The 56,270-nt window shown below is 68.7% G+C and carries 54 protein-coding genes and 1 tRNA gene (1 of these 55 running past the window's edge); 38 read left to right on the forward strand and 17 right to left on the reverse strand.

Annotated features, from left to right (window positions below; translation table 11 throughout):
• The 10 genes from ABT313_RS08950 to ABT313_RS08995 form a co-directional block, all read left to right on the forward strand.
• Positions 1-1,474, forward strand: partial view of a LamG-like jellyroll fold domain-containing protein gene (locus ABT313_RS08950; protein ID WP_350850310.1) — the 3' end only. 2,054 nt of this gene lie to the left of the window's left edge; the window shows 1,474 of its 3,528 coding nt (coding positions 2,055-3,528); the start codon falls outside the window, past its left edge; its stop codon occupies positions 1,472-1,474.
• An 11-nt stretch (positions 1,475-1,485) separates the two neighbouring features.
• Complete coding sequence (locus ABT313_RS08955) at positions 1,486-7,344, forward strand: RHS repeat-associated core domain-containing protein (protein ID WP_350850312.1); 5,859 nt, start codon at positions 1,486-1,488, stop codon at positions 7,342-7,344.
• Between the two features lie 108 nt (positions 7,345-7,452).
• Entirely contained in the window at positions 7,453-8,481 is a 1,029-nt protein-coding gene (locus ABT313_RS08960) for a rod shape-determining protein (protein ID WP_502883949.1), read from the forward strand.
• 11 nt (positions 8,482-8,492) lie between these two features.
• Positions 8,493-9,434, forward strand: a complete 942-nt coding sequence (mreC, locus tag ABT313_RS08965; protein WP_350850314.1) for a rod shape-determining protein MreC — start codon at positions 8,493-8,495, stop codon at positions 9,432-9,434.
• 16 nt (positions 9,435-9,450) lie between these two features.
• Positions 9,451-9,981 (forward strand): rod shape-determining protein MreD, encoded by a 531-nt coding sequence (mreD, locus tag ABT313_RS08970; RefSeq protein WP_350850316.1) that lies wholly within the window; start codon positions 9,451-9,453, stop codon positions 9,979-9,981.
• Positions 9,982-10,030: 49 nt separating this feature from the next.
• Positions 10,031-12,085 carry a penicillin-binding protein 2 gene (gene mrdA, locus ABT313_RS08975; protein WP_350850318.1) on the forward strand — a complete coding sequence of 685 codons (2,055 nt, stop codon included), beginning with the start codon at positions 10,031-10,033 and terminating at the stop codon, positions 12,083-12,085.
• 10 nt (positions 12,086-12,095) lie between these two features.
• Positions 12,096-13,262: a rod shape-determining protein RodA gene (gene rodA / locus ABT313_RS08980; protein ID WP_350850320.1), complete on the forward strand. Its 1,167-nt coding sequence runs from the start codon at positions 12,096-12,098 to the stop codon at positions 13,260-13,262.
• 60 nt (positions 13,263-13,322) lie between these two features.
• Positions 13,323-14,060 (forward strand): hypothetical protein, encoded by a 738-nt coding sequence (locus ABT313_RS08985; protein ID WP_350850322.1) that lies wholly within the window; start codon positions 13,323-13,325, stop codon positions 14,058-14,060.
• Positions 14,061-14,127: 67 nt separating this feature from the next.
• Positions 14,128-14,559: a carboxymuconolactone decarboxylase family protein gene (locus ABT313_RS08990; RefSeq protein ID WP_350850324.1), complete on the forward strand. Its 432-nt coding sequence runs from the start codon at positions 14,128-14,130 to the stop codon at positions 14,557-14,559.
• Positions 14,508-15,395 (forward strand): sigma-70 family RNA polymerase sigma factor, encoded by an 888-nt coding sequence (locus ABT313_RS08995; RefSeq protein ID WP_350850326.1) that lies wholly within the window; start codon positions 14,508-14,510, stop codon positions 15,393-15,395. The genes ABT313_RS08990 and ABT313_RS08995 overlap by 52 nt, the downstream gene beginning before the upstream one ends.
• On the opposite strand, the gene ABT313_RS09000 is transcribed toward ABT313_RS08995, so the two are convergent.
• Positions 15,380-15,940 carry a YbhB/YbcL family Raf kinase inhibitor-like protein gene (locus tag ABT313_RS09000; protein WP_350850328.1) on the reverse strand — a complete coding sequence of 187 codons (561 nt, stop codon included), beginning with the start codon at positions 15,938-15,940 and terminating at the stop codon, positions 15,380-15,382. The two genes, ABT313_RS08995 and ABT313_RS09000, sit on opposite strands and share 16 nt — an antisense overlap.
• Before the next feature lie 60 nt (positions 15,941-16,000).
• Between ABT313_RS09000 and ABT313_RS09005 the strand changes: the two genes are divergently transcribed.
• Complete coding sequence (locus ABT313_RS09005; protein ID WP_350850330.1) at positions 16,001-16,429, forward strand: MarR family winged helix-turn-helix transcriptional regulator; 429 nt, start codon at positions 16,001-16,003, stop codon at positions 16,427-16,429.
• On the opposite strand, the gene ABT313_RS09010 is transcribed toward ABT313_RS09005, so the two are convergent.
• A complete protein-coding gene (locus ABT313_RS09010) occupies positions 16,389-16,904 on the reverse strand; it encodes an Lrp/AsnC family transcriptional regulator (RefSeq protein WP_350850332.1) in 516 nt (171 codons plus the stop codon). The genes ABT313_RS09005 and ABT313_RS09010 overlap by 41 nt on opposite strands.
• A 79-nt stretch (positions 16,905-16,983) precedes the next feature.
• On the opposite strand from ABT313_RS09010, the gene ABT313_RS09015 reads away from it, so the two are divergent.
• The 4 genes from ABT313_RS09015 (at position 16,984) to ABT313_RS09030 (ending at position 20,956) form a co-directional block, all read left to right on the forward strand.
• Complete coding sequence (locus ABT313_RS09015; protein ID WP_350850334.1) at positions 16,984-17,394, forward strand: DUF2000 domain-containing protein; 411 nt, start codon at positions 16,984-16,986, stop codon at positions 17,392-17,394.
• Between the two features lie 25 nt (positions 17,395-17,419).
• A complete protein-coding gene (gene pcaD, locus ABT313_RS09020) occupies positions 17,420-18,166 on the forward strand; it encodes a 3-oxoadipate enol-lactonase (protein WP_350850336.1) in 747 nt (248 codons plus the stop codon).
• 70 nt (positions 18,167-18,236) lie between these two features.
• Complete coding sequence (locus ABT313_RS09025) at positions 18,237-20,168, forward strand: TIGR03960 family B12-binding radical SAM protein (protein ID WP_350850338.1); 1,932 nt, start codon at positions 18,237-18,239, stop codon at positions 20,166-20,168.
• 167 nt (positions 20,169-20,335) lie between these two features.
• Complete coding sequence (locus ABT313_RS09030; protein ID WP_350850340.1) at positions 20,336-20,956, forward strand: ComEA family DNA-binding protein; 621 nt, start codon at positions 20,336-20,338, stop codon at positions 20,954-20,956.
• Between the two features lie 28 nt (positions 20,957-20,984).
• On the opposite strand, the gene ABT313_RS09035 is transcribed toward ABT313_RS09030, so the two are convergent.
• From ABT313_RS09035 to ABT313_RS09050, 4 genes are read right to left on the reverse strand one after another with little or no spacing between them, the layout of a single operon-like run.
• On the reverse strand, positions 20,985-22,307 hold the full coding sequence (locus ABT313_RS09035; RefSeq protein ID WP_350850342.1) for an HAD-IA family hydrolase: 1,323 nt from the start codon (positions 22,305-22,307) through the stop codon (positions 20,985-20,987).
• Between the two features lie 5 nt (positions 22,308-22,312).
• Positions 22,313-23,641 (reverse strand): M28 family metallopeptidase, encoded by a 1,329-nt coding sequence (locus ABT313_RS09040; RefSeq protein WP_350850344.1) that lies wholly within the window; start codon positions 23,639-23,641, stop codon positions 22,313-22,315.
• Positions 23,638-23,919 (reverse strand): hypothetical protein, encoded by a 282-nt coding sequence (locus tag ABT313_RS09045; protein WP_350850346.1) that lies wholly within the window; start codon positions 23,917-23,919, stop codon positions 23,638-23,640. Before ABT313_RS09045 ends, ABT313_RS09040 begins: the two co-directional genes overlap by 4 nt.
• Before the next feature lie 5 nt (positions 23,920-23,924).
• Complete coding sequence (locus tag ABT313_RS09050) at positions 23,925-26,234, reverse strand: DUF8189 domain-containing protein (RefSeq protein ID WP_350850348.1); 2,310 nt, start codon at positions 26,232-26,234, stop codon at positions 23,925-23,927.
• 242 nt (positions 26,235-26,476) lie between these two features.
• Here ABT313_RS09050 and ABT313_RS09055 point away from each other — a divergent pair, with 242 nt between their 5' ends.
• Genes ABT313_RS09055 through ABT313_RS09065 form a run of 3 tightly spaced genes read left to right on the forward strand, consistent with a single transcriptional unit; the run spans position 26,477 to position 27,944 of the window.
• Positions 26,477-27,019 carry a hypothetical protein gene (locus ABT313_RS09055; protein WP_350850350.1) on the forward strand — a complete coding sequence of 181 codons (543 nt, stop codon included), beginning with the start codon at positions 26,477-26,479 and terminating at the stop codon, positions 27,017-27,019.
• Positions 27,020-27,036: 17 nt separating this feature from the next.
• The gene (locus tag ABT313_RS09060) at positions 27,037-27,642 is read left to right on the forward strand and encodes a DedA family protein (RefSeq protein WP_350850352.1); all 606 of its coding nucleotides are present in this window, start codon (positions 27,037-27,039) and stop codon (positions 27,640-27,642) included.
• Positions 27,639-27,944 carry a hypothetical protein gene (locus tag ABT313_RS09065; RefSeq protein WP_350850354.1) on the forward strand — a complete coding sequence of 102 codons (306 nt, stop codon included), beginning with the start codon at positions 27,639-27,641 and terminating at the stop codon, positions 27,942-27,944. Before ABT313_RS09060 ends, ABT313_RS09065 begins: the two co-directional genes overlap by 4 nt.
• On the opposite strand, the gene ABT313_RS09070 is transcribed toward ABT313_RS09065, so the two are convergent.
• The 3 genes from ABT313_RS09070 to ABT313_RS09080 all read right to left on the reverse strand — a co-directional run bounded on the left by ABT313_RS09070 (position 27,941) and on the right by ABT313_RS09080 (position 30,806).
• A complete protein-coding gene (locus tag ABT313_RS09070) occupies positions 27,941-28,786 on the reverse strand; it encodes a GNAT family N-acetyltransferase (RefSeq protein ID WP_350850355.1) in 846 nt (281 codons plus the stop codon). The two genes, ABT313_RS09065 and ABT313_RS09070, sit on opposite strands and share 4 nt — an antisense overlap.
• A 304-nt stretch (positions 28,787-29,090) precedes the next feature.
• Entirely contained in the window at positions 29,091-29,969 is an 879-nt protein-coding gene (locus tag ABT313_RS09075; RefSeq protein ID WP_350850357.1) for a prephenate dehydratase, read from the reverse strand.
• Positions 29,970-30,008: 39 nt separating this feature from the next.
• Positions 30,009-30,806 carry a lysophospholipid acyltransferase family protein gene (locus tag ABT313_RS09080; RefSeq protein WP_350850359.1) on the reverse strand — a complete coding sequence of 266 codons (798 nt, stop codon included), beginning with the start codon at positions 30,804-30,806 and terminating at the stop codon, positions 30,009-30,011.
• 147 nt (positions 30,807-30,953) lie between these two features.
• Between ABT313_RS09080 and ABT313_RS09085 the strand changes: the two genes are divergently transcribed.
• The 8 genes from ABT313_RS09085 to proB all read left to right on the forward strand — a co-directional run bounded on the left by ABT313_RS09085 (position 30,954) and on the right by proB (position 41,885).
• Complete coding sequence (locus ABT313_RS09085; protein ID WP_350850360.1) at positions 30,954-33,194, forward strand: M64 family metallopeptidase; 2,241 nt, start codon at positions 30,954-30,956, stop codon at positions 33,192-33,194.
• A gap of 101 nt (positions 33,195-33,295) precedes the next feature.
• Positions 33,296-33,796 (forward strand): anthrone oxygenase family protein, encoded by a 501-nt coding sequence (locus tag ABT313_RS09090; RefSeq protein WP_350850362.1) that lies wholly within the window; start codon positions 33,296-33,298, stop codon positions 33,794-33,796.
• A gap of 65 nt (positions 33,797-33,861) precedes the next feature.
• Positions 33,862-34,689, forward strand: coding sequence for a TIGR03936 family radical SAM-associated protein (locus ABT313_RS09095; protein ID WP_350850364.1), 828 nt, complete (start codon positions 33,862-33,864; stop codon positions 34,687-34,689).
• Between the two features lie 155 nt (positions 34,690-34,844).
• A complete protein-coding gene (locus ABT313_RS09100) occupies positions 34,845-38,327 on the forward strand; it encodes an Rne/Rng family ribonuclease (RefSeq protein ID WP_350850366.1) in 3,483 nt (1,160 codons plus the stop codon).
• Positions 38,328-38,497: 170 nt separating this feature from the next.
• On the forward strand, positions 38,498-38,815 hold the full coding sequence (gene rplU / locus ABT313_RS09105) for a 50S ribosomal protein L21 (protein WP_350852094.1): 318 nt from the start codon (positions 38,498-38,500) through the stop codon (positions 38,813-38,815).
• A gap of 12 nt (positions 38,816-38,827) precedes the next feature.
• Positions 38,828-39,088 (forward strand): 50S ribosomal protein L27, encoded by a 261-nt coding sequence (rpmA, locus tag ABT313_RS09110; protein ID WP_130381076.1) that lies wholly within the window; start codon positions 38,828-38,830, stop codon positions 39,086-39,088.
• A gap of 113 nt (positions 39,089-39,201) precedes the next feature.
• Entirely contained in the window at positions 39,202-40,773 is a 1,572-nt protein-coding gene (gene obgE / locus ABT313_RS09115) for a GTPase ObgE (protein WP_350850368.1), read from the forward strand.
• Positions 40,773-41,885 (forward strand): glutamate 5-kinase, encoded by a 1,113-nt coding sequence (gene proB / locus ABT313_RS09120; protein WP_350850370.1) that lies wholly within the window; start codon positions 40,773-40,775, stop codon positions 41,883-41,885. Before obgE ends, proB begins: the two co-directional genes overlap by 1 nt.
• Here proB and ABT313_RS09125 read toward each other — a convergent pair.
• Positions 41,882-42,340, reverse strand: a complete 459-nt coding sequence (locus tag ABT313_RS09125) for a hypothetical protein (RefSeq protein ID WP_350850372.1) — start codon at positions 42,338-42,340, stop codon at positions 41,882-41,884. The two genes, proB and ABT313_RS09125, sit on opposite strands and share 4 nt — an antisense overlap.
• A gap of 141 nt (positions 42,341-42,481) precedes the next feature.
• Here ABT313_RS09125 and ABT313_RS09130 point away from each other — a divergent pair, with 141 nt between their 5' ends.
• Both ABT313_RS09130 and ABT313_RS09135 read left to right on the forward strand, forming a co-directional pair.
• The gene (locus tag ABT313_RS09130; RefSeq protein ID WP_350850373.1) at positions 42,482-43,003 is read left to right on the forward strand and encodes a spore germination protein GerW family protein; all 522 of its coding nucleotides are present in this window, start codon (positions 42,482-42,484) and stop codon (positions 43,001-43,003) included.
• Between the two features lie 164 nt (positions 43,004-43,167).
• Complete coding sequence (locus ABT313_RS09135) at positions 43,168-44,412, forward strand: glutamate-5-semialdehyde dehydrogenase (RefSeq protein WP_350850375.1); 1,245 nt, start codon at positions 43,168-43,170, stop codon at positions 44,410-44,412.
• A 33-nt stretch (positions 44,413-44,445) separates the two neighbouring features.
• Here the strand turns inward: ABT313_RS09135 and ABT313_RS09140 are convergent, their stop codons facing one another.
• Together ABT313_RS09140 and ABT313_RS09145 are read right to left on the reverse strand one after the other, a co-directional pair.
• Entirely contained in the window at positions 44,446-45,018 is a 573-nt protein-coding gene (locus ABT313_RS09140; RefSeq protein ID WP_350850377.1) for a 4'-phosphopantetheinyl transferase family protein, read from the reverse strand.
• Between the two features lie 98 nt (positions 45,019-45,116).
• Positions 45,117-45,695, reverse strand: coding sequence for a PadR family transcriptional regulator (locus tag ABT313_RS09145; protein ID WP_350850379.1), 579 nt, complete (start codon positions 45,693-45,695; stop codon positions 45,117-45,119).
• A 65-nt stretch (positions 45,696-45,760) separates the two neighbouring features.
• On the opposite strand from ABT313_RS09145, the gene ABT313_RS09150 reads away from it, so the two are divergent.
• Positions 45,761-46,645: an alpha/beta hydrolase gene (locus tag ABT313_RS09150; RefSeq protein WP_350850381.1), complete on the forward strand. Its 885-nt coding sequence runs from the start codon at positions 45,761-45,763 to the stop codon at positions 46,643-46,645.
• Here ABT313_RS09150 and ABT313_RS09155 read toward each other — a convergent pair.
• Positions 46,632-47,495, reverse strand: coding sequence for a winged helix-turn-helix transcriptional regulator (locus ABT313_RS09155; protein WP_350850383.1), 864 nt, complete (start codon positions 47,493-47,495; stop codon positions 46,632-46,634). The two genes, ABT313_RS09150 and ABT313_RS09155, sit on opposite strands and share 14 nt — an antisense overlap.
• 82 nt (positions 47,496-47,577) lie before the next feature.
• Between ABT313_RS09155 and ABT313_RS09160 the strand changes: the two genes are divergently transcribed.
• Positions 47,578-48,789 (forward strand): MFS transporter, encoded by a 1,212-nt coding sequence (locus tag ABT313_RS09160; RefSeq protein WP_350850385.1) that lies wholly within the window; start codon positions 47,578-47,580, stop codon positions 48,787-48,789.
• On the opposite strand, the gene ABT313_RS09165 is transcribed toward ABT313_RS09160, so the two are convergent.
• Positions 48,713-49,171, reverse strand: coding sequence for an Lrp/AsnC family transcriptional regulator (locus tag ABT313_RS09165; protein WP_350850387.1), 459 nt, complete (start codon positions 49,169-49,171; stop codon positions 48,713-48,715). The genes ABT313_RS09160 and ABT313_RS09165 overlap by 77 nt on opposite strands.
• A gap of 144 nt (positions 49,172-49,315) precedes the next feature.
• On the opposite strand from ABT313_RS09165, the gene ABT313_RS09170 reads away from it, so the two are divergent.
• The 5 genes from ABT313_RS09170 to ABT313_RS09190 all read left to right on the forward strand — a co-directional run bounded on the left by ABT313_RS09170 (position 49,316) and on the right by ABT313_RS09190 (position 51,343).
• Positions 49,316-49,444 (forward strand): hypothetical protein, encoded by a 129-nt coding sequence (locus ABT313_RS09170; RefSeq protein WP_267901740.1) that lies wholly within the window; start codon positions 49,316-49,318, stop codon positions 49,442-49,444.
• 76 nt (positions 49,445-49,520) lie between these two features.
• Positions 49,521-49,676 carry a hypothetical protein gene (locus ABT313_RS09175; RefSeq protein ID WP_350850389.1) on the forward strand — a complete coding sequence of 52 codons (156 nt, stop codon included), beginning with the start codon at positions 49,521-49,523 and terminating at the stop codon, positions 49,674-49,676.
• 14 nt (positions 49,677-49,690) lie between these two features.
• Entirely contained in the window at positions 49,691-50,302 is a 612-nt protein-coding gene (nadD, locus tag ABT313_RS09180) for a nicotinate-nucleotide adenylyltransferase (protein ID WP_350850391.1), read from the forward strand.
• Positions 50,303-50,309: 7 nt separating this feature from the next.
• The gene (gene rsfS, locus ABT313_RS09185) at positions 50,310-50,702 is read left to right on the forward strand and encodes a ribosome silencing factor (RefSeq protein WP_350850393.1); all 393 of its coding nucleotides are present in this window, start codon (positions 50,310-50,312) and stop codon (positions 50,700-50,702) included.
• Positions 50,699-51,343, forward strand: coding sequence for a histidine phosphatase family protein (locus tag ABT313_RS09190; RefSeq protein WP_350850395.1), 645 nt, complete (start codon positions 50,699-50,701; stop codon positions 51,341-51,343). Before rsfS ends, ABT313_RS09190 begins: the two co-directional genes overlap by 4 nt.
• 549 nt (positions 51,344-51,892) lie before the next feature.
• Here the strand turns inward: ABT313_RS09190 and ABT313_RS09195 are convergent.
• Positions 51,893-52,915, reverse strand: a complete 1,023-nt coding sequence (locus ABT313_RS09195; protein WP_350850397.1) for an SAM-dependent methyltransferase — start codon at positions 52,913-52,915, stop codon at positions 51,893-51,895.
• 170 nt (positions 52,916-53,085) lie between these two features.
• On the opposite strand from ABT313_RS09195, the gene ABT313_RS09200 reads away from it, so the two are divergent.
• A tRNA-Ala gene (locus tag ABT313_RS09200) sits at positions 53,086-53,158 on the forward strand.
• A 230-nt stretch (positions 53,159-53,388) separates the two neighbouring features.
• On the opposite strand, the gene ABT313_RS09205 is transcribed toward ABT313_RS09200, so the two are convergent.
• Positions 53,389-53,877 (reverse strand): GNAT family N-acetyltransferase, encoded by a 489-nt coding sequence (locus ABT313_RS09205; protein ID WP_350850399.1) that lies wholly within the window; start codon positions 53,875-53,877, stop codon positions 53,389-53,391.
• A 149-nt stretch (positions 53,878-54,026) separates the two neighbouring features.
• Here ABT313_RS09205 and ABT313_RS09210 point away from each other — a divergent pair, with 149 nt between their 5' ends.
• Entirely contained in the window at positions 54,027-54,167 is a 141-nt protein-coding gene (locus ABT313_RS09210; RefSeq protein ID WP_350850401.1) for a hypothetical protein, read from the forward strand.
• 65 nt (positions 54,168-54,232) lie between these two features.
• Here the strand turns inward: ABT313_RS09210 and ABT313_RS09215 are convergent, their stop codons facing one another.
• On the reverse strand, positions 54,233-54,721 hold the full coding sequence (locus ABT313_RS09215; RefSeq protein ID WP_350850403.1) for a hypothetical protein: 489 nt from the start codon (positions 54,719-54,721) through the stop codon (positions 54,233-54,235).
• 522 nt (positions 54,722-55,243) lie between these two features.
• On the opposite strand from ABT313_RS09215, the gene ABT313_RS09220 reads away from it, so the two are divergent.
• On the forward strand, positions 55,244-55,969 hold the full coding sequence (locus ABT313_RS09220; RefSeq protein WP_350850405.1) for a Type 1 glutamine amidotransferase-like domain-containing protein: 726 nt from the start codon (positions 55,244-55,246) through the stop codon (positions 55,967-55,969).
• The last annotated feature ends 301 nt before the right edge of the window (positions 55,970-56,270 follow it).

The following is a 56,270-nucleotide window of genomic DNA, read 5'->3' on the forward strand; positions in this document are numbered from 1 at the left end:
GGCCCAGGTGGCCAAGCAGCCGGTGAACAGCTGGCTCGGATCGATTGACGAAGTCCGCCTGTACCAGCGGGTGCTGACGAAGCCGGAGATCGACGACCTGGCCGGACGGCCCACGACGGAGGAGCTGTTCTGGCCACTGGACGAGACCTCTGGGAGCCAGCTGTCGGATGTCTCAGGTAACTACCGCTCAGGTGCGATCCGTGAGGACGCGACCCGTACTGCGGGTGCTGTCGGTACGGGCGCGGTGCAGCTCAACGGCACCGGTCAAGGCGTCAGCACTGGCAGCGCCGTCGTCCGCACCGATTCCAGCTTCACGGTGAGCGCACGAGTGAAACTCGACGCGGCAGATGGCGTCAGCAGGGTGGTGATGAGTCAGGACGGTGCTCAACGAAGTGGGTTCGCCCTGCAGTACAACGGCAACAACCACAGGTGGTCCTTCGCCGTCGATCAGGCGACTGTCGAGTCGGACACGGTCGCTACGACGGAGTGGACGCAGCTGACCGGTGTGTACGACCAGGCTGCCGGCCAGATCCGCCTGTATGTCGAGGGCGATCAGCCAGGGAACGTGGCGGCTGCGTCAGTCAGTGGCAACAGCACAGGTACCTTCCGCGTCGGCTCCGGCCAGCTTGGTACGACGCCGTTCGCGGGCGCGGTTGACGACGTACACGTCTGGACCGGGGCGCTGACGGGCGGTCAGGTACAGCAGGAGAGCAACAACCCGGTCACCCGCCGGTCGGCCGCCTACAACGGGCAGCTGTCGCGCTTCATCACCAGCGACGGCATCAGCATCGTCACCACCGGCGCCGTACCGCCCGGCTCACACTTCCTCGCATCACTCGGAGTGCCCGCGCCGGCTGGTGCCACCGGTACGCGGACCATCTACTCCTGCCTGAACAACACCCGGGACTTCTTCCTGAGCGCGACGTGCGAAGGCAAGCTCAACCTCGGTCCTGTCGGTCAACTGTGGACCGCAAAGCCCTCTGGCATTGAAAGTCTCGCGATCTATCGCTGTGTCGTCCCGTCGACGATGCACTACGCCGTCGTCGGCACGGACTGCGGTACAGGTGCGACCAACGAAGGCCTGCTCGGCTACACCCAGGCGTACTCCGCACTGGTTCGGCTGAACGCCAACAACTACCCGTACGACCACGTGTCGAGCACGACCCGAGGTGCGGTGAACATGCGAACGGAGTACAACCTCGGCTACCTGTCGACGGTGCAGCTGCCGGGCACGACGGCGTGGATGCAGTGCAAGACCGGTGAGGACACCTTCAGCTCTACCGATCCGGACTGCGAGGGCAAGACCGTCGTAGGCAGCTCCGGCTTCGCCTGGACCGACCCGCCGGCTGATGTCGTCAGCAAGGCGCTGTACCGCTGCCGGGCGTCATGGAACGAGCTCTTCGACTCGACCGACCCGAACTGCGAGAACCAGACCCTCGAGACCCGCCTCGGCTACGTGCTGGCGCGACCGTGAGGAGGACAGCCATGAGACTCTCCCGATTGCGGAGCCGTACGGCGGCGCCGCTGATCGCAGGCCTGATCGGTGCGGCGCTCTTCGTGCCCAGCCAGGTCAGTTCGGCCGCACCGCCGGTCGAGGTGCTGCCTCAGAAGGTGGCGTCCGTACCGGGCAAGGACTTCGTGCCGGCCACCGCGGTACGACCCAAGACAGTCACCCCGCCCGCGCACCCGACTCCTGCACGCCAGGGGGTTCGCGCACAGCTGGAGTCCGTGAAGGACGGCAAACTGCACTTCCGGCTCCCGTCGGCTCGGGCGAAGTCAGCCGGCACCGTCCGGGTGTCACTCGACTACAGCGCCTACCTGAAGACGTACGGCGCCGACTGGGCCTCGCGGCTACAGGTCCAGCCGGCCGCGCAGCAGGTGGACAACGACACGACAGCCGGCGTGCTGTCGGCCGACGTACCGGCAGGTGCCCAGACCTTCACCGTGGCCGCGGCAGCGTCCGGCGGAACCGGCGACTACAAGGCAACCTCGCTCGCTCCATCCGGTACCTGGGAGGTGAACGCGAACAACGGTGCGTTCACCTGGGGCTACGCCCTGCGGACCCCGCCGGTGCCGGGAGGCCTCGAGCCGGACCTGTCCGCCGGGTACTCGTCACAGGCCACGGACGGCCGAACTGTTGCCACCAACAACCAGTCGTCCTGGCTCGGTGAGGGCTGGGACCTCGGTGCAGGGTCGATCGAGCGCAGCTACAAGTCCTGTGCCGACGACCTCGGAGGCAACAACGCGCAGACCAAGACGGGCGACCTGTGCTGGGAGACCGACAACGCCACGGTCTCGTTGGGGGAGCAGTCCGGTCAGCTGGTTCGCGAGAACGGCGTCTGGCACCTCAAGGACGACAACGGGACCAAGGTCGAGCGGCTGACGGGTGCGGTCAACGGCGACAACGACGGCGAGTACTGGAAGCTGACGACGACCGACGGTACGCAGTACCTCTTCGGTCTGAACCGGCTGCCCGGCTGGACCACCGGCAAAGCCACGACCCAGTCCGCGTGGACGGCACCGGTCTACGGCAACGACAGCGGTGAGCCGTGCAACCAGGCGACGTACGCCGCGTCCGCGTGCCAGCAGGCCTACCGATGGAACCTCGACGAGGTCATCGATCCGCACGGCAACACCATGAACTACTACTACGACGTCGAGACCAACCAGTACGCGCAGAACCTCGGCGCCACCACCGGCGCGTACACCCGTGGCGGCGTACTGCGGCGGATCGACTACGGCACCCGCTCCGACAACGCCTATGCCGACGCGCCCGCACGAGTGGTGTTCGACAGCGCCGATCGCTGCGTGCCTGGTCAGAACTGTGCGACGCACACTGCTACCTCCTGGCCCGACGTGCCGTGGGACCTCGAGTGCAAGACCGCTCCGTGCACAACAGTCGCGTCACCGACGTTCTGGTCGACGAAGCGACTGAGCCGGATCACCACCCAGGTGTCGCTCGGCGGTGGCGCCTATCGCGACGTGGACCGCTGGGACTTCGCCCACAGCTACCCGGCACCAGGCGACGGCACGGCAGCCGGACTGTGGCTCAGTAGCATCACGCACACCGGTGTCGTGGGCACACCGGTCGCAACGCCGCCGGTGACCTTCACCCCGACGTTGCTGCCGAACCGCGTCGACACCCCGACCGACAGCCGCCCGGCCCTGTGGAAGCCACGGATCACCACCATCACCAACGAGACAGGTGGTCAGGTCACCATCAAGTACGCCGACCCGGACTGCACACCGACCTCGCTGCCGACTGCCGCGGACACCAACGGCAAGCGCTGCTACCCGGTCAAGTGGATGGAGCCGCCGGAGGAGACGCCGCGCGACAACTGGTTCCACAAGTACGTCGTCCAGTCGACGCTCAAGCACGACCTGGTGACCGACAACCGCGACGAGCTCACCGCCTACGTCTACGAGGGCGACGCGGCCTGGGCGTACGACGACAACCCGCTGGTCGACCCGAAGGACCGCACCTGGTCGCAATGGCGCGGCTACGAGAAGGTCGTGGTCGTCAAGGGCGACGAGGCCCACGACGTCGGCGTGACACGCACTGCGATCCGCTACCAGTACTTCCGCGGCATGAACGGCGACAAGCTCGCCAACGGCGGTACCAAGAGCACCCAGATCGTCGACACCACCGGCACGTCCACTCCGGACCTCGAGCAGTACGCCGGCTTCATGCACGAGTCGATCACCTACCTCGGCGTCGGAGGCGGAGAGGTCAGCGCCGAGATCCACGACCCCTGGTCCCGCCTCACCGCCACGGAAGGAACCGAGAAGGCCTACCAGGTCGAAGACGCCCGCACCCGCGGCCGCACGACGCTATCCGCCGGCGGAGTACGCCGTACCGACGTGTCCACCACCTACGACAACTACGGAAACCCCACCCAAACCGACGACCTCGGCGACACCGCCATAGCAACCGACGATCGCTGCACCACCACCAAGTACGTCCAGAACCCCACAGCGATGCTGATGAGGTTGCAGAGTGAGCAGCAGACCATCGGCGTCGCCTGCGGGACGGCACCGTCGCTGCCCGCTGACGCGATCTCGGATACGCGGACGTCGTACGACGGGGCTGCGTTCGGCACAGCGCCGGTGCGTGGCGATGTGACGCGGTCCGAGCAGGCCAAGGCGTACTCCGGCGGAGTCGCGCAGTACCTGACCACCTCCACATCGACGTACGACGCCTTCGGCCGGCCGCTCGTGCAGGAGGACCCGCTTCGCCGGAAGACGACCACGGCCTATACCGACACCAACGGCCTCAACACCGGTACGTCGACCACCAACGCGCTCGGCCACGTCACGACGACGACGCTCGATCCGGCCTGGGCACAACCCGTGAAGGAGGTGGACGCCAACCAGCGGGTCACCTCGTCGACGTACGACGCTCTCGGCCGGCTGAGCAAGGTGTGGCAACCGGGCCGGACAGAGGCGGTCCAGCAGGCACCGCATCTGGCCTTCGTGTACGGGGTACGGCAGTCCGGCGGACCGAGCTGGATCGAGACGCTGACATTGCGCGCCAATGGCAACCAGTTGGCGTCGTACAGCCTTCTCGACGGGTTCGGGCGGGAGCGGCAGGCACAGAAGCCGAGTCCGGCCGGTGGACGGATCCTGTCCGACACCGAGTACGACAGCCGTGGCCTGGCCGTGGTGCGGAGGTCCGGGTACTACAACAGCGACGCCGGTCCGGGTACGACGCTCTTCGAACCCGATCCGGGCCGGGTGCCCAGCGCCACGGTCACCACCTACGACGGTGCGGAGCGGAAGACCAGCGAGACGTTCTCGGCGTACAACGTCGGCCGGTGGACGACGTACACAACGTACGGCGGTGATCGGGTGACGGTTCTGCCGCCGCAGGGTGGAACGCTCACGACTACGGTGACGGACGCGCGTGGCCGGACCACGGCTCAGCTGCAGTACCAGGGCCGGAGCACCAGCACGCCGGCCGATACGACAAGTTACGGGTACACCAAGCGCGGGGACCTGGAGCGGATCACAGATGCCGCCGGCAATGTCTGGCGGTACGAGTACGACGCGCTGGGTCACCAGGTCCGGGTGGACGATCCCGACAAGGGCGTGTCCGAACTGACGTACGACGACGCCGGTCAGCTGATCGCAGGGAAGGACGCCCGCGGCCGGACGACCCAGACTGAGTACGACGACCTGGGCCGCAAGGTCCGGACGAAGGCCGGCGACACGGTGACCGCGGAGTGGACCTACGACACGCTGGACAAAGGCTCTCTGACAGCGTCGACGCGCTACGTCGGCACAGACGCCTACGTGCGTGCGGTGACCGGCTACGACGCGGCCGGCCGAGCGACAGGTGAGCGGGTGACGATCCCAGCGACGCAGGGTGCACTTGCCGGGGTCTACGAGACGACGCAGCGCTTTGCAGACGACGGCAGCCTCAAGTCGACCAGGCTGCCGAAACTCGGCGACTTGCCGGCCGAGACGGTCAACTACGAGTACGACACGCTCGGACTGCAGGACAAGGTCACCGGTGCGATCCCGTACGTGCAGGACACGCGGTACACCGGTCTGGCCGAGGTGACCCAGCTGCTGCTCGGTTCCGACGCCCGACCGCTGTGGCGCACGACGTCGTACGACGACACCACGCGGCGGATGGTCGAGGTCCGGACCGATCGGGACCAGTCCGGCGGGTTGCTGCTCGACAAGCTCACCTACGGCTACGACCAGATGGGCAACGTCACGAAGGCGGCCGACCAGGTTCCGTCGAGCGGTACCGACACCCAGTGCTTCAGCTACGACTACCTGCGCCGGGTGAAGACGGCCTGGACCGCTACGGACGGCTGCGCGGCGGCTCCGTCCACCACTGTGGTCGGTGGGCCGGCGCCGTACTGGCAGGAGTTCTCGTACGACGTCGTCGGCAACCGGACCGGAGTGGTCGCCAAGGGTCTTGCCGGGGCGGCCGACGTGGTCAGCACCTACAGTTACGACCGCCCGCACGCCGTGGCGTCGGTGCGGACCGGTGCGACCACGAAGTCGTACAGCTACGACGCGGCCGGCAACACTGTCGCCCAGCCAGGGCAGTCCCTCACCTGGGATGACGAGGGACGGCTCGCGGCCGCCGGCACGTCGTCGTACATCTACGACGCGGACGGCAACCAGCTGATCCGCAGGGACAAGGACTCGGCCACTCTGTTCGTGGCCAACGGCGAGCTGACCGCACCCACCGGAGGCACCGCGAAGGGCACCCGGTACTACGACGGCATCGGTACCCGCACCGCCTCCGGCTTCACCTGGACCGTCCCGAACCGGGACAAAACGGCGCAGACCGCCATCAGCGAGGCCAATCTGCAGGTCACCAACCGCCGCCTGGACCTGTTCGGCGCAGCACGCGGCGCCACCGCGCCGTGGACCGGCGGCACCCGTGGGTTCGTGGGTGGTACTCCGAACGCCGACACCGGGCTGACCCGGCTCGGGGCGCGCGAGTACGACCCGGCAGCCGGCCGCTTCCTGTCCGTGGATCCGGTCATCGACCCGCAGGACCCGCAACAGCTCAATCCCTACGCCTACGCGAACAACAGTCCGGCCACCTTCAGCGACCCGGACGGTCTGCGGTATTTCGAGGGCGACTCCGGCAAATGGGTGGACGCGGGCGTCTACCGCAACGGCGGCAAGAAGCGCAGCAACTACCGGCTCGGCGACTACTGCGCGATGGGGCGGGGCTTCGTCGGGTTCTACACCTGGCTGGGCGCAAGCTGTGGCTACGGCGGATGGTGGCCGAGCGCGGCCGACAACAAGAAGCACAAGCCGATGGCGCCGCCCAAGCCGAAGGCCCCGCCCAAGGCGAAACCGAAACCGAAGCCGATCCTGATCCCGCTGCCCGACGTCTATGTGGAGGAGCTGCAGGGCGAGGGATCGACGTCGACCTGCATCGTCGGGGACATCGGAGCCATCGAGGGCCGGGGCGTCGAAGGCTGTTTCGCGGCGGACGGGTACGGATTCAGCTTCAACGGCGCCTACCGGGAGTACACGATGGGCGGTGCCTCGGCCGGCGTGTCGGTCACCCGCAGGCACAACACCGGGCACGCCGACGAGGTGAACAGCAGCGACGGCAGCTACATCACGACCGGGATCGAGGCCGAGGGACTCAGCGCCGGCGCCACGATGGAGGACCTGGATCCCAAGAAGGGGTACACCGAGGAGGGCTACGGCCTCACCGGGGGCTTCTCGGTCGGCCAGGCGGGTGAGAGCCACGGTGCGAACTCGGGCTACTTCAAGTGGTGGTGGACGCCGGACTACCTCGTCGACATCCCGTACCAGTGCACCTTGAAGTGTCCGGCGTCGTCAGGGCCCGGCATGTCCTGAGGGTAAGTGGACCGATACGATCTGTCCTGGGCGGACGGGTCGTGTCGGTCCACGGGCTTTGCGCGGGCGGCGCTTAGCCTGAGTTGGGGTCGAGTGGGAGGTGCCGCGGTGGCGAACAGCATGCTCGGCCGCGACATGGCGGTCGATCTCGGGACGGCGAACACCTTGGTGTACGTGCGCGGGCGGGGCGTCGTACTGAACGAGCCGTCCGTGGTCGCGACCCGGACGGACGATCCGCAGGAAGCGGTCGCGTTCGGTCACGAGGCGAAGAAGATGATCGGGCGTACGCCGGGCAACATCACCGCGATCCGGCCGCTCAAGGACGGCGTGATCGCCGATTTCGATGCCGCCGAGCAGATGCTGCGGTACTTCATCCAGCGCGTGCACCGGCGGCGGTACTTCGCCAAGCCGCGGATCGTGGTCTGCGTCCCGTCCGGGATCACCGCCGTCGAGCAGCGCGCGGTCCGCGACGCCGGGTACATGGCCGGCGCGCGCAAGGTCTACATCATCGAGGAGCCGATGGCCGCCGCGCTCGGCTCGAACCTCGAGGTCCGCGACGCCACCGGCAACATGGTCGTCGACATCGGCGGCGGTACGACCGAGGTCGCGGTCATCTCGTTCGGCGGCATCGTCACCAGCCAGTCGATCCGGGTGGCCGGCGACGCCATCGACAAGTCGATCGTGAACTACTGCAAGAAGGAGTTCTCGCTGCTGCTCGGCGAGGCGACCTCGGAGCAGATCAAGATGACGATCGGATCGGCGTTCCCGACCACCGACGGCCCGGACAGCGAGATCCGCGGCCGCGACATGGTCTCCGGCCTGCCGCGGACGGTGAAGGTGTCCTCCGCCGACATGCGCCAGGCGATCGAGGAGCCGATCACCGCGATCGTCGACGCGGTCAAGGCGACGCTGGACAAGACCCCGCCGGAGCTGGCCGGCGACATCGTCGACCGCGGCATCGTGCTGACCGGCGGCGGCGCGCTGCTCAAGGGGATGGACGAGCGGCTGCGGCACGAGACCGGCATCCCGATCCATGTCGCGGAGAACCCGCTCGACGCCGTCGTTCTCGGCGCCGGCAAGTGCGTGGACAACATCGAGACCCTCAACCGCATCCTGGTCACCGACAACCGGCGCTGAGGTCCCACCCGATGCTCAAAGACCTCGGTACCCCCGCCCGCAGCGCGATCCGGTCGGCCGGCGCCCCGCTCCGCGCGACCGGGATGCCGCGCCAGATCCGTCGCCGCCGGACCGTGCTCGTGCTGGTGATCCTGGCTTGTTTCACGCTGATCGTGCTCGACGCCCGTCGCTCGGCCGGTTCACCGGTCGAGCCGCTGCGGGAGGCGGCCGCCGGCGTGTTCGGCCCGCTCGAGTCGACCGCCAGCTCGGCCCGGCAGCCTGTGGACAACCTCCGCGACCGGTTCGCGGAAATGGATAGTTTGAAAGCAGAGAACGAAAAACTCAAGAAGGACAACGAGAATCTGACCCAGGAGCTGAACACCTCCGACTACGCCCGCAACCGGGCGCAAGAGCTGGACAAGCTGCTCAAGGTCGCGCCGGCGTACACGATGACGCCGGCCCGGGTGATCGGGATCGGTGGCGCACAGACGTTCAGCCACACGGTCACGATCGACGCCGGGACGGCGGACGGCGTGCACAACGACATGACCGTGATGAACGGCACCGGTCTGGTCGGCCGGGTGGTGCGCACCACCACGGGGACCGCGACCGTGCTGCTGATCGGCGACCGCAACTCGACCGTCGGCGGCCGCCTGAACTCGTCGATGGCGCTCGGCTTCGTCTCCGGACGCGGCGACGTGGCCGGCACCCTCGACTACAAGCTCGTCGACCCGAAGGCCCGGCCCAAGGTCGGGGACCGGATCGTCACCTGGGGCTCGAGCGGCAACGCGCCGTACGTGCCGGGCGTCCCGATCGGCGTCGTCACCTCCGTGACGCCGAACGAAGGCTCCCTCGGATCCACCGCAACCATCAAGCCGTTCGTCGACCCGACCCGGATCGACACCGTCGGCGTGGTCACCGGACCACCCGCCCGTCCACCGCGAGCCCCACTACCAGGCAGTGCTACCAGATGAAGGGAGAACTGACACCGTGATCGCGCTACGCATCGGCCTGGCTGCCCTCTTCCTGATGGTGGCCGTGACCGTGCAGACATCCGTGCTGACCAACATCGCCGTCGCCGGCGTGACGTGCGACCTCACGCTGATCGTGGTGATCGCGCTCGCGCTGTCCCGCGGGCCGGAGTGGGGTGCGATCGCCGGCTTCGTCGGCGGCCTGCTGCTCGACGTCGTGCCGCCGGCCGACCACACCGCCGGCCGTTGGGCGCTGTCACTCGCGATCGCGGGGTATGTCGCCGGACTGATCCGCCGCGAGACCTCGAGCGGGCCGGTCGGTCCGCTCGGCGTGGCGCTGACGGTCGCGCTCGGGACGGCGGTGTCGTTCTTCATCTACAGCGCGACCGGCTCGCTGCTGCACGACCCGTCCGTCGACTGGGGCGAGTTCGGCGTCCGCCTCGGCATCGCCGCCGGGTACGACGTGGTCGGCGCGATCGTGGTGATCCCGCTGGTCATGTGGATCATGGGCCGCGTCCAACCCGCCCGCGAGCGCCGAGTCGCGCCATGAGCCCCCGTCACACCCCGGCCGAAGGCCGGCACGTAGTTAGGCCGCCGGCATGAGCTGGGACGGCTTCGAGGCGCCGCTGAAGGCCCGGTTGCGGTTGTCCGTGATCGGGGTGCTCGTCTTCTCCTTGCTGTGCACGCTTTTCGGCCGTCTCTGGTACATGCAGGTGATGTCGAGCGCCGACTACAGCCAGGCGGCGACGCAGCAACACATCCGCCAGGTCCTGGTTCCGGCCCCGCGCGGCACGATCGTCGACTCCCAGGGCCGGACGCTGGTCGGCAACCGGGTCTCACTGATGATCACCGTCGACAGGTCGGTGCTCGCCAAGCTCCCCGACAGCCAGCAGAACGTCGTCCTCACCCGCCTGGCGAAGGTGCTCGGCCAGAAGCCTGCGGACCTGAAGGCCCGCACGATGCTGTGCGGCGAGCCCGGCGCGTCCAAACCACCCGCCTGCTGGAACGGCACGCCGTACCAGCCGATCCCGGTGGCGAAGGACGTCAGCGAGCAGGTCGCGATCGACGTGATGGAGCGCCGCGAGGACTTCCCCGGGATCGCCGCCGACTCACAGACCCTCCGCGCGTACCCCGAGCCGTTCAAGGTGAACGCGGCACACATCCTCGGGTACCTGTCGCCGATCACGACCAATGAGCTCGAGGACATGGACAAGGCCGGGCAGGACTCGGTCCCGCACCGGTCCGACCTGGTCGGTCGCGCCGGCATCGAGCGCTCGTACGACAAGCTGTTGCGCGGCACGCCCGGCGAGAAGGACGTGATCGTCGACGCCGTCGGGTACACCACCGGCATCCAGAAGCAGACCGCGCCGGTCCCGGGTGCGACGCTGGTCGCCACGATCGACTCGCGGATCCAGGCCTCCGTCGAGACCCAGCTGAAGAACGCGATCATGACCGCGCGCAAACAGACCGACCCGGTCACCCACAAGAAGTACGTCGCCGACTCCGGCGCCGCGGTGGTGATGGACACCAAGACCGGCCGGGTCGTGGCGATGGCCAGCTACCCGACGTACGACCCGGGTGTCTGGGTCGGCGGCATCAGCCAGCGCGAGCTCGACGCGCTGTACTCGACCAAGTCCGGCACGCCGCTGGTCTCCCGCGCGCTCCAGGCCCAGCTGGCGCCGGGGTCGACGTTCAAGCCGATCACCACCTCGGCCGCCATGGGCGCCGGGTACAGCCCGAAGACGCGGCTCGACTGCTCGTCGTACTTCGAGGTCGGCAACCGCCGCTTCAAGAACTACGAGTCCGCGTCGTACGGGATGATCGGCTTCGACCAGGCGCTGGCGCTGTCCTGCGACACCTTCTTCTACCGGATCGCGTACGCGCTCTGGCTGAAGGAGGGCGGCAACTCCAGCGACATCAGCACCTACGACCCGCTGGTCGAGATGGCGAAGAAGTTCGGCCTCGGCAAGCCGACCGGGATCGACCTGCCCGGCGAGGCGAGCGGCCGGATCGCGGACCGCCAGTGGAAGAAGACGTACTACGACTCGATGAAGGACTACTACTGCAAGCTGTCGGCCAACCCGCCGTCCGGCACGTCGGCCTTCCTCAAGCAGTTCGCCCGTGAGTTCTGCGTCGACGGGTACAAGTACCGTGCCGGTGACGCGGTGAACTTCGCTATCGGTCAGGGCGACACCACCGTCACCCCGCTGCAGCTGGCAACGGTGTACTCCGCCCTCTCGAACGGCGGCACCCTCTTCGAGCCGCGCGTCGTCCAGTCGTGGGTCGGCGCGAACGGCAAACCGCACGAGATCAAGCCGGTGGTGAAGGCGAAGCTCCCGGTTGCGAGGAACACGCTGAAGTACATCGACACCGCGCTGAAGCAGACCACAGTCAGCGGTACGGCGGCGTGGAAGTTCCAGGGCTTCCCGCTCGACAAGATCCCGGTCCGTGCCAAGACCGGTACGGCCGAGGTCTACGGCAAGCAGACGACGTCCTGGCTGGCGTCGTACACCGATCAATATGCCGTGGTGATGATGATCAGCCAGGCCGGTACCGGTTCGGGCGCCGGCGGCGACGCGGTCCGCAAGATCTACGAGACGCTGTACAACATCAAGCCGGCGCCGCCGCCCGGGCAAGAGAAGCCGAAGCAGTGAGGGCGCGCAGATGGCAACCCTGACTCCGATCCGGATGCGATCGCGGATGGACCGGCGGTCGACCGTGTGGCAGGTGGACTGGGTCCTCGTGCTGGGCGTCGTCGCGCTGTCGTTCCTCGGCGCGATGCTGATCTGGTCCGCGACCCACAACCGGACCTCGCTGACCGACGGCAACCAGTACGCGTTCCTGGTCCGGCACGCGCTGAACTTCGCGATCGGCCTGGTCCTCGCGATCGGCGCCGCCGTCACCGACCATCGCCGGGTCCGCATCCTCGCCCCGGTCCTGTACGCCGCCTCGATCGTCGGACTGATCCTGGTCCTGGTGCCCGGCGTCGGCTCGACGATCAACGGGTCGCGGTCGTGGATCCAGCTACCGTTCATGTCGATCCAGCCGAGCGAGTTCGCCAAACTCGCGGTGATCGTCGGGATGGCGCTGCTGATCGCGGAGAAGAGCGAGACCGACCGCAACGAGAACGCCCGGACCGTCGACGTTGCGCAGGCCGTCGCGGTCGCCGCGCTGCCGGTGATCCTGGTGATGCTGCAGCCCGACCTCGGCACGGTGATGGTGCTCGGGTCGATCGTGTTCGGGATCATCGCGGTGTCCGGCGTACCGAAACGGTGGATGCTCGGGCTGCTGACCGCGGGCGTGCTGGTCGCGACGATCGCGATCAAGCTGCACATCCTGAAGCAGTACCAGATCTCCCGCTTCATCGCGTTCGCGCACCCGTCGTCGGATCCGCAAGGCATCGGGTACAACGTGAACCAGGCCCGGATCGCGATCGGGAACGGCGGCGTCTTCGGGCAAGGTCTGTTCCACGGCGGCCAGACGCAGAACGCGTTCGTCCCCGAGCAACACACCGACTTCGTCTTCACGGTCGCGGGGGAGGAGCTCGGGCTGATCGGCGCCGGCGCGATCATCGTGCTGTTCGCGGTGATCCTGTTCCGCGGGCTGCGGATCGCGATCAACGCGCGGGACGCGTTCGGCCGGCTGGTCGCGACCGGCATCGTCTGCTGGTTCGCGTTCCAGGCGTTCGAGAACATCGGCATGACGCTGGGCATCATGCCGGTCACCGGCCTCCCGCTGCCGTTCGTGTCGTACGGCGGTTCCTCGATGTTCGCCTGCCTGCTCGCCGTCGGCCTGCTGCAGAACATCCACCTCCGCTCGCACAGGTACTGACGGGCAGAGCTGACACGTCAGATACGCTGCTGGCCGCCGCCTAGAGTTCGGATTGTCGCCATGACCAGGTACGTGTCGTTCCCGCTCGCGCTCGCCACCGCCCTCACGCTGTCCCTCACCGCCTGTGGCGGGGACGACGACAAGAAGGACGCCGGTACGCCGCTCACGTCCGTCCCGAGCTCGACGCCCAGCGCGCCGTCGCCGACCGCGGTGTCGACCGTGCCGGTGACGCGGACGGCCGACGAGCTGACCAAGGCGCTGCTCGAGCTCAACGACCTGCCGAGCGGGTTCTCCCAGGAGAAGGACGAGGCCGACGACGGCTCGAAGCCGTTCTCGTCGTCGAGCAGCCGCTGCAAGACTCTGGTCAAATACCTGAACGCCACCAAGGCTCCCGGGTCGAAGGCGAGCGTGACCCGCACCTTCACCGGTGGCCAGGAGGGCCCGTACATCGACTACGGCCTCGACTCGATGGGTACCGCCGCCGAGGTCGACGACCTGCGCGACTCGTACGCGAAGGCCGTCGACTCCTGCACCAAGGTGACGCTCAAGACCGAGGGTTCCGGCAACACCTCGATGAAGGTCGAGAAGATCACCGCCCCGGCGTACGGCACGAAGCCGTTCGCGTTCCGCCTGACCGGCACCAGCGGGCCGAAGCGCGGCCTCGAGTACACCGCGGCCGTCACCGGCGTTGACGACGTGATCCTGTCCGTCGGCGTGCTCGCCGGCCAGGGCGGCGAGCTGGAGCCGGCGACCGAGGCAGCCGTCACGAAAGCGCGACAGGTCCTCAAGCCTGCGTGACCTGAGTCACGCCGGCAACTGTCACGCCAGAGCCGCGTGCCGCCGTCGTGTTGGCATGGAAGAACGGATGAACTTCAGCAAGGTCTCGCCGGCCGGCTTCCGGGCCGTGTACGGCGTCGAGAACTATGTGCAGGGCGTTCTGGACCACACGTTGCTGCACCTGATCAAGGTCAGGGCGTCGATGCTCAACGGCTGCGCGTTCTGCCTCGACATGCACACGAAGGACGCGTCGAAGGACGGCGAGAGCAGCCAGCGCCTGTTCGGGCTGGCGGCCTGGCGCGACTCCTCGTTCTACGACGAACGTGAGCGTGCCGCGCTGGCCCTGACCGATGCGGTCACGCGGCTCGAGCCCCACGGCGTACCGGATGAGGTGTGGGATGCGGTGGTCCAGCACTTCGGCGAGGAGGGGGCTGCGAACGTGCTCCTCGCGATTGGCACCATCAACCTGTGGACCCGTCTGAACGTCGCGACCCGGAGGCAGCCGGAACTGGCCGGTTGATCCTGCAGGAGTTCGAGTCTGCGCGCGGCATGCTCGCCGGCCTCGCGTACCGGCTGCTGGGTAGCTGGCACGACGCCGAGGACGTGCTGCAGGACGCGTACGTCCGCTGGTCCGCCGCCGACCGCACCGATGTGGCCGAGCCGCGTCGCTACCTGACCCGGGTGGTGACGCGGTTGTCCATCGACGTCCTCCGCACCAGACAGGCGCGCCGCGAGAGCTACACCGGCGAGTGGCTCCCGGAGCCGGTCTCCGCGGACGCACTGGAACTCGACGATCTGTCGATGGCGCTCCTGCATCTGATGGAGCGGCTGACTCCACCGCAGCGCGCCGTCTATGTACTGCGCACCGCCTTCACCCTCCCGTACGACGAGATCGCGCAGATCCTCGACCGTACGCCGGACGACTGCCGCCAGCTCCACCATCGGGCCGCCCAGGCACTCGACCAGGACCGCGCCCGGTTCGAGCCGTCCACCGAGGAGCAGCGCCAGCTCCTGCTCGACTTCGTCGCGGCTGCTCGCGACGGCGACCTCGGCCGCCTCGAAGCGATGCTGAAGGACTCCGTCACCTCATGGACCGATGGCGGCGGCGTCCGCCGGGCAGCCCGCAAGCCGGTGGTCGGACGCACCAAGGTGGCCCAGTTCTTCACCCACATCTACGGCCGCCCCATCCTGACCGTCGAACCCCTCGCCCTGGCCACCGGTCCAGCGCTGGAAGTCCACCTCAACGGCACACGCCACGTCCTGACCCTGGACGTCGCCGCCGGCCAGATCGCAGGCATCCGCGTGGTCGCCAGCCCGGCCAAGTTGTCCGTGCTGGGCGATCAGCGGCGTTCGTAGAAGCCGTCCAGGCGAGCCCTGGCGAGGACCGGCCCGGCCGCAGCGACCACGGCTCGCGGTTTCGCCGACGCCAGATCCGAGCCGGACATGGGCGTCGCGAGCGCGAAGAGCTCGAAGACATAGCGGTGGGGCCCGTGCCCCTTGATCGGCCCCGGACCTCGGTACCCCCGGCCGATCGTCGACCGAAGCAGCTGGACCCCTTCGGCCGGAGTCGTCGCGTCCAAGGCGCCTTGCCGAAGCCCGGTCAGGCCCGCGTCGAGCAGCGCCGCGCAGTGGACAGCGGGCTTGGACATCGGGACGTCCGGGTCCTCAACCATCAGCAGGTACTGCGCCGTCCCGGCCGGCACGCCACCCCAGGCCAACGCCGGTGACAGGTCCTCGCCGCCGTACCACTTCCCGACGTGAACCCTCGGCATCGTCGCCTCGTGCGCAAAGTCCGGGCTACCCAGCTCCAGGGTCTGCGGCCCGGCCAGATTCGCTGCGTTCCACGCCAGCGCGCCCTCACTCGCCCGCCGGTTCCTCAACAACTTCCCGAGCACGGCCATCTGAATCCTTCCGGTAGATCCGCAGGCAAACTGCGCAGCTTGACTGTATATTATCTTGTCATGGGAGCACCTGACGCCGCGAGGATCGCCGACGAGTTGCAGGACGTCGTCGGCGCGTTGGTGCGCCGCCGGCGGGCGCTGTCCACGTCGGACGACGTGACTCTGTCGCAGATCTCGATCCTGAAGCGACTCGATCGGGAAGGTCCGCACACGGTCGCCGACCTGGCCCGGCTGGACAAGATCACTCACCAGTCGGTCACCGTCTCGGCGGCCCGGCTGGTCGACCGAGGGCTGGTACGCCGCGAGCCGGACGCCGCCGACGGACGCCGCAAACTTCTCGTCATCACCGCCGCCGGTCAGAGCCTCCTGGCCGTACGTCGCGATGCCGGCCACGAACTCCTGACCGAGGCGATCACCGCACGGTTCAGCCCGGCCGAGCGGAGGAGGATCAGCGCGACCCTGACCCTCCTCCGCCGCCTGATCGACTGACCCCGTCTCCGCCCCCGGATCCGTTGGTCAGCGGCATGATCGTCGTACGGCGGTGGTGTTCGAAGACGACCGAGCTGCGGATGTCGGCGATTTCCTGGCGTTTGGCCAGGGCGAGGACCAGGTCGCGGAGGGCCTGGGTGTCCTTGACGGCGACGTGGGCGAGGAAGTCGGAGGCGCCGGAGACCATGAACATGTCCAGGGTCTGCGGGAGTTGCATCACGTAGTCCTGGAACGCGGTAGCAACGGCCATGGCCTGCGGGCGGAGCTTGATCGAGATGATCGCCTGGGTGGACCGGTCGATCGCCTGCAGATCAACCTCGGCGCGGTAGCCGCGGATCACCCCGCGGTCGCGCAGCCCGCGGATCCGCTCCAGGCAGGTCGACGGCGCGATGCTGAGTTCGGCGGCCATGTCCCGGTTGGTTCGCCGGGCGTCGTTCTGCAGCATCCGCAGCAGCGCCGTATCAAGTTCGTCCATGACAGGAAGTTTCGCAGATCCGCCGAACGATGTTCGGACCAACGGGTGCGGTCCCGCGCACAAGGCTACGTTTTCCCTCGTGCTGACGAACAAGATGGTCCTGGTCATCGCCGCCGATACACCGATCGGCGTGGCCCTTAACACCGCTGCGTTGCTCGGCGTAGGCCTCGGCCACCACCACGACGACGTGGTCGGCCCTGACACCGTCGACGCCTCAGGCGAAGTCCACACCGGCATGTGCGCCTACCCGATCCCGGTACTGCGAGGCTCGGCCGAGCAGCTGCACGACCTCCGCAGCCAGGCCGCGGCCCGGGCGGACGTCACCGTCCACGACATGCACGAGGCCGCCCAGCGAGCTCGCACGTACGACCAGATGTCCGAGACCCTCGCCGGCACCAAACCCGAAGACATCACCTACCTGGGTCTGGCCCTCTACGGCCCGCGCGCAGCCGTCGACTCGCTCACCGGAGCTCTGGGGCTCTACCGCTAACGCGCCGACTTCGTAGGGTGGCTCCATGCGACTCAACTACGTGGAGACCGGTCCGGCTGACGCGCCCGTGGTGCTGCTCGGCTCGTCGCTGGGCGCCAACCAGGCGATGTGGGCGCCGCAGGTGGACCTGCTCGCCAAGCGGTTCCGGGTGATCGCGTTCGATCATCGCGGTCACGGCGAGTCCGAGGTCCCCGAAGGCCCCTACACGATCGACGACCTCGGCGGCGACGTCGTGGAGTTGCTCGACTCGCTCGAGGTCGACCAGGCGTCGTACGTCGGGATCTCGCTCGGCGGCTCCGTCGGTCTGTGGCTGGCCGAGCACGCGCCCGAGCGGATCCACCGCCTGGTCGCGATCTGCCCGCCGTCCAACACCGCGGCCAACCCCCAGATGTGGACCGATCGGGCCGCCCAGGTCCGCGCCGAGGGCACCCAGTCGATCGCCGACGCCACCCTCGGCCGCTGGTTCCTCCCCGACTTCAAGGAGGACCTCGACTCCGTCCGCCAGATGCTCCTTGACTGCCCCGACGAGGGTTACGCCGCCTGCTGCGAGGCGGTCAGCGCCCTGAACCTGCTCCCCGGCCTCGACGACATCACCGCCCCGGTCCTCCTCATCACCACCGACTCGGACCAGTCCGTCCCCCCGGAAACCGTCGTACCCCTCGCCTCAGCGATCCCCGGCGCCCACCTCGAAATCATCGAACAGGCCGCCCACCTCGTCACCTACTCCCACCCAGACGTCATCAACCCCCTACTCCTCGCACACCTCGCCTGAGCGCGATTCCGGCGTACGGAGGCCTCGGCGTTAGGCTGGTAGGCGCTCTGATGCCTGACTGGAAGTGGCTATGACTGTCGAATCGCTGTTCCCGCGCCTGGAGGCGTTGCTGCCGAGTGTGCAGAAGCCGATCCAGTACGTCGGAGGTGAGCTGAACTCGGTCAGCAAGGAGTGGGACGCGGTCAGCGTGCGGTGGGCGCTGATGTACCCGGACGCGTACGAGGTTGGCCTGCCCAACCAGGGCGTGCAGATCCTGTACGAAGTGCTGAACGAGCGTGACCACATCCTGGCCGAGCGGACGTACTCCGTCTGGCCGGACATGGAGCAGATCATGCGGGACAACGCGATCCCGCAGTTCACGCTGGACTCGCACCGTCCGGTCCGGGCCTTCGACGTCTTCGGGCTGTCGTTCTCCACCGAGCTCGGGTACACGAACATGCTGACCGCGCTCGACCTCGCGGGCATCCCGTTGCACGCGGTCGACCGGACCGACGAGGACCCGATCGTGCTCGCCGGCGGGCACGCCGCGTTCAACCCGGAGCCGATCGCGGACTTCATCGACGCCGCGGTGCTGGGCGACGGCGAGGAGATCGTGCTCGCGATCTCCGAGGTGATCCGGGAGTGGAAGGACGAGGGCCGCCCGGGCGGCCGGGACGAGGTGCTGCTGCGGCTGGCGAAGTCCGGCGGCGTCTACATCCCGAAGTTCTTCACCGTCGAGTACCTCGCCGACGGCCGGATCCAGCGGGTCACCCCGAACCGCCAGGGCGTCCCGTTCCGGACGGCGAAGCACACGGTGATGGACCTCGACGCCTGGCCGTACCCGAAGAAGCCGCTGGTCCCGCTGGCCGAGACCGTGCACGAACGCTTCTCCGTGGAGATCTTCCGCGGCTGTACGCGCGGCTGCCGGTTCTGCCAGGCGGGCATGATCACCCGCCCGGTGCGTGAGCGAAGCATCACCACGATCGGCGACATGGTCGACAACGGGCTGAAGCAGACCGGGTTCGAAGAGGTCGGCCTGCTGAGCCTGTCGAGTGCCGACCACAGCGAGATCGCGGACGTCGCGAAGGGTCTCGGCGACCGGTACGAGGGCAGCAACGTGTCGCTGTCGTTGCCTTCGACAAGGGTCGACGCGTTCAACATCACCCTGGCCAACGAGTTCTCCCGCAACGGCCGGCGCAGCGGTCTGACGTTCGCGCCCGAGGGCGGGTCGGACCGGATGCGCAAGGTGATCAACAAGATGGTCACCGAGGAGGACCTGATCCGCACGGTCGCGGCGGCGTACAGCCACGGCTGGCGGCAGGTGAAGCTGTACTTCATGGTCGGCCTGCCGACCGAGACCGACGAGGACGTGCTGGCGATCGCCGCCCTGGCGAAGCGGGTGATCGAGACCGGCCGCGAGGTGTCCGGCCGGCGCGACATCCGGTGCACGGTGTCGATCGGCGGGTTCGTGCCGAAGCCGCACACGCCGTTCCAGTGGGCGTCCCAGCTCGGCGCCGAGGAGACCGATGCGCGGCTGTCGAAGCTGGCCGCGGCGATCCGGTCCGAGAAGGGCTACGCCAAGGCGATCGGCTTCCGGTACCACGACGGCAAGCCCGGCATCATCGAAGGCCTGCTGTCCCGCGGCGACCGCCGCGTCGGCCGCGTGATCGAGGCGGTCTGGCGCGACGGCGGCCGGTTCGACGGCTGGAGCGAGCACTTCTCGTACGACCGCTGGGTCGCCGCGACCGAGCAGGCGCTGGCCGGCGAACCGGTCGACCTCGCCTGGTACACGACGCGGGAGCGCGAGTACGCCGAAGTCCTGCCCTGGGACCACCTGGACTCGGGCCTGGACCGGGACTGGCTGTGGGAGGACTGGCAGGACTCGCTCGAGGAAGACGGCGCCATCGAGGTCGAAGACTGCCGCTGGACCCCCTGCTTCGACTGCGGCGTCTGCCCCCAGATGGGCACCGAGATCCAGATCGGCCCAACCGGCAAAAAGCTGCTCCCACTCTCCGTGGTATGACCGCTCACCCGGCACGCTGGCGGACCGTCGCAACTCTGGGGGCGCGGGACGTATCTGAATAAGTGTCGGAGGGGGAGATCATGAACGACACGACCGGCCGTGAGCCACCGCGTGATTTCGGGGCGGGATCGCGGTCGAGGGATTCCGAGCGGCGGCCCGCTCGACGGATGGACACGCGGACGCAGGTGGTCAGCTGGCTCTGGGCGATCTCGCCGTTGGTCACTCTGGGTCTTGCTACCCCAGTGACGTTCCTGTGGGCTGCACAGCGGGTCCGGTCCCGGCACTACGTGGTGGCCACGATCGTGTACACGGCGCTGGTCGTGGTGGGCTTCATCGTGCCGGACGAGGATGTGACGACCATTCTGTGGTGCACCGCCTGGCTGGCGGGTACGGCGCACGCACTCGCGTTTCGCTCCGCGGTCTTCGCGCCGGCAACGCAGGAAACTGCCATGGAGGAGGCTGCGGACGCCGCCCGCGATCGTCGTGCGTTGCGGGCCCAGGCTCGCCGGCTCGCGGCCGACGATCCGGGACTGGCACGGGAGCTCGGCATCGGGCGTCCTGACGTGCAGCGCAACTTCGACGACGGTGGGTTGATCGACGTCAACAGCGTTCCGGCCGAGGTACTCCAGCGGCTGCCCGGCATGACCGCGGAGCTGGCCCAACGCGTCGTCCAGGTGCGCGAGTCCCGCGGCCCGTACACGTCGGTCGACGAGCTGAGCGTGTTCGCCGAGCTCCCACCGGATCTCGCCGACCGACTCGGCCCGTACTTCCTGTTCCTCGGCGCGTGACCTGCCCACCGAGTCGGCCGTCACCAGATCACGCGATGCCTGTCGAGGCTTTCAAGGTTGCTGACAGGAGCAGGTCGGTGAGCGAGAGGTGGGCGGCGCTGCCTAGGACGAGGTCGGCTGTTGCGACTGCGTCGGTTGTTACGAACGGGTTGGGTACGGCGACGGCGTACATGCCGGCCGCCTGGGCCGCCTCGACCCCGTGGGCGGTGTCCTCGACGGCGATCGCGGCCGAGCCGGGGAGGGCTAGACGCTGGAGCGCCAGCTGGTAGATCGCCGGATCGGGCTTGTGGGTCGGGACCTCGTCGCCGGTGACTACCTCGTCGAACAGGTCGGCCGCGCCGACCCGGTCGAGGTGACCCTGCACCCAGCTCCCCGGTGAGCTGCTCGCGATCGCGACCTGGAGCCCGAGTTCGCGGGCCGACGAGATCCAGTCCCGGATCCCGGGCCGGAAGTCCAGTGAAGCGTGCAGCCGCTCCCGATGAGCGAGCCTTCGCGCATGACTCTCGGCCCGGTCGTACCCGGCCCCGACGGCCGCCGCGAGTACGGCGTACCGGTCCTCGCTGACGTCTCCGCCGTGTCCGGGCCAGAAGCCGTCGAGGTCGAGCTCGAGACCGTGGTACGCCCACTCGGTCTGCCAGCTCTCGACCATCGTCGTCTCGGTGTCCATCAGCAGACCGTCGAAGTCGAACACGATCGCCTGCACGTCCGTCGGCACCAGCCGCGTCGCGAGCCGGTGGATCTGGGTCTCGCTCAGCCCGAGCCAGACGAGGTACCCGCGGACACCGCCGAAGCGCTCGTCGAGGTACGAGAGCGATCCGAGGATCGTCTCCGGACGGGTCCGGGAGAACTCCGGGCCGTCCTGCTTGCCCAGATTGACCTCGCTGACCGCGTAGTCCGCCGCGATCTCGGACCGGGGTACGCCGACGAGGTCGAGGAGCACCGCAACCGTGAGCCCGGTCCGGTCCTTACCGGCCTTGCAATGTACGACGACCGGCCGGTCCGCCGGCGCCTCGGCGATCGCGGCGAAGATCCGCGCGATGTGGGCCGCGTTACGGGTCAGGCTGTTGCGGTAGACATCGGCCAGCCGCGGCTCGGCGGCCGGATCACGAGTCGCCTCGGCCGCCGGGTCGATCCACGGGATCCGCTGGTATACCAAATCTCCGGCCAGCGGATGTGGTTGCCTCAACTCCCCATCGGACCGCAGATCCAGCACCAGCCCGGCGCCCACCTGCTCGAACGCAGGCAGGCCGGCGGGTTCGATGCACTCACTGCGGAGCAGAGCCCGCACCCGCGTCGGTACGCCGTACCGAGTCGGAAGTCCGCCAACGTCACGCGCATTCGGGCTCCACATGCATGTCAGCCTAGAACAACACCTCCTAGCGACTCGAAGTCCTGCCAGGCGCCGTCGAAGGCCTTGTGGTGTAAGGCGGAATCCGTGCCGACCGCGAACGCGTCGATGCGGCCCGGTCCCCAGGAGACCACTGAGCCTGCTGGTTGCGGACGGCGGTGGACGGCGGCCGGTTCGAGCCAGCCGGCCAGGGCGGCGATGTTCATCCGGAGGATCTCCGTGGCCAGCGACCAGTCGATGAAGTTCAACGTGTCGTTGGCGGAGTGGATGTGCCCGTTCGCACTGTCCGCGCCTTCGATCGTCAGCACCGCTGGTATACCAGCGTTGATGAACGGGACATGGTCGCTGGCGAACGGGTTCAGCGAGGTCTCGACCTTCAACCCCGTGTACGTCGCCGCCGCGGTCGACAGGTCGGCCATCTGCCCCGACGACACCGGCGCCCCCTCCAGCAGCACGCCGGGTGTCGCGGTGTTCTTGGTCCCGATCATGTCCATGTTGAGTACGGCGCGGACGCGGGCCCGCTCGGCCGGCGGCAGCGCCGCGACGTACTGCTTGCTGCCGAACAGCCCCTCTTCCTCACCGCCGAAGAGGATCAGCCGGACGTCGTGCTGCCAACTGCGCGTCGACAGGAGCCGACCGAGCTCGAGTACGCCGGCCGAGCCGCTGCCGTTGTCGTCGGCACCCGGAGCCGCCGCGGCCGGCCCGCCCGCGATGTTGATCGAGTCGAGGTGCGCGGTGACGATCACCAGCTGACGGCTGCTGCCGACACCGGCGCGATCACCGATCAGATCGGCCGAGTGTCCGGCGCCGACGGTGATCGGCATCCGCGCCACTTGGTAGCCGAGGGCAACCATCCGGTCGGACGCGAAGTCCATCGCCTGCGTGAACGTCGTACTCAGCGAGTGCCTGGTCGGCAGGTTCGCCAGCCAGGTCAGGTCGTTCTGGTACGACGTCGTGGACACGTCGCCGACCAGGTCCGCGACGACCGGGTCGACCCGCGCCGCGGCGGCCGCCGGAGTATCGACGACCGTCGTGTTCGGGCGGAGCGTCTCGATCCGCCAGTGGTGGTTGGATCGCCGACGGGGTCTGTCGGCCGACGAGATGACCAGATGCCGGCCATGATCGAGCAGCGGTGTGACATCGGGGTAGTCGTCCTGGAAACTCCGGCCCACCTGCGTGACGAGCAGCAGACCGGGAGCGGTCCGGGAGGCCCGGCCGAGGCGTTGGTCGGCCGGGACCCAGAGGAGGGTCTTGTCCCCGAACCGCGCCGACCGCGCGGCGGCGCCACCAGCGGCGTCCGCGGTCGCGACGACGAGGTATCGCAACGGTTCATTCATTGGTCCTGCCAAGCGATCTCGAGCCGATCGGGCGCCGCGGACACGATCCGCCCGGTCCCGTCCGGCAGTTGCAGGCGGCCGGTGGTGTCCCAGCGGCCTGGCGGACCGGGGGTGGGGGCGTCGCCGCGGCCGATCTGCAGCGGCACGAACGTCCCGTCCGGGCGGAACTCCACCCCCCGCCGGCCACGGGCCGGCGGGAAGGCGAAGTCGTCGTGGCGGTAGACGCTGATCCCGTCGTGGTCCTCCTCGAAGGAATGCGTCCAGCGTCCGGTCGGCATGGTGGTCAGATCTGCACCGCCTGTCCGATCGAGGCGGGGGAGTCGGGGACGGTCAGCCTGAAGTCGCTGATCACGCCGCCGAGCCCTTCGTAGCCGGTGACCGACGGTCCCCAGCTCGAGCCGTCCCACCACTTGTGGTAGAGCTGCTTGTCGGTGCCGGTGACGAACACGTCCAGCCGGTTGGTGTCCCACGAGACCACGCGCGGCTCGTCGGTGCAAATCCCGCCCATGTACTCGTAGCCCGTGACGCTCGGTCCCCAGGAGGATCCGTCCCACCACTTGTGGTACAGAGCGGAGTCGGTTCCGAGCAGGAAGACGTCGAGGCGGTCGGAGCCCCACGAGACCACGGTCGGCGCCGTCGTACACACGCCGCCCATGTACTCGTACCCGCTCCACGACGACCCGTCCCACCACTTGTGGTACAGCGCGGAGTCGGTGCCGATGACGAACAGGTCCAGCCGGTTCTCACCCCAGGCCACCACACGCGGCGGTGAGGCGCAGACGCCGCCGAGGTACTCGTACCCGTTCCAGGACGAGCCGTCCCACCACTTGTGGTAGACCGCGTTGTCGGTCCCGAGCACGAACACGTCCAGCCGATCGGGGCCCCAGGCAACTACTTCTGGCGGGCTCATACAGACCCCGCCGAGGTACTCGTACCCGTTCCAGGACGAGCCGTCCCACCACTTGTGGTAGAGCGCCCGGTCGGTGCCGAGGACGAAGGCGTCCAGCCGGTCGGGACCCCAGGTCGCGAGCCGCGGCGGACTCATGCAGACGCCGCCGAGGTACTCGTACCCGGTGACGGACGGTCCCCAGTTCGAGCCGTCCCACCACTTGTGGTACAGCGCGTGGTCGGTGCCGAGGACGAACGCGTCCAGCCGGTTCGGGCCCCAGGACGCGACTTCAGGAGCGCTCATACAGATACCACCCATGTACTCGTAACCGCCGACGGACGGTCCCCAGGCCGATCCGTTCCACCACTTGTGATACATCGCCAGGTCGGTGCCGAGCACGAACGCGTCCAGCCGGTTCGCGCCCCACGACACGATCGAGCCGGCCGGTTCCGGCGTACCGGCGGTGCCGAAGACCGGCAGGTCCTTGCGGACCGTGTCCAGCGTCGCCTGCATCCGCGCCACCTGGTCGGTGGTGAACATGACCATGCCGCGGTCGTCGGTGTAGTCCATGTAGTCGTAGAACAGGTCGCCGTTCGGCCCGTTGCTGCAGGTGACATGTGGGAACGTCGGTACGCCGAAGTTCGGGCCGGCCGCGTTCGGGGTGTCGGCGCACTCGTCGGTACCGCTGCAACCGCTGCCGTCGTCGCCCCAGATGTGGAACAGGTTCAGGTAGTGCCCGACCTCGTGCGTCGTCGTCCGGCCGAGGTCGAACGGCGCCGCCGCCGTACCGTTGGTGCCGAACCCGCTGTGCAGGATGACCACACCGTCGGTGTTCGCCGGACCGCCCGGGAACTGCGCGTACCCGAGCAGGCCGCCGCCGAGCTGGCAGACCCAGATGTTCAGGTAGTTCGCGGGGTCCCACGGGTCGATGCCGCCGGTCGCCGACGACTTCACCTTGTCGTCGGTGCCGAAGCTCGCCGTACTGGTCTGGGTCCGGGTGACACCGGTCGTCGGGTTCCCGTTCGGGTCCTCGGTCGCCAGGAGGAACTCGATCCGGGTGTCCGCGATCAGGCCGCTGAACACACTCGGGACGATGCTGGTGTCCGGGTTGGTGGCGCGGTAGTCGCGGTTCAGGACGTCGATCTGGCTGTCGATCTGCGCCTGCGAGATGTTCTGCGCGTTGGTGTTCCAGACGACGTGGACGACACAGGGGATGCGGGCGATCCCGGTGAAACGTTCCTGGCGGGAGACGTAGTCCATCGTCGCGGTCTCCAGCGCCGACCGCGCCGCGGCGTACGCCGGGCTGGTCGACAGGAGCCTGCGGTGGACGTCCATCACACCGCACTGTCTGCGGTTCGGGAGCTCAGTCCGCCCGTCCGCGCCGCTCATACCGGCACCACTGGCCTGCCCGCCGCCCGTCATCCCCGCGCCGGCAGGTGATCCGCCGGCATTCATCTCCGCCGCGGGAGTTCCGCCGGGACCCATGTCGGCAGCCGGTGATCCGCCGCCGCCCATGTCTGCCGCCGGCGATCCGCCGCCGCTCATCGTCGTACTGCTCGTGGCCGGTGCCCCAGACATCGGCATGCCGTCCGCCGCGGGCTGTCCGTTCGCGGCATGCCCGTTCGGCTCGGTCGCCGGGGCCTCACCCGGCATCCGGTGGTCGTCCCGGTGCTTGTCCGCTCGCCCGTTGGCCTTTCTCGGCATCTCTCCCCCTTCCGGCGGGGGCGCACGGGCAGGTCGACGTACAGGCGTCGAACCGAGAAGATTCACCCCCAGCGCACCCCTCGACCGAAGACGGTCCCTACCGCCTTCCCCCACCGAACAGTCGGCCCCCAAGTCACTGTTCTGCGATTCACCTTGCTCCGTTCACCGCGTGCACACAACCCTTCGTGGCAAGACTTTCGGATCTGTCCGGCCTCGATTTGTCTACAGTGCAGGATTGACCCATGCAGCGTGAGAAATCGGTCCCGTTCGAGGTGCGTGCGCATCGTGGGTTGATCTCGGTCCGCGTGGTGCCGAACGACGATCCGTGGGCCTCGGGGCACCAACTCGTCGTGCCCGGTCTGAACGCCGAGGCGTTCCGCGGCTTCCCGATCTGCACGGCGTCGATCCGGTACCACGGGCACGGGATCAACGCGATCATGGGCTGGATCCAGATCGTCTCGCGCGACTCCGAGGTGTCGGTCGATCTCGCGCCGAACCTCGACGCGACCGATCCGTTCTACGCGTACGGCTACCTGCCGACGTTCTTCGACGCGCCCGCGAACCCCGATCATCCCGACGGGACCTGGCGCGCCGACACGTTCCTGGTCGTCGTACCCGACGTGATCCGCTCGCGGCACGTCGTACCGATCGCTGCCTTCACCTGGGGCTACGAATTACGCTCCGGCCGGCCGACGCTGCTCGACGTCGCCGCCCTACCGCCGACGAACTGGGCCGGCCACCGCGAGATACTCACCACGAACCATCCAACCTGGACCTTCGACTAGAGGACGCGGTTGCCGGCATGAAAGGGCTGACGGACTGGCTGCTCGGCCTGCACGGCGTGGTCGTGTACGGGATGGTCGGGTTGCTCGTGTTCGCCGAGGACGCGTTGTTCGTCGGGTTCGTGCTGCCTGGGGAAACGGCGGGGATTCTCGGCGGTGTGACCGCTGCGCTCGGGCATACCTCGTTGGCGCTGATGCTGGTGGTGGTGATCGGGGCCGCGATTCTCGGGGACACGGTGGGGTACGAGGTCGGGCGGTACTTCGGTCCACGGCTGCTGGCGAGTCGTTTTCTGACCCGGAGCACGGACCGGCTCGAGTCGGCGCGGCGGATGCTGGCCGAGCGTGGCGGTACGGCGGTGTTCCTCGGGCGGTTCGTCGCGTTCTTCCGGGCCACGATGCCGGCGCTGGCCGGCATGTCGGGGATGCGGTACCTGAAGTTCCTCGCGTTCAACGCGGCCGGTGGGATCGTGTGGGGGACCGCGGTGGTGCTGGTCGGGTACTTGGCCGGCAACTCGTACGCCCGCGTCGAGAAGACGTTCGGCCGCGTCGCCGCGCTGGCCGTGGCGGGTGTCGTCGTGATCGCGATCGTCGTGTGGCGGGTCCGTCGCCACCGGGTGTCGCGATGAGCCGGCAGGTCGTCGCCTGGCTGACGCTGACGCTTGCCGCCGTCGCCGTCCTGCTCGCCTGGGTGCTGCCCGACATGATCGTGCACCGCGGCCAGATCTATGCCATCGGCACCGAGGTCGTGGTCTGCACCGGGGGACACCCGAACACCGGTCGCGCCCAGGTCCTCCACCACCTCGCCGACTGCGCAGGCGACAACACCGAAGTACGCCGCGAACTCCGCGACGAACTGTCCGCGATAGTCCTCGCCGCCCTGGCAATCGGCGGAATCTGGCACCTGACCCACCGCCCGGAGCAGCGTTAGAGCTTGCGCTCCCAGATTGTGCGTTGCGCGACCGGGCGGAAGCCGAGTTTGGCGTTGACCGCGATCATCGGGGCGTTCTCCGGCGCGTTCCAGGTGTGCAGTACGGCGGGACCGGACTGGACCGCTCGCAGGTTCGGGGCCTTCACGGCGATACCGAGCCCGTGGCCGCGGTGCGTACGGCGTACGTAGGTGTCGTACTGGTTGAGGCGCTCCGGGGTCTCCGGCGTACCGCCCATCTGCGTGTACGCCGCGAGCTCGCCGGACGCGGTGTGCACGGCCGCCGTGGTGAACGTGAATCGTCCCTGAGCCACCCGCCGGGCCTCGGCGTCGCGCACGAGCTCCGCCGTCCACCGCACCGGCTCGTCCGTCCGGTCGCCGGTCGGCACGTCCGCACTCATCCCGCTCAGCAACTCGACGAACTGCTCGAGCCACTCGTCGGGCACATACTCACGCCACTGCACCAGCTCGTACCCGGCGACCGGCCGCTCCAACGCCGCCACGTCGATCGGCAGCTCCGCCACCTGATGCAACTCCGCATGCTTCTTCTCGAACCCTCGTGCCCGGGCGAACGCCGTCCCCGCACTCTCACCCGTCACCGGATCCCCGGCCACGTTGGTCCCCGAGACAATCCGCCGCCCCTCGGCCCGCACCCGCTCGACAGCGGCATCCAGCAACCTGGTCGCAACCCCACGCCGCCGGTACTCCGGCGCCACCGCCAGCTCCACGTCCACCGTGTCGGTGTTCCCCACCAGCCACCAGTCCAGCCAAGCCACCCCCAGCCAGGCATCCCCGTCGACCACCCCGAGCCCCTCGGCCCGTACGTCGGCATGCGTCCCCGCCATCAGAACCCGAGCCTCCTCCACCCCCCAACCCGACGGGAAACTCCAGCTCCTCCCGGCGAACCGCGAACTTCACGTCATAGAACCGCCGAAAAGTCTCGACATCCCGCCCATCAACCCCCACGATCTCCATCCGCGCACCCTAACCGCCCCCGGTGCCCACGAGATGGGTTCACCCATCCCGTGGTGGGTTCCCGGCCCGGAGTCACGGTGGGGAACCCACCACAGGGTGGGTGAACCCATCTCGTGCGGACGAGGGCGAGGCCGGGCGCCGGGGCCGGGGCATCCCCGCGGGAGGGGGTGACGGCTAGTGGTGTGGGCGGAGGGCGCGGTTGGCTGCCGGTTCGGCGATCTGGGTGCGGAAGGGGTGGGACGGGTAGACGCCGAGAATGCGTACCTCGACCGAGAAGAAGGCCAGTTCCTCCAGCGCCAGCGCGACGTTGGGCTCCTCGGGGTGGCCTTCGATGTCGGCGTAGAACTGGGTGGCGAAGAACATGCCGCCGAGTTGGTACGACTCCAGCTTGGTCATGTTGACGCTGTTCGTGGCGAAGCCGCCCAGGGCCTTGTAGAGCGCGGCCGACACGTTGCGGACGCGGTACACGAAGCTGGTGATGACCGGACCCGAGCCGACCGGCGGCACCTCGGGCTCGCGGGAGAGGACCAGGAAGCGGGTCGTGTTGTGGTGCTCGTCCTCGACGTCCGACGCCAGCGTCTCCAGGTCGTACAGCTCGGCGGCCGCTCTTGGCGACAGCGAGGCAACGCTCGGATCACCCAGCTCCGCGACCTCACGCGCCGCGCCCGCGGTGTCGTCGGCGACAACGGTCGACCAACCGTGCTCGCGGATGATCTTGCGGCACTGCCCGAGCGCGTGCACGTGACTGCGAACGGTCCGGATCTGGTCCAGCGTCGTACCGGGCGTGCCGAGCAGCTGGAAGTGGATCGGCAGGAAGTACTCGCCGACGATGTGCAGCCCGGACTCCGGCAGCAGGTGGTGGATGTCCGCGACCCGGCCGGCGATCGAGTTGTCCACCGGGATCATCGCCAGCCCGGCGCGCCCGCTGCTGACGGCCTCGAGCGCGTCCTCGAACGTCGTACACGGCAGCTGCTCGCGGTCCGGAAACATCTCGGTGCACGCCATCGCCGAATTCGCGCCTGGCTCACCCTGATAAGCGATCGGTCCGTCCACGATCTACCAGCCTAGACCCACCGCATCTCACCCACCGGATCAGGTGTCCGTCTTGCGGACCTTCTCCGGCGCTCCGGTGACCGCGCGGCCCTCCAGGGCCTTGGCCTTGGTGGCGTACATGTCGATGTACTCCTGGCCCGACAGCTCCATGATCTTGTACATGATCTCGTCGGTCACGGCGCGCAGGATGAGCCGGTCGCTCTCCATCCCTTCGTACCGCGAGAAGTCCAGCGGCTCGCCGAACTTCACCGTCGGCGACGCGAACGACGCGACGACCTTCCCCGGCGGAGCCACCACGTCGGTCCCGATCACGCCGCACGGGATCACCGGCACCTTGGCCTCCAGCGCGAGCCGGGCCACGCCGGTCCGCCCCTTGTACAGCCGGCCGTCGTGCGAGCGCGTGCCCTCGGGGTAGATCCCGAACAGCTCGCCGCGCTCGAGGACCTTCATCCCGGCCCGCATCGCGCCCTCGGACGCCGACCCGCCGGAGCGGTCGATCGGCACCTGGCCGGTGCCCTTGAAGAACCCGCGCTGGAACCGGCCCTTGATGCCGGCCCCGGTGAAGTAGTCGGACTTCGCGACGAACGTGACCCGGCGCCGCAGTGACAGCGGCATGAAGATCCAGTCGGAGTACGAGAGGTGGTTGCTGGCGATGATCGCCGCGCCCTGCTCCGGGATGTTCTCGGCGCCGACCACGTTCGGCCGGAAGATGCGCTTCACCGGCGGACCGACCAGGACGTTCTTCAGCACCCAGTAGATGCCCTTGCCGTCGCCGTCGCCGGCCTCCACGACCGCAGGGTCCGGCTCCCGCCGCGGCGACTGTGCCGGTTCCGTCATCGAAATCCTTTCCTCACGTTCCCCGACCACTCATGATGCCGCACCGCGACCCGAATGGCCCGTACGTCGCCACGCGGGAACTCCTCACATCCGGCGCCGGACGTTCGTAAGCTGCTGACGACACCGTCGCCCAGGTGGGGGAGAACCATGCGTACGAAGCTCCTGACCGCGGTACTCGCGCTGCTCGCCGGCGTACTGGTCTCCCTCCCGGCCGTAGCGGCCGCCCCGGTGGCGACCGTCGTACCGATACAGGTGACCGGCCCGGCGGCGTCGCGGTTCAACCTGGTGGTGATGGGCGACGGCTACACCGCGGCCGAGCTGCCCAAGTTCCGCGAGCAGCTCGACAAGCACCTGAACATCCTGTGGAGCATCGAGCCGTTCAAGTCGTACCGGAACTACGTCAACGTGTACGCCGTCGAGATCGCCTCCCCGGAATCCGGCGTCGACTGCGACCCCGGCCTGACCTCGCCGCAGCGCGACACCCCGCTGCAGATGGGGTTCTGGGGCGGCTGCAACCCGGGCAGCGTCCAGCGTCTGCTGACCGTCAGCTCGGCCGCGGCAACGCAGTACGCCGATCTGGTCCCGGGCACCACCGCTTCCAACCGGCAGATCCTTGCTATCGGCAACAGTGACACGTACGGCGGTGCGGGCGGGACGTACGCGACCGCGTCCGGCGGCAACGCGCTCTCGGCCCTGATCACGCCGCACGAGCTCGGCCATTCGCTCGGCGGGCTGCAGGACGAGTACGACTACTACGCCCGCGGCGAGCGCGGTGCGCCGTTCGTCGGTCCCGAGCCGTCCTCGATCCACCACACGTTGCTGACCGAGCAGCAGATGCTCGACCAGCACGCGAAGTGGTACCGCTGGCTGGGGGAGCCGTCGGAATCCGGCGGCACGATCGGCCGCTACGAGGGCGGGATGTACGCCGGGTCAGGCGTCTGGCGGCCGAGTGCGCACTCGATGATGAAGGCGCTCGGGTACTACTTCGACCAGGTGTCGCGCGAGCGGATGACCCAACGGCTCTCGGCCAAGGCGAACCTGTTCCAAGACAGCACGCCGGCCGGTCCGGTCGCCGCAGACCGGGTCGTCTGGCTGCAAACGCTGCATCCGGTCGATCACGAGCTGACGGTCTCCTGGACTGTCGACGGTACGACGCTGCCGACCGCGAACGCCCGCTCTGTCGACCTCTCCACGCTGCAGCTGACCGCCGGCAAGCACACCCTGACCGCGACGATCGTCGACCCGACCACCTTCATCCGCGACCCCGCCGTACGTCCGACCGCTACTCGCTCGTGGACCGTCGACACGACCCTGACCGCACCTCCCTCGACCGGTTCGCCGACCTTCACCGGCTCCACCTCCACCGAGCACCCGGTCAGCGCCGACGAGGTTGTGTACGCCGAGGTCTCGCAGCCCGACGCCCCGATCACATGGAAGGTCGACGGGCAGGCGGTCGCGAACCCGGGCAACGACCGCGACTTCGCGCTCGCACCCCTCAAGCTCACCGGTCGGCACACGCTGACCGCTCAGGTCGGCGCCGACCAACGAACCTGGACCGTCGACGGCGTCGAAGCCGTCGTGACCCCGACCCTGTCGAAACCGCTGCTCACCGTGCAGAAGCCGACCGGTCCTGAATACGTATACAACGACGCATTCACGATGGGGCTCAAGGCAACGGACGACAGCCCGGGGTACGTCGTACCGGAGTTCCGCGTCGACGGTGACGGTTGGTACAACTACTACGGCTGGCCGACGGATGCGTCGCTGCCGTTCAAGTTCACGGCCGAGGGCACCGAGATCGACCAGCTCGTGTACGGCAAGCTCGGCGTATCGCGGGTCGTGCCGTGGGACGACGTACCGCCGGGATACGGGCGCCACCAGGTCGAGTACCGCGCGATCGATGCCACCGGCAACATCGCTCGCCCGCGGCGGTTCGCGGTCACGCTGCTGCATCCTGCGCCGGCCTGCACCACGACGATCACGGGCACGTACAGCGGACCGCTGTACCTCCGCTCCGGCGTCACCTGTCTGACCAACGCAACCGTCAACGGCCCGGTCCTGGTCACGGCCGGTGCCTCGCTGGTCTCGACGGATTCACGCATCAACGGTCCCGTTCGCGCCGACCAGGCCGCGGACCTGCAGTTGCTGCGATCCACCGTCGCGGGCCCGGTCACCGCCGATCGCGTCACCGCGAGCGTGGTAATCGTCGGAAGCACGGTCCAAGGACCGGTCTCCGTCACCAACGGGTCGACCGCACAACCTCCGGCCCTGGCCGGAAACACCGTCAACGGCCCGCTGGTCTGCTCCGGCAACATGCCGGCACCGACCGATCTCGAGGCGCCGAACAAGGTGTCGGGCCCGCGATCCGGGCAGTGCGCGAAGCTCTGAGTTACCCAGACATGGAGGTGAGTTTCGCCGACATGTCCCCGGCGGCGCGGTTCTCATAACTTTCTGAGTGCGGGGAGTTCCCGCCGTACAGAAGGAGTGAGATGAACGGACTGCGGGTGGCGTCCCTGATGGCGGCCACGATGACAACTGGTCTGGTGGCCGGAATCTATGCGATCTACGCGAACGCGTTCATGCCCGGTCTGGCCAAGACCGACGACAAGACCTTCGTCGGGGCGTTCACCGCAGTGGATCGGGCGATCGTGAACCCGCTCTTCCTCGGGCTGGGTTTCCTGGGCGCGGCTCTGTTCACGGTGCTCGCCGGACTGCTCAGCCTGAAGGAGAAGGCGCTGCCGTGGATCGCGGTCGCGTTCGTGCTGTACCTGGTCACGATCATCGTCACGATGGCGGTGAACGTCCCCCTGAACGACGCCCTGAAGGCCGCCGGGGACCCGGCAACCATCGACGTCGCAGCCGCCCGCGCCGCCTTCAACGAGTCGAAGTGGGTCGCCTTCAACCTGCTCCGCACGATCCTCGCCCTACTCTCCTTCGGCCTCCTCGGCTGGGCCCTCTACCTCACCGGCAAGTCCGCCACCCAGCCCTGAGCCGGTGGGTGCAGGTCGCACGGGGCGTGGACGCCGCGGGGTGATGGAACTGAGAGACTGTCCGCGTGCCACCAGTTCAAGCTCCGCCCTCGCAGCAGCTCCCCGCGGTCCAGAAGCTCCGGGTGAGGTTCGCCAAGCGGGGACGGCTGCGATTCACCTCACACCGCGACTTCCAGCGGGCCTTCGAGCGCGCCGTCCGGCGGGCCGGCCTGCCGGTAGCCTTCTCGCACGGCTTCAGCCCGCACCCGAAGATCTCGTACGCCGGTGCCGCGCCGACCGGCGCTGCGTCCGAAGCGGAGTACCTGGAGATATCGCTCACACACGAACGGGACGCCGACGAGGTCCGGGCCGCGCTCGACGAGGCGCTGCCGCCGGGTCTCGACGTACTCGAGGTGGTGGTCGCGGGGCCGGGTTCGCTGGCCGAGCGACTCGAGGCCAGTGAGTGGCGGATCGCGTTACCGGGGGTGGATGCCGAGGCGGCCGGAGCCGCGGTGGAGGCCTTCCTGGCGCGGGAGGAAATTCTGGTCGAGCGCATGACCAAACGGGGGGTTCGCTCGTTCGACTGTCGGGCTGCCGTTCTCCGACTCACCGTCGCGAGTGAACCGGGGTCGGTTGAGACGTGTGCGATACTGCAAGTGGTGTTACGGCACGGAACCCCGGCCGTGAGACCCGACGACGTTCTCGCCGGCGCGCTCGAGGTAGCGACGCTCCCGGTGACGGGCCCGGCTCTTTTGACCAGGCTCGCCCAGGGCCCGCTCACCACGGACACCGGCACGGTGGACGATCCGCTCGCTCGTGACCGCGACGCCAACCAGGCGACCGCGACCGGCCAGGCAGATCCCCACCAGACGCACACAGCGGAGGGCGACGCCGCCGCTCCCTCTGTGCCCTGAGCGCGGGCGGAGCGGATCCAGCAGGCTTCCGCCACGCGGCGGCCCCGGGAGGATTTCCGGGCCGTGCGCGGCGAACCGTGACCGCCTTGTGGCCGCGCCGGACCCGTGACAGGGGTCGCAGGATGCGCCGGAGGGCTTGAGGAGACCCGCACTACATGCTCGACAACGAGCCGACCACCGAGGCAGCCGACACGGCTGCCACCGCCCAGCCAGCCGCCGCCCGCCGAGGCGCGAAGAAGGCGCCGGCTGCGAAGAAGACCACCACGACGCGCAAGCGCACGGTGAAGACCGCCGAGACCGCGGTCCCGACCCAGTCCGACGGCCAGGCCGCCGATCCGGCGCCGGCGCCGGCCAAGAAGGCGGCAGCCAAGAAGGCCGCCGCGAAGAAGACCACGGCCAAGAAGGCCGCGGCGAAGGCTCCGGCCAAGAAGACCGCCCGCGCCGCCAAGAAGACCGCCGAGCAGGACATCTTCCCGCAGTTCGTCCCCGACGACGCGCCGGAGACCGCAGCTGCGGCCCCCGCGAAGAAGACCACCCGCAAGCGCACCGCGAAGAAGGCCGCCGCCCCGGACCTGCAGTCCGCAGCCTCCCCGGTCACCGACGGCCCAGTAGCCGACGCCGAGCTCGGTACGCCGGCCGCAGCCGCCCCGACCGGCTCAACCGGAGCCGCCTCGACCGGCGCCACCGCCGACGCGACGACCACCGACGCGCCGGCCCGCAAGCGCACGTCCCGCCGCCGCACAAACAAGACCGCCGAGTCCGCCGAGACCACCTCCGCGACCACGGACGGCGCCACCGACGGCCACGCCGACACCGGCGCGACGACTGTGAGCGCGACCGACGCCGCCTCCGAGGCTCCGGTTGAGGAGTCGGGTGCCCGGCGTACGCGTCGGCGTGCGGCTGCCCCCGCGGCCGTGCTGTTCCAGGCGCCGACCGGTGGCCCGCAGCAGGCCGCACCCCAGCAGCCCGAGCCGACCGCGGTCGAGGCGACCGACGACGCGACCCCGGAGCCCGGGACCGACGAGCAGCCGACCGGCACCCGCCGTCGCCGCAGCCGCCGTAACCGCGACGCCGAGTCCCGCGAGACCGAGTCCCGCGACGCCGAGGCCACCGACGAGAGCTCGGACGCCCAGCCGCAGGCGAGCGCCATCACCGACACCCCCGCCGAGGACACCGGCAGGTCTACCGGACGGTCCCGCACCCGGACCAGGAAGACCGCCGACACCGCCGGCGCAACCGCCTCAGGCGCGACGGGCGCAACAGCCACCGACACGACCGAGGACGACGAGGACGAGGAGTCCGCGGACGTCACCGACGCGCAGTCCGAGGACGGCGAGGAAGGCGGCGAGGGGACCCGCCGTCGCCGTCGCCGCCGCGGCGGGCGCCGTCGTCGCAAGTCCGGTGAGGGCGCGGACGACAACGCCGACGACCAGTCCGACGACGAGGACGAGCACGACACCCAGGACGCCGACCAGGACGCGGACGCGTCCGACGACGACCACGACGGTGCGGCCGACTCCGACGAGGACGGCGAGGCGGGCAGTTCGTCCCGGCGTCGCCGGCGTCGCCGTCGCCGCAAGGGCGAGGACAGCGCCGCGTCTCCGGACGACCCCGACGAGACCGTCGTACGGGTCCGGGAGCCGCGCAGCAAGAACACCGCGAACGAGATCACCGCGGTCGAGGGCTCGACCCGCCTGGAGGCGAAGAAGCAGCGTCGCCGCGAAGGCCGCGCCGCCGGCCGCCGCCGCGCGCCGATCGTCACCGAGGCCGAGTTCCTGGCCCGGCGCGAGTCGGTCGAGCGGACCATGGTCATCCGGTCCCGCGACGACCTGACCCAGATCGCGGTCTCCGAGGACAACGTCCTGGTCGAGCACTACGTGACGACCGCCGAGCAGACGTCGCTGATCGGCAACGTGTACCTCGGCCGCGTGCAGAACGTGCTGCCGAGCATGGAGGCCGCGTTCATCGATATCGGCAAGGGCCGCAACGCGGTGCTGTACGCCGGTGAGGTGGACTGGGCGACCCTTGGCGGCGCCAACGGTCCGCGCAAGATCGAGCAGGTGCTGAAGTCCGGCCAGTCGGTCCTGGTCCAGGTGACCAAGGACCCGATCGGCCACAAGGGCGCCCGGCTCACCAACCAGATCAGCCTGCCCGGCCGGTACGTCGTGTACGTCCCGCGCGGCGGCAACGGCGGTATCAGCCGCAAGCTGCCCGACACCGAGCGGAACCGGCTGAAGGCGATCCTCAAGGACATCGTCCCCGACGAGGCCGGCGTGATCGTCCGGACCGCCGCGGAAGGTGCGTCGGAGGAGGAGCTGACCGCCGACGTCAGCCGCCTGCAGTCCGCCTGGGAGGACATCGACAAGAAGTCCAAGAACGGCCAGGCCCCGCAGTTGCTGTACGGCGAGCCCGACCTGCTGATCCGGGTCGTCCGGGACCTGTTCACCGAGGACTTCGCGAAGCTGGTCATCTCCGGTGACCGCGCGTACGAGCAGGTCCGCGAGTACGTCGCCGGCGTTGCGCCGCACCTGGCCGACCGGGTCGAGAAGTGGAGCGGGGACGGCGACGTCTTCGCGAACTACCGGATCGACGAGCAGATCAAGAAGGCGCTGGACCGCAAGGTCTGGCTGCCGTCGGGCGGCTCGCTGATCATCGACCGGACCGAGGCGATGACCGTCGTCGACGTCAACACCGGCAAGTTCACCGGCTCCGGGGGCAACCTCGAGGAGACCGTCACCAAGAACAACCTGGAGGCGGCCGAGGAGATCGTCCGGCAGCTGCGGCTGCGCGACATCGGCGGCATCATCGTCATCGACTTCATCGACATGGTGCTCGAGTCGAACCGCGATCTCGTCCTGCGCCGGCTGGTCGAGTGCCTGGGCCGCGACCGGACCAAGCACCAGGTCGCCGAGGTCACCTCGCTCGGCCTGGTCCAGATGACCCGCAAGCGGATCGGCACCGGCCTGCTCGAGGCGTTCAGCGAGAACTGCGACCACTGCGGTGGCCGCGGCCTGATCCTGCACGACGAGCCGAAGGAGTCCCGCCGCCGCGACAGCCGCAACGGCCAGGGCAACGGCGGCAACGGTGGCAACGGTGGCAACGGCGGCAACGGTGGCAACGCCGGCAACGGTCAGGCCAACGGCAACGGTCAGGACCACGGCAAGTCCGCGCAGGCGGACGACGGCGGCCGGAAGAGCTCGCGCCGCCGCCGGGGCAAGGGCCGTGGCGACGACGAGGCCACTGAGACCGGTGAGTCCAGGGCCGCCGAGGCCGCGCAGCACAACGCCGACGCTGCCCAGAAGCTCGCGCAGATCGCCGCCGCCTCCGTGAAGAAGGACGACGAGCACGGTACGCCGGAACCGACCGGCTACCCGATCTCCGCCGACGCCGACGAGCACGTCAGCCCGGAGGCGACCGGCTTCCCGGCCGACACGGCTCAGGCGACGACCGTGATCACCGAGACCCCGGAAACCGTCTCGGAGCCGGACTCTGCGGGCGAGGCGGCCGACCCGGCCGACGCCGCGCAGAACGGCGCCACCAAGAGCACCCGGCGGCGGCGCAGCAGCCGCAGCCGGAGCAAGACCACTACCGAGGGTGAGAGCGTGGACCCGTCCGAACTCGTCACCACCGGTAGCTGACGCGATGTGACGTGGGTCCCTCAGCAGGCGGGGAAGCCAGTTTGACCCGTCTGTGAGGGGACCCGTAAACTTGAGCGTCGGCGCGCGTTCCGCGTGCCATGTTTGTGTGGGCCGCCAGGTCTGTGCAGGCCCCCGTAAGTTTTCCGAACCAGCAGAGAGTGAGATCCACGGTGTACGCGATCGTGCGCAGTGGCGGCACCCAGCAGAAGGTCGCCGTCGGCGATGTCATCGAGATCGACAGCCTGACGGACAAGGTGGGCGACACCGTGTCCCTGCCGGCGGTCCTCGTCGTCGATGGCGACACCGTGACGACCGACTCTGCGGCGCTGGCCAAGGTGGCCGTTTCGGCTGAGGTTCTCGGCCGCTCCAAGGGCCCGAAGATCACCATCCTGAAGTACAAGAACAAGACCGGTTACCGCAAGCGCCAGGGGCACCGTCAGCACTACACCCAGGTCAAGGTCACCGCGATCGACGCGAAGAAGAAGTGAGCTGATCAAGAGATGGCACACAAAAAGGGAGCAGCGTCGACCCGTAACGGTCGCGACTCCAACGCGCAGCGGCTCGGCGTGAAGCGGTACGGCGGTCAGCTGGTCAACGCCGGCGAGATCATCGTCCGTCAGCGCGGCACGCACTTCCACCCGGGCAACCTGGTCGGCCGTGGCGGCGACGACACGCTGTTCGCGCTGGCCGAGGGCCACGTGGAGTTCGGCACGCGGCGCGGTCGCCGCGTCGTCAACATCGTCCCGGCCCCGGCGGAGTAACACCGCCACCCGGACGTTTCAGTAAGCTCTGCAAAGGGCGGGTCGCGGAATACCGCGGACCCGCCCTTTTGCTGTGTATGTGGTTGGACCCGACAGGAAAGTAGAGAACACCGATGGCAATCCCCAGTTTCGTCGACCGGGTGACGGTGAATGTCGCCGCGGGCCGCGGCGGAAACGGCTGCGCCTCGGTGCACCGGGAGAAGTTCAAGCCCCTCGGCGGTCCCGACGGCGGCAACGGCGGTGACGGTGGCAGCGTGATCCTGCGCGTCGATCCCGACGTGACCACGCTCGTCGACTACCACCGCTCCAGCCACCGCACCGCCACGAACGGTGCCCAGGGCAAGGGTGACCACCAGGCCGGGAGCAACGGCGGCGACGTCGTACTGCCGGTCCCCGACGGCACGGTCATCAGCACGGCGGACGGCGTCGTACTCGCGGACCTCGTCGGGCCGGGCGCGGAATTCGTTGCTGCTCAAGGCGGCAAGGGCGGTCTGGGCAATGCGGCCCTGGCCAGCAGCTCGCGCAAGGCGCCCGGATTCGCCTTGCTGGGCGAGGACGGCGAGGAGCGCACGCTCGTTCTCGAGCTGAAGGTTGTCGCCGACGTCGGCCTGGTCGGCTTCCCGAGTGCGGGCAAGTCGTCGCTGGTAGCCGCGATCAGCCGGGCCCGGCCGAAGATCGCCGATTACCCGTTCACCACCCTGATCCCGAACCTCGGCGTCGTCATCGCCGGTGACGTCACGTTCACGGTTGCCGACGTACCGGGCCTGATCGAGGGTGCGAGCGAGGGCCGGGGGCTCGGGCACGACTTCCTGCGGCACGTGGAGCGGTGCGCGGCGCTCGTGCACGTCATCGACTGCGCGACGTACGAGCCGGGCCGTGACCCGCTCAGCGACCTCGACACGATCGAGGCCGAGCTGCAGGCGCACGGCGGGCTGGAGGACCGGCCGCGACTCGTTGCCCTGAACAAGATCGACGTACCCGACGCCCGCGAGATCGCCGACATGGTGCAGGCCGAGCTCGAGCAGCGCGGGCTGCGGGTGTTCCCGATCTCGACCGCCTCGCACGAAGGTCTCGAGGCGTTGAAGTTCGCGATGGCCGACATCGTCGTACGGCGTCGTGCGGAAGCGGAGAAGCCCGACACCACGCGGATCGTGATCCGGCCGCAGGTGCAGGGCGGGCCCGAGTTCAAGGTGAAGAAGCTGCCGGACGACGGCGGCTGGCTGGTGCAGGGCGACAAGCCCGAGCGCTGGGTCCGGCAGACCGACTTCGCGAACGCGGAGGCGACCGGGTACCTGGCCGACCGGCTGAACCGGCTCGGCGTCGAGGACGAGCTGCTGAAGCTCGGCGCGCTCGCCGGCGACGCGGTGATGATCGGCGACGGACCGAACGCGATCGTGTTCGACTTCGCGCCGGACGTCCTGGCCGGCGCGGAGATCCTGGCCCGGCGCGGTGAGGACCACCGCCTCGAGGAGGATCGTCCGGCGGCGCAGCGGCGGCGGGCGAAGGACACCGAGTACCACGCCAACAAGGGTGTCCGGACCGATTACACGCAGGAATGGGCCGAGGACGAGGTCGACCTGTCCCCGGCCGAGGCGAAACGAGCAGCGGTGAAGGCGGAGAAGCTGGCGCGCAAGGAAGCGCGGGAGCTCGAAGCGGCGGAAGAAAGCACAGATCAGGACTTCTGATGGACGCTCGCGCGGAGGTCCTTGCGGCCACGCGAATCGTCGTGAAGGTCGGCTCCTCATCGCTGACCCAGCGCGGCAGGATCGACCTCGAACGGCTCCGGCTGCTCGTCGACGCCATCTCGGCGCGACGGGTGGAGGGGGCCGAGGTCGTGCTCGTCTCCTCCGGCGCGATCGCCGCCGGCTTGGCCCCGATGGGCCTACGATCGCGACCGCGTGACCTGGCCACGCAGCAGGCCGCGGCATCGGTGGGGCAGGGCCTGTTGATGGCCCGCTACAGCGACGCGTTCGCGGCGCACGGGTTGCGGGTCGGGCAGGTGCTGCTGACCGTCGACGACGTGACGCGGCGCAGCCACTACCGCAACGCGTACCGTACGTTCGCGCGGCTGCTCGAGCTGGGCGTCGTACCGATCGTGAACGAGAACGACACCGTCGCCACCACCGAGATCCGCTTCGGCGACAACGACCGGCTCGCCGCCTTGACCAGTCACCTCGTGCACGCGGATCTGTTGCTGTTGCTCTCCGACGTGGATGGTCTGTACGACGGGGATCCGCGCAAACCCGGTACGTCGATGGTCACCGAGATCCGCGGGGCGACCGACCTCGAGCCGCTCGCGATCGGTAAGACCGGGTCGTCCGGTGTCGGCACCGGCGGCATGCAGACGAAGGTCGAGGCGGCCGCAATCGCCACAGAGGCAGGGATTCCGGTCATCCTGACATCGGCCGCGCGTGTCGGCGACGCCTTACGCGGCGACCGGGTCGGCACCCTCTTCCACCCCACCGGCCGTCGCCGTAAGACCCGCCTGCTGTGGCTGGCCCACGCAACCTCGGGCCAGGGCGTGCTGCGTTTGGACGAAGGAGCCGTCCGCGCTGTCACCCAACGCCGCGCGTCCCTCCTCCCGGCCGGGATCTCCGCAGTAGAAGGCACTTTCTCCGCCGGCGACCCCGTCGACCTGATCTCGCCGTCGGGCGTGGTCATCGCCCGCGGCCTGGTCAACTACGACGCCACCGAACTACCCAACCTCCTCGGTCGCTCCACCCGCGACCTCGCCCGCGAACTGGGCGCGGCGTACGAACGCGAAGTCGTCCACCGCGACGACCTGGTGTTGCTCTAAGGAGTGCCGGCCGCGTGACGTACCCGGGCGCCGTCTGCCACCAGGACGACGACCTGGACGATCATGGCCGCGATCGATCCGAAGAACCCGACCGCCAGCGCGATCCGCACCAGCACCGCCCAGTCGAACGACGCGGTCCCGAAGTCGAACGGGAACACCTGCCAGACCCGGATGATCGCCACGAGTCCGATGCCGGTGATGACCAGGTCGCCGAGCGACTTCAACCACGGCGGATCGGACCATAGATAGACCAGGTTCCCGGCGAGTCCCGCGATCAGGGTGGCGGTGACCCAGCCGAGCACCTGCGTGGTACTGGCCGTGAGAAATGGGACCTGCTGCCAGCCCGGCCACGAGTGGATGGCGTAGAGCATCGCCGCGTTGACCACGATCGCGGCCGCGTATCCGGTGCGCCTCGTGGCCGATGAGGGACGGCGCCGTGTTGTCTGCTTCAGCATGATCGCACCTCCTCGTCACGAGCCTCGCCCACGTCGGCGCGGTTGTCGTGGCCCGAAGGTCCTGTTCTGCCGGGACTCCGGGCCCTTCCGTCCGTACCGCGCGCTCGTCAGGCTGGTGCGCGACGAAGCGAGGTGGAACGGATGGCAAAGCCTGACGAGACACGGCAAGACGTGCTGGACGTACTGCGGGGAGTGGTCGACGGCGTCAAATCCGGAACGGTCTTCGGCGAACCCGTGACTCACAACGGCCTCACTGTGCTTCCGGTCGCGCGCCTCACGGGCGGTGGGGGCGGCGGCCGTGGCGACAGCCTGAACGGGCGCCAGGGCGAGGGTTCGGGCGGAGGGATCGGACTGTCGGCCCGGCCGGTCGGCGTCTACGTGATCGGCAACGACGAAGTCACCTGGTCACCGGCGGTCGACGTTACGAAGGTGGCCCTCGGCGGCCAGTTGGTAGGGATCGTCGCACTGCTCACCCTTCGCACCCTGTTCAAGATGGTCCGCGACCGTCAGCGCCGCCAGCAGCTGGAGACCCGTCCTGCGGAGGACTCTGTCCACGACCAGGTGGACGGTGCTCGGCCGAACGGCCGGGTGCACGTCGACCACGCGCCGGGTGCCAGTCGAAGACTTCGCGGGGTACGTCGGAGCCGTCGTCTGCAAGCGTGAAGCGTCTCTAGGAGCGGTTGGTCGCGGCACGTGCCGGTGAAGCCGAACCCGGCTGGCCCCTCCTGCGCCAAGCCGGCCGCTGCCTGGTGAGGCCGCTGGGGCTGCGTGGTGAGGCCGCTGAGACGGTGGAGAAACGCCGCGGTGGGGCGCACTACGATGAGCGGGTGAGCGAGATCATCGAGTTGGCGCGGCGGGCGCGTGAGGCGTCGTATGCCTTGGCCGACGCCTCCCGGGCGACGAAGGATGCGGCGCTGCACGCGATGGCGGCGGCGCTGCGCGAGAACACGGACGCGATCGTCGCGGCGAACGCTGTCGACGTCGCTGCGGCGCGGGAGGCGGGTACGCCGGAGTCCACGGTCGACCGGCTGGCGCTCAACCCGGCGCGCGTCGACGGGATGGCGGCCGGGCTGGAACAGCTTGCCGGGCTGACCGATCCGGTCGGCGAGGTCGTCCGCGGGTACACGCTGCCGAACGGCCTCGAGCTCCGCCAGGTCCGGGTGCCGTTCGGTGTGGTCGGCATCATCTACGAGGCGCGGCCGAACGTGACCGCCGACGCCGCGGGTATCTGCCTGAAGTCCGGCAACGCCGTACTGCTGCGCGGCTCGTCGTCCGCGGCATCGTCCAACACCGCGATCATCGCCGTACTGCGGGATGCCGCGGCGGCCTCCGGGTTGCCGGCGGACGTGATCCAGGGCGTAGCGACGGATCGGGCTGCCGTGAAGGAGCTCATGCAGGCGCGCGGGCTGGTCGACGTACTGATCCCTCGCGGTGGTGCCGGGCTGATCCAGACCGTGGTCGGCGAATCGTCGGTGCCGGTGATCGAGACAGGCGTGGGGAACTGCCACGTGTACATCGACGCGGATGCCGATCTGGAGCTCGGCCTCAAGATCCTGATGAACTCGAAGACCCAACGACCGAGCGTCTGCAACGCAGCCGAGTCGCTGCTGGTGCACTCCGCGGTTGCTGACGAGTTCCTCGCGCGCGCTTTGCCGGCGCTGGCTGAGGCCGGCGTGACGGTCCATGGTGATCCGGCGGTAGTTGCTGCTGGCAAGGATGTCGTCGCGGCGACCGAGGAGGACTTCGGGACGGAGTACAACTCGCTCGATCTGTCGGCCGCGGTGGTGGACTCGCTCGAGGCCGCGGTGCAGCACATCCGTCGCTACAGCTCGGGCCACACCGAGGCGATCATCACCCGCTCGCAGTCCGCGGCCCGCCGCTTCACCCAGGCGGTCGACTCCGCGGCGGTCGTCGTCAATGCCAGCACCCGCTTCACCGACGGCGGCGAGTTCGGCTTCGGCGCCGAAATCGGCATCTCCACCCAAAAACTCCACGCCCGCGGCCCCATGGGCCTCCCCGAGATGACCTCCACAAAGTACGTCGTCACCGGTGAAGGCCAGATCCGCACCTGACGCACGACGCCCACACCGCGCGGGCGAGGGCTGTCAGCTGAGCAGCGCCGTCGCGCTCTCGACCCGCACGACCGGCGGCTCGGCACTCACCACTGCCAGAGCCGCCCGGTGGTCCGCGCCGACTTCCAGCTCCTGCACCTGAATCCCCGCGGCAAGCGGCGCCCTCAACTCTCCGCGCAGACCTTCGCCGGTCGCCTTCAACGCAGCTTCCTTCCGCGTCCAGTACGTCGTGAAGGCCCGCGCCTTCGCGATCCCGTCGTACCGCTCCAGCTCGCGTACTTCCGCCGCGCTCAGCGCGACCCGGGCCACCCCGTCGACATCCATCCCCGGATCAACCTTCTCCACATCAAGCCCGACGGGCTGATCCGAGAACGCCACCCCGACGAGCTCTCCCGAGTGCGTCACCGACAACTCCACCCCGTCGGCCCGCACCTTCCCATGCGGCTTCCCGCACTCGAAGCACGTCCGATCCAACGAAACCTTTGCCGGCGGCAACGAAAACCGCACGCCGAGCACCCGCCGCGTGATTGTCACCCCGAGCAGAAACCGCGCCTTGTCCTCATCCCGCACGTACGCCGCCAACCGCTCCCGCTCTACCCCGTCCAAATCCCCGGCAAATTCCTCCCGGGCCTCCCCGACCCGCCCCCACCAAACCTCAACCGCGGCGCCGACCTGACCCGCGCTCGGGTTCGTGCTTGCGGGTGTCACACCGGGCCCGGGGACCACGTGAGCTTGCCGGTGCTGAGGTCGTGCAGGACGCCGTCGATCCAGTTGGCCTCGGCGATCGCGACGGCGACCTGGTACTCCGTCTCCAGAAGCGCGAAGCGGGGGATCGGCTGACCGTCCACCTCCGACCGGAGCTCCAGGTGTAGCTCGGCGATGCGTTTCGTCAGCGTCTCGCGGCGCTGGCTCAGCAGCTCGCCGGCCGTCTCCGGTTTCAGCAGCATCACGAACGACAAGCCCGCCGGGAACTCGGGGAACTCGTTCCGTGGTGTCGTCAGGATGTCCGCCAGCCATTCGCGGCAAATCTTCCGGCCCTCGTCGGTGAGGTGATAGACCGTCCGCTCCGGATAACGCTCGTCCTGCTCGGTCGCGCCGGCCGTGAGCAGGCCGGCCTCCTCGAGCCGCACGATCATCCGGTACAGGCTGGTCCGCTGGCCGACGTTGACGACCTGGTCCTTGCCCCACTGCTTGATCAACCGCTGGATCCCGTACGGATGCATCGGCCCGTTCTCCAGCAGGCCGAGGATCGCGAGTGCGAGCGGTGAGCGTCGAAAAGTCACCTCCCCAGCATAGGGGGCAAAGAAACTAGTTGCAATGTAACTAGGTCGCATGTAACTATCGATCCATGAAGACCGCAGAACTCACCCAAGGCACCGTGACCTCCCGCGACGGCACCCAGATCGGCTACTACAGGACCGGCCAAGGCCCCGCCGTCGTCGTGCTGCACGGCAGCATGGAGTCTGCCCGCAGCCACACGCTCCTCGCGGAGGCGCTGGCGTCCGACTTCACCGTCTACCTCCCGGACCGACGCGGTCGCGGCCTCTCGGGACCGCAGCGCCCCGACCACACGGTCCGCACCGAGGTCGAGGACCTCGAGGCAGTCCTGACCGCGGCCGGCGCAGACCGCGCGTTCGGCGTCAGCGCCGGGGGAGCGGTCGTCCTCGAAGCAGCCCGCACCCTGCCCTTCAAGCAGATCGCACTCTACGAGCCCGCGATCGTCGCTGACGGCGCCCCGCACCGCGAGTGGCTCGTCCGCTTCGACCAGGAGATCGCCCGCGGCGACCTCGCCGGCGGCATGGTCACCAGCATGTTCGGTTTCGAGATGGCCCCGCCGTTCCTGAAGGTCATCCCCCGCGGCCTGCTCCGCAAGATGACCGACAAGATGATGGCCAAGGAGGAGCGCCGGGCCCCTGCCGGCACCATCACCATGCGGCAGCTCGCCCCCACGATCCACGCCGAGGGCACGATCGTCGCCGAGCTCGGCGGCACCTTCGACAACTTCCGCACGGTCAACGCCGACGTGCTGCTCCTGGGCGGCACGAAAGGTCTGCCCGGCCTCAAGCCCGGCCGCGCGACGCTGGAGAAGGTCCTCCCGCACTGCCGACGCATCGAGTTCGACGGCTACGACCACGGCTCGTCGAGCGACCCCGGCGGCGTCAACCCGACCGGCAAGCCGGAGGCCGTACGGCGGATCGTCGAAGAGGTGAAGGCGTTCTTCAAGCAGTCGTGAGCGCCCACTCGACGGCATCCGCGATATCGACCACCGGATACCGCACGGCCCGCACGACCCGATCGCTGCCGATCACCAGAACGACCCGCTTCAACCGCTCGTACCCGCCCGCCCGGAACGTCGGCAACCGCAACGCCGCCACCAGTTCCAGATCGAGGTCCGACAGCAGCAGGTGTGGAATCTCCTCCGCCCGCGCGAACGCCTGCTGCTCGTCAGTTCGCTGCGTACTCACCCCTCGTACGGCGATCCCGCGAGCCGCGAAGTCGTCGTACCGACCCGCAAACAGCCGGTTCTCCAACGTGCATCCACTGGCCCCGGCGATCTCGTTCCACCCGTCCGGCAACGGCGTCGGACGGCCGGTCGCCGGGTACCCGAACAGCACGGTCGCCCGCGCATCCGCGTCCACCACGTCAATCGTCGTACCGGCGATCGACGGCAGAGCGACGTACGGCACCCGCTGACCCACCAACTCGTGCAAGCGATGCGCCGGTGGCTCGTCCTCCGAATTGGTCCCGCTCAGCGACCCGTCCCCGAGCAGCCATCGATCGCCCCAGTCCTGCAGCGCGACGAGCACCGGCAGCAACGCGCGTCCGCGCTCGGTGAGCCGGTAGGCGTACCGAGTCGGCCGCTCCTGGTACGCCGACCGCGAGACGATCCCGCTCTCGAGCAGACCGTTGAGCCGCTCGGTCAGCACCTTCCGCGAGATGTGCAGCGATTCGGCGAGCTGGTCGAACCGCTCCAGCCCACGCGCCAGATCCCGGACGACCAGCAGCTCCCAGCCGTCGCCGATGACGCCGAGGGACTGCGCGATCGCACAGTCCGGCTCGGGCGAGAAGGTGCTCCGCCGCACGACGTACTCCTTCGATTCCGGTTGCCACCACGCTAGCCCGCCGAGTAAGTTCCTGTTAGGAACTTACAACAGGAGGGCAAGCATGTACTGGCGCCGGATCGCGGACCTGCCCACCTGGCTCAAGGCCGTCATGGTCGGCCAACTCGTCAGCTCAGCCGGCGCCCTCGCCTGGATCTACCTGACCCTCTACCTGGTCGAGGACCGCGGCATGTCGGCGCAACAGGCCGGGTTCGCGGCAGCGGCGTACGGCGTCGGCCTGCTCGGCGGGAACCTCGGCGGCGGCTGGTTCGGCGACCGCTTCGGCCTCCGTACGGCGGCAGTCGCCAGCCAACTCGCCTGGGTCGTCACCTGCTGCGCGATGCCGCTCGTCGGCACCTCCTGGATCGGCGTCGTCGCTGCGCTCGCCGGTCTCTGCGGCGGCGCGAGCCGTCCGAACCTCAGCGCGCTGGTCGCCACCGCGCTCCCGGCAGAACGCCGCCGCGAAGGAATCGCCCTGTCCCGGACCGCGAGCAACGCCGGCTTCACCATCGGTCCACCGCTCGGCGGACTGCTGGCGGCGTACAACTTCTCGCTGGTCTTCCTCGTCGACGCCGTGACCAGCCTCGTCATGGCTGCGGTCATCTGGCGCTTCGTCCCCGCGGTCCGCCGTACCGCGTCCGTCCGCGTGCGCGGTCTGTGGAAGGCGCTCGTGCGCGACCGTTCGGTGCTCGTGCTGCTGGCAACCATCGTGGTCGTCGACACGGTCTACCGGCAGATCTTCGCCACGATGCCGCTGCTGCTCCGGGATGCGGGTGCGCCGGCTGTCGCGTACGGCGTACTCATCGGCGTCAGCTCCGTCGTGATCGTGCTCCTCGAGGCACCGCTCGCCGTACGGCTCCGCGGCCACCGAGCGACCCGAGTGGTCGCCGTCGGGTTCGCGCTTGTCGGCGGGGGACTCGCGATCCTCGGCGTATGGCCGGCGCTCGCCGGAGCGACGCTGGCAATCGTCGTGATCACGGCGGGGGAGATGCTCTACAAGCCGACCGCCACCGCCCATGTCGCGGACGCGGCGCCCGAGGGGATGGTCGGGCGGTACTCCAGCCTGTACGCCGCTGCGTCGATCAGCGGCATGTTCCTGGCGCCCGCGCTCGGCGGGTCTGCGTACCAGCACGTACCGGGGGCGCTCTTCCCGGTCGCGGCAGCGCTGGCCGTCGTAGCGGCCGTCGTCCAGTCGCAGGTCAGGTCGGTTGATCGGGAAGCGGAGCCGGCCGGCCCTCCCAGCGGGTCGAGAGGACGACGGTCGTCCGTGTCCTGACCACGCCGTTGACGCGGCGCAGCGAGCCGACGACCGCCTCGAGCTGGGTCACGTCCGCGACCCGGACCTTGACCACGAGCTCCTGGTCGCCGGCCACGAACCAGCAGTCCTCGACCGCGAGGATGTCCCGGACCTGGTCGACGATGTCGTCGGTCTCGACGTCGTCGCGCTGGAACAGGCCGATCAGCGCGCTGGTCCCGAGGCCGACCTGGTCCGGCGCGACCACCGCGCGGTACCCAAGCAGCACGCCACGCTCCTCGAGTCGCCGTACCCGCTCCTGGACGCTCGGGCCGGACAGGCCGACCTCACGGCCGAGCTCGGCCCAGCTGGAGCGGCCGTTCAGCCGCAGCGCCTCGATCAGCTGCCGGTCGATCGCGTCCATGACGCCTCCTGTTCACCACAGATTCTAAGGCCTGGAATGTTTCAGACCTTTAATTCGTTTGTGACAACGTAGAACAAACCGTACAATTTGAGGTACTGGGGTCAGTCCGCCCCAGCTCCGCCGCACCAACCCAGTGAAGGAAACATGATCACCCCCGAAGTTGCCCGTGCCCACATCGACGAGCGGCACCGCGTCGCAGCGCAGGCCCGCCGCGCCCACGCCGTACCGTCTGCCTGGCGCCGGCTGCTGACCCGTCACGTCCGCCACAGCTGACCTACTGACCGCGACCGGTGTCCTTCTGGGCCACCGGTCGCTCTTGTCCGGGCCGTCACGAGATAGGCTTCGCATCATGTTCTCGATCCTGGTGCCGCAGGTGGCGGCCCTCGAAGGCGCCGTCGACACGTCGCACATCTCCAAGTGGTGGTACGGCGGGTTCGCGTTCGTCGTGCTGCTTCTGCTGCTGCTCGTCACCGTCATCATGGGTAAGGGCCGGCCGCACAGCTAGGCGGCGCGATGGGCATGGCTGCTGTCGAGCGGGTACGACGTATCGGTGTGATGGGCGGTACGTTCGACCCGATCCATCATGGCCACCTTGTCGCGGCCAGCGAAGTGCAGGCGTACTTCGATCTCGACGAGGTGATCTTCGTTCCGACCGGCCAGCCCTGGCAGAAGTCGGACAAGAAGGTCTCCCCGGCCGAGGACCGGTACCTGATGACCGTGATCGCGACCGCGTCGAACCCGCGGTTCTCGGTCAGCCGGGTCGACATCGACCGGCCCGGTCCGACGTACACCATCGACACCTTGCGCGACCTGTCCAGGCTGTATCCGGACGCCGAGCTGTTCTTCATCACCGGCGCCGACGCGCTCGCCCAGATCCTCACCTGGCGGGACGTCGACGAGATGTTCAAGCTCGCCCAGTTCGTCGGCTGTACCCGGCCGGGGACGGAGGGCCTCGAACTACCGCTCGACCAGCTGCCGATGGACCGGATCACCCTGCTCGAGGTGCCGGCGCTGGCGATCTCGTCGACCGAGTGCCGGGCCCGGGTCGCCAAGGGCAACCCGACCTGGTACCTCGTGCCCGACGGCATCGTCCAGTACATCGCCAAGCGTGAGCTCTACACCAACCGTTAGGACCTGTATGTCTGCCAGTGAACGCGCCATCGAGCTGCTGACCGCGGCCGCCGAAGCCGCCCACGACAAGAAGGCCGAGAACGTGCTCGCCTTCGACGTCTCCGAGCAGCTCGCGATCACCGACGCGTTCCTGGTCGCCTCCGCCTCCAACGACCGCCAGGTCCGCGCGATCGTGGACGCGATCGAGGAGAAGCTGCGCGTCGACTTCGACGCCAAGCCGGTACGCCGCGAGGGCGCCCGCGAAGGCCGCTGGGTGCTGCTCGACTACCTCGAGATCGTCATCCACGTCCAGCACGACGAGGAGCGCGCCTTCTACTCCCTCGAGCGGTTGTGGCGCGACTGCCCGGTCATCGCCCTGCCGTCGCCCGTCCCCGGCTCGGCACTGCCCGGCGCCGAATGACGGCGGGCCGACTGATCGTCTGGCGGCACGGCCGGACGGAGTGGAACCTGCAGGACAAGATGCAAGGCCAGGCCGACATCCCACTGGACTCGGTCGGCCTCTCCCAGGCCCGCTCCGCCGCCGCCCGCCTCGCCGCCCTCGCTCCGACTCATCTGTACGCCAGCGATCTCCAGCGAGCCGCCGCCACCGCCGGCGAACTCGCCGCGCTCACCGACCTCAAGGTCGAGTACGACGAAGCGCTCCGCGAGATCGACGTCGACGACTGGGCCGGCCTGACCTCGTCCGAACTCGCCGCCATGAACCCCGAAGCCGCCGCCCGCATGCTCAGCGGCGAACCCCAACGCCGCGGCACCAACGGCGAAACCATCGAAGAAGTCGCGGTCCGCTTCAGCGGCGCCCTTGAGCGCATCTCCGCCGAAGGCACCCCCGAAGACACCTTCGTCCTCGCCACCCACGGCCTGGCCGCCCGCGTCGGCATCTGCCGGTTCCTCGGCATCCCCCAAGCCAACTGGCCCGCATTCGGAGGCATCGCCAACTGCAACTGGGTCTCCCTCCTGAACGGCCGCCGAGGCTACCGAATCGAAGAATGGAACGCCGGCTCCCTCCCAGAACCAGTCATGAGCGACGACCCCCAGAAGTAGCCCACGTACGACGGGGAACAACGGGAACGGCCCAAAGGACACCGCTCCGCGGCGGCTGTCCTATTGGCCGGCTCCGCCGGCGTAGGGCTCGCTCCGGCGTGCAACTGCTCCGTGGCGGGGCTGCTGGTCCGGGGTGGCACCCGGGAAAGGACGCCGCTCCGCGGCGGCTGACTTGTTGGCCGGCTTCGCCGGCGTCGGGCTCGTCCCGCGTTCGACTGGTTCGTCGTGGGGTGCTGGTCCCGGCGGTGCCGTCCGGAAAGGACACCGCTTCGCGGCGGCTGTCTTGTCGGCCGGCTCCGCCGGCGTACGGGCGTGTTCGGCGCGCGACTGGAACGCAGTGGACTGCTGGTCCGAGGCGCCGTCCGAACGGTCACCGCTTCGCGGCGGCTGACTTGTTGGCTGGCTCCGCCGGGGCCGGATCCGGCCTGGGGCCGGATGCCTCGCAAGACCTGCTCCGGCGGCGGGAGCGCAGCGGACGTGCAAGTGATGCGATCGGCTAGGGTCGGCCCTCTCCCGATCGGGCCGACGCCGCGGACAGCCGACGTACCCTCAGCTGGGCCGTTGCATGATGACGTAGCGTTCCGAGTCCGCGAGAGCGATCCGCACGAGGATGAATCCGGCAGATTCGGCCTCGGCGACCAGTTCTTCCGCTGTGCTGCCGAACGGACGCCCGGTGGAACGGATCGCGAGCTGACGCAGCGTGTACGCAGGCAGTTTGGCCTCGTCGCCAGGCGGCGGCATCAGCTCCTGCAGGATCAGCAGCCCGCCCGGGTGCAGCGCCCGGTAGATCGCGGCGAGCGTCTTGGCGCGAGTCCCCTCGGGAAAGAACGGCTGCGCCCAGAACGCCGTACCGAACCCGTCCACTTCGTCGAACTCCTGCGCATCCACGCACCTGAATTCGGCCCGGTCCTGCACCCCCAGCGCCTCGGCCCGCCGGCGAGCCTCGTCGACAACTGCAGGTACGACGTCGATCCCAAGCACCGACGTCTCGGGGAAGATCCTCGCGAGCGTCAGCGAGGTCGTCGCCACACCGCACCCGACGTCGAGAAAGCGTCCAGTACGCAGCGCCTCCGACACCTCAGGCAGGTAGACGAGCCAGTACTCCTCGTACACGAGCTTGGTGATGTCGTTGGCCCGTCCACCAGAGCCCCGGGCCACCACGAGAGCGTCCCGCTCCGTCAACGGCGTCGTACCGGGAGCAACGGCCGCGCGAGACTGCTCGATCCCGAGCACGGACGCATCGAGGATCTCGTCCAACCCGATCGACGCGTCGTCGGCAACGAGTTCCGCGAAACTCGCAGCGAGCCGCACGGTCCCCGCCTCCTGCTCGACGACACCGTGCGCATCCAGTACCGCGAGTACGTCGTCGAACTGCACGCTCGCCAGCCCTGAGAACTCGAACAGCTCGACACGCTCACGCGGCCGGTCGAGGAACCGGAACCACCCCCGCTCCTGCAACCCACGCAGTACGGCGAACATCCGAGCCCCGCTCGCCCACCCCTGCACCTTCGCGGAGGCCGCGCCAGCAAGCGCGTACCGATCAAGCAGTTCCTGTTCAGAAGCGTTCGCCACAAGCTCAACCTAGACACCCACCAGCTCACCAGCCGCGCCGTCGAACCCGCCCGCCGGGCCCGCGTCCACCCGCTCCCGAACCGCGTTACCCACCTCACCAGCCCCACGAGCCAACCGATTTTTCTTTGCCGCCCCCCATCCGCTAAACTTCCGGAGTCGCAAGACACCGCGGGGCTTTGGCGCAGTTGGTAGCGCGCTTCCATGGCATGGAAGAGGTCAGGGGTTCGAATCCCCTAAGCTCCACCGCAGCTCAGAGGCCGGTTTCCGACTCAGGAAACCGGCCTCTCGCATTCTCTGAGGGTCTGCTGTGTCGGCGGCAGCAGCTCGCCTATCGCCCCGGCTCCCTCGGTCAGGACCGGTCGGAGCTGGCGACGGTAGACCGTCTCCGTCATCTGAGAAGCGACACGAAGGTGTCACGCAATCGCCGCGGTTCGTCGTACTCCAACTTCAGAAACCGGCCCGGTGAGAGAACCTCACTGGTCGAGGGCCGCGCGAAGTACGACGCTCTGCTCGATGAAGCCGAGTTTGTCATAGAACGCGCGGGCCGACCCGTTGGCGGCGTAAGCGGTGACGGAGATGGCTGCGGCAGCGTGGGACCGAGACCAGGTTGTGAAGTAGCGGACCATGGCCTGGCCCATTCCGGTGGAGCGGACAGGTTCGTCCACGTAGAGACTGCGGATCTCGGCAGTACGTCGGCCGAAACGGGTTGGCGACGGAGCTGTCAGGTAACCGACCAGATGTCCGGCGATTGTCTCGTCCTGCCTTGCGACGAGGACGAGGGCGTGCTCATTGTTCATGAGGCAGATGAAGTCTTCTCGCGCATTTTGCTGTGGCCAACTGACGTCGACGAGAGCGTCGTGCGTACCGGCATCCTCGAGGAAGAGCTGCGTCTCCAGGCGGATCAAGTCGTCGAGATCGCCGGCGGCCGCGACGTCGACGCGAATGCTGGGCTCATCAGGCATCGACCCATGCTATCCAGCGTGCCTCTGAGAACACCCGACATGCGGGTGCCGGCGATGATGCAGCCGCACCGAAGGTGCCCAGAACCGCTGCACGAGGTGCGTATGTCAGGTGTACGTACCGAATCGAGAAGTGGGCCATTGCTGCCGCGGTGATGGTGGCACTGATCGTGACGTCCGTCGTCGGCGCCCGGACCGGTCAGACGAGCGTCCGCCACACCCTGGTGCGCACGCTGGCCGTGGGGGCCGGCACCATTTTTCTCAGCTACTTGGTTGGCCTGCTGGTCTTCTGATCACGACCGAGCGGCCGTTTCGGCGGACCGCAGCGCACGTCATCTGCGGCACGTCCGAGCGACGGTCATGAATGGTTGCCCAGTCGTCGCCGCACCACACGTCGCCGCAGGGTGGGCGAAGCCACCACCTCATACCCAGCCTCGATGAAGACCTGCACCAGCCCGACCGACGCCTCGTCCCAGATCACGGTCTTGCCCGGCGGCGGCTCGATCGGATACGCCTCCAGGACGCGGGCGCCGACCTGCTCGCCGTACTCGACGGTGGCGGCGGCGAGCTCGTAGGTCAGCCCTGACTGACGCCGGCCCTTGCGCACGACGAAGCACGTGACTGACCAGACGCCCTCAAGCTCGGGGTCCATCCGCATCCACGCCTGCTTCCGGCCCCACAGCCTCGGGTAGTTCTCCCGCGGCTCGACCGCGACCCATCCGGCCGCCTCGCCGTCGACGTACCCGATCAGCCCCGACGTCGGTCCGGTGGTACCGCAGGCGGTCTGCTCCAGCAGCGCGGCATCCCTCTGCTCCTGGGTCGTGTCCCGCCAGATCCAGCCAGGCACCTTCAACGCTTGGCAACGGCACTTGCGGGCCCCACCCGTGCCGAAAACCGCCTCGACATGCTCCGCCGATGCTTGATTCGCCGGAAGCCACCTGAAATCGGGAATGCAGCCATCATGCTCTTCGCTGGGCATGCCATCGTCGAAGACCGCGGTCCACGACCGTCACGCGAATGAACGGGCGGAGGGTCCGGGAGATACGGTCGTCGTACCAGCGGGTCCACGCATTCACGGACCTGGGAGGCTAAGTCTCCGTGGGCTGCAGATCGGGGACGATCTCGTCTGTCTTCTTCGCCTCTGTCCGGAGCACCGGCCGCAGCGCGCCTGTAGGAGCTTCTCAGGCCCAGTCCAAGCTTGGGCGGGGTCGAGGCGTCTGCACGGGGGTGGCCTGGTTTGATCTTGTTTTCGCCGACGGTGGATGTGCCGCGGATGTGCCCGCTGATGGGGCGTGGACCTACCTCAGGCGGGAGGCTTGCCTGCATGAGCTTGTGGCTGTGACCACGCAGAAATTGGATTGGATGGCCGATGGTTGATTCGCAGATTGTGGCGCTGGGCGGTGGTGGCTTCTCTATGGAGCCGGACAATCCGCTGTTGGACGACTACCTGCTCTCGCTGGTGCCGACGGATCGCAAGCCCCGGGTTTGTTTCGTTCCGACCGCCAGCGGCGACTCCGAGGGCTACAGCGACCGCTTCTTGGCGGCGTTCGGTCCGGATCGTGCGGAAGCGACAGTGCTGTCCCTCTTCAAACGCTCGGTGGCCGACCTGGACGCCTTTGTAATGGACCAGGACGTCATCTACGTAGGTGGTGGCAACACCGCAAACCTGCTCGCCATCTGGCGGCTGCACGGACTCGACGCAGCGCTGGAGAAGGCCTACCGAGCAGGCGTGATCATGGCCGGGATCAGCGCTGGGATGAATTGCTGGTTCGAGGCCTCGGTGACGGACTCGTTCGACACGAACGGCTGCGGTCCACTGGCCGACGGCCTCGGGTTACTTCCCGGCAGCGCCTGCCTCCATTACGACGGCGAGGCTCTTCGGCGTGGCACCTTCCTCGGCCTCGTCCGGTCTGGCTTCCCGGCCGGGTACGCCGCCGAAGACGGCGTTGCACTGCACTTCACCAATGGGCACCTGGCGAACGTCGTCAGCTCACGCCCCGACGCGAGTGCCTACGCCGTCTCCCTGGGAGATACCGGGCTGTCCGAGGAGCGTTTGCCGGCCAGGTACCTAGGCGCGACATCGGACTCCCGATGACCGCCGCACGGGAGGCTAGCTGGGAGGCAATCGCCATAGCTCGCGGCGGATGGAGCTGGACTCCCATGGACGCAGGCTGAAGGTGCCAGGGAGGCCGCTGGCGGATCACTCGTCACGTGGTCGTGCACACGGAGCCCGTACCCTTCAGCCTCTGCCTGAGTGGAAAGAAGCTGCCCCGCTGGCAATCATGGAAGGGACGGTCCGGCCCGGCGCGCGTCAAGGCCTCGTACGGCGTGCGTTCGGGATCTCCGACCCTTGACCCGCACGTGAGATCGGCAGTTGTCGGGGCCGATGCGTAAGG

Origin of the sequence: Kribbella sp. NPDC000426 (genome assembly GCF_040300265.1) — a bacterium.
Lineage (GTDB): Bacteria > Actinomycetota > Actinomycetes > Propionibacteriales > Kribbellaceae > Kribbella.

What these genes read in the sequence shown, in the direction of transcription:
- ABT313_RS08955 (WP_350850312.1), top strand. Translation starts at nt 1,486, where the DNA reads ATGAGACTCTCCCGATTGCGGAGCCGTACGGCGGCGCCGCTGATCGCA.
- mreC (WP_350850314.1), top strand. Translation starts at nt 8,493, where the DNA reads ATGCTCAAAGACCTCGGTACCCCCGCCCGCAGCGCGATCCGGTCGGCC.
- mrdA (WP_350850318.1), top strand. Translation starts at nt 10,031, where the DNA reads ATGAGCTGGGACGGCTTCGAGGCGCCGCTGAAGGCCCGGTTGCGGTTG.
- rodA (WP_350850320.1), top strand. Translation starts at nt 12,096, where the DNA reads ATGGCAACCCTGACTCCGATCCGGATGCGATCGCGGATGGACCGGCGG.
- ABT313_RS08985 (WP_350850322.1), top strand. Translation starts at nt 13,323, where the DNA reads ATGACCAGGTACGTGTCGTTCCCGCTCGCGCTCGCCACCGCCCTCACG.
- ABT313_RS08990 (WP_350850324.1), top strand. Translation starts at nt 14,128, where the DNA reads ATGAACTTCAGCAAGGTCTCGCCGGCCGGCTTCCGGGCCGTGTACGGC.
- ABT313_RS09000 (WP_350850328.1), bottom strand. Translation starts at nt 15,940, where the DNA reads ATGGCCGTGCTCGGGAAGTTGTTGAGGAACCGGCGGGCGAGTGAGGGC.
- ABT313_RS09005 (WP_350850330.1), top strand. Translation starts at nt 16,001, where the DNA reads ATGGGAGCACCTGACGCCGCGAGGATCGCCGACGAGTTGCAGGACGTC.
- ABT313_RS09010 (WP_350850332.1), bottom strand. Translation starts at nt 16,904, where the DNA reads ATGGACGAACTTGATACGGCGCTGCTGCGGATGCTGCAGAACGACGCC.
- pcaD (WP_350850336.1), top strand. Translation starts at nt 17,420, where the DNA reads ATGCGACTCAACTACGTGGAGACCGGTCCGGCTGACGCGCCCGTGGTG.
- ABT313_RS09025 (WP_350850338.1), top strand. Translation starts at nt 18,237, where the DNA reads ATGACTGTCGAATCGCTGTTCCCGCGCCTGGAGGCGTTGCTGCCGAGT.
- ABT313_RS09030 (WP_350850340.1), top strand. Translation starts at nt 20,336, where the DNA reads ATGGACACGCGGACGCAGGTGGTCAGCTGGCTCTGGGCGATCTCGCCG.
- ABT313_RS09035 (WP_350850342.1), bottom strand. Translation starts at nt 22,307, where the DNA reads ATGTGGAGCCCGAATGCGCGTGACGTTGGCGGACTTCCGACTCGGTAC.
- ABT313_RS09040 (WP_350850344.1), bottom strand. Translation starts at nt 23,641, where the DNA reads ATGAATGAACCGTTGCGATACCTCGTCGTCGCGACCGCGGACGCCGCT.
- ABT313_RS09045 (WP_350850346.1), bottom strand. Translation starts at nt 23,919, where the DNA reads ATGCCGACCGGACGCTGGACGCATTCCTTCGAGGAGGACCACGACGGG.
- ABT313_RS09050 (WP_350850348.1), bottom strand. Translation starts at nt 26,234, where the DNA reads ATGCCGAGAAAGGCCAACGGGCGAGCGGACAAGCACCGGGACGACCAC.
- ABT313_RS09055 (WP_350850350.1), top strand. Translation starts at nt 26,477, where the DNA reads ATGCAGCGTGAGAAATCGGTCCCGTTCGAGGTGCGTGCGCATCGTGGG.
- ABT313_RS09060 (WP_350850352.1), top strand. Translation starts at nt 27,037, where the DNA reads ATGAAAGGGCTGACGGACTGGCTGCTCGGCCTGCACGGCGTGGTCGTG.
- ABT313_RS09065 (WP_350850354.1), top strand. Translation starts at nt 27,639, where the DNA reads ATGAGCCGGCAGGTCGTCGCCTGGCTGACGCTGACGCTTGCCGCCGTC.
- ABT313_RS09070 (WP_350850355.1), bottom strand. Translation starts at nt 28,786, where the DNA reads ATGGCGGGGACGCATGCCGACGTACGGGCCGAGGGGCTCGGGGTGGTC.
- ABT313_RS09080 (WP_350850359.1), bottom strand. Translation starts at nt 30,806, where the DNA reads ATGACGGAACCGGCACAGTCGCCGCGGCGGGAGCCGGACCCTGCGGTC.
- ABT313_RS09085 (WP_350850360.1), top strand. Translation starts at nt 30,954, where the DNA reads ATGCGTACGAAGCTCCTGACCGCGGTACTCGCGCTGCTCGCCGGCGTA.
- ABT313_RS09090 (WP_350850362.1), top strand. Translation starts at nt 33,296, where the DNA reads ATGAACGGACTGCGGGTGGCGTCCCTGATGGCGGCCACGATGACAACT.
- ABT313_RS09100 (WP_350850366.1), top strand. Translation starts at nt 34,845, where the DNA reads ATGCTCGACAACGAGCCGACCACCGAGGCAGCCGACACGGCTGCCACC.
- rpmA (WP_130381076.1), top strand. Translation starts at nt 38,828, where the DNA reads ATGGCACACAAAAAGGGAGCAGCGTCGACCCGTAACGGTCGCGACTCC.
- obgE (WP_350850368.1), top strand. Translation starts at nt 39,202, where the DNA reads ATGGCAATCCCCAGTTTCGTCGACCGGGTGACGGTGAATGTCGCCGCG.
- proB (WP_350850370.1), top strand. Translation starts at nt 40,773, where the DNA reads ATGGACGCTCGCGCGGAGGTCCTTGCGGCCACGCGAATCGTCGTGAAG.
- ABT313_RS09125 (WP_350850372.1), bottom strand. Translation starts at nt 42,340, where the DNA reads ATGCTGAAGCAGACAACACGGCGCCGTCCCTCATCGGCCACGAGGCGC.
- ABT313_RS09130 (WP_350850373.1), top strand. Translation starts at nt 42,482, where the DNA reads ATGGCAAAGCCTGACGAGACACGGCAAGACGTGCTGGACGTACTGCGG.
- ABT313_RS09150 (WP_350850381.1), top strand. Translation starts at nt 45,761, where the DNA reads ATGAAGACCGCAGAACTCACCCAAGGCACCGTGACCTCCCGCGACGGC.
- ABT313_RS09160 (WP_350850385.1), top strand. Translation starts at nt 47,578, where the DNA reads ATGTACTGGCGCCGGATCGCGGACCTGCCCACCTGGCTCAAGGCCGTC.
- ABT313_RS09165 (WP_350850387.1), bottom strand. Translation starts at nt 49,171, where the DNA reads ATGGACGCGATCGACCGGCAGCTGATCGAGGCGCTGCGGCTGAACGGC.
- ABT313_RS09170 (WP_267901740.1), top strand. Translation starts at nt 49,316, where the DNA reads ATGATCACCCCCGAAGTTGCCCGTGCCCACATCGACGAGCGGCACCGC.
- ABT313_RS09175 (WP_350850389.1), top strand. Translation starts at nt 49,521, where the DNA reads ATGTTCTCGATCCTGGTGCCGCAGGTGGCGGCCCTCGAAGGCGCCGTC.
- nadD (WP_350850391.1), top strand. Translation starts at nt 49,691, where the DNA reads ATGGCTGCTGTCGAGCGGGTACGACGTATCGGTGTGATGGGCGGTACG.
- rsfS (WP_350850393.1), top strand. Translation starts at nt 50,310, where the DNA reads ATGTCTGCCAGTGAACGCGCCATCGAGCTGCTGACCGCGGCCGCCGAA.
- ABT313_RS09190 (WP_350850395.1), top strand. Translation starts at nt 50,699, where the DNA reads ATGACGGCGGGCCGACTGATCGTCTGGCGGCACGGCCGGACGGAGTGG.
- ABT313_RS09205 (WP_350850399.1), bottom strand. Translation starts at nt 53,877, where the DNA reads ATGCCTGATGAGCCCAGCATTCGCGTCGACGTCGCGGCCGCCGGCGAT.
- ABT313_RS09220 (WP_350850405.1), top strand. Translation starts at nt 55,244, where the DNA reads ATGGTTGATTCGCAGATTGTGGCGCTGGGCGGTGGTGGCTTCTCTATG.